This window comes from Anaerocolumna sedimenticola, from assembly GCF_009931695.1.
In the GTDB taxonomy this organism is placed as follows: domain Bacteria; phylum Bacillota; class Clostridia; order Lachnospirales; family Lachnospiraceae; genus Anaerocolumna; species Anaerocolumna sedimenticola.
On the sequence record NZ_CP048000.1, the window covers coordinates 576,523 to 620,000 of the forward strand.

Sequence of the window (43,478 nt, forward strand, 5' to 3'; positions counted from 1 at the left end):
TTTCCAATACTGACAGTGCAATATAAAATAAAACACTAATGATTGGACATAACCATATTTCATTTTTATCTCCCCATCGGTCCACCGTACCGAGAGCATTATAATGTCCTGGTATTTTATCCGGGATATTACTCCAATTTAAAATTAAATATAGGAATACTCCAATTAACAAGATAAAACAAATGCTATTCATGAAAATATCATACTTTGTTTTTTTTATAATAAATCTATCTTTCATAAAAAGCTCCTTTTTATTTGTATCTGCCTCTTATCTGTCACCTATAATACAAGAAAATAGATGATAGAAAATCGTTAATCATTTCTTAACAAAAAAGTATATTAACATAGTAATATTGTAGCATAAGAGAGAGGAAAAGTCATACATTATCATTTTGAAGCTGATTGTGGCAGAATCACTTATCTGCCACGACCTTATGTACCGTTATGTGCGGCAAACGAGTGAGAACGTGTCTTTTGTTGGATAATAATCACACCCTATTTTGATACCCTAAAATGTGATAAACATCTCTAACCGGAAGAAACACGCTTTGCGAGTTTCTTCGGTTCGCGTGCGCGTTCGAATTATTGCAAGCAAGCTTGCTAATTCTCACTTTGCTTTCGCGGAAATGAAAAAGGGCACCGCATTTGTGCGGCAGCCCCATTTTTACAGTATGTAGCTCAATCTTAAAGTATTTATTCCCTTACAAATCTCAGAAGATCTTCTAATATAGCATGATATCCATTCCCATACATGTGCATTCCTTCAATAGAGTACTCCGGTTTTAAATTTCCGCTTCTGTCATAAAGGTTTCTATTAATATTAATAAAATGTATTTGATTTTTTTCAGCCATCTGCTCCAGGGCAGAATTAGCTTCATTAATTCTTTTGTTTGTTCTGATTTTGAGCACCTGTTTCATATCTTCGTCTCCAAAATCATACTCCCCGTTAACCGGATAATACGCCATATAATAAATCTTACATTCCGGTAAATGCTCTATGATCTGTTTTATAATAGTTTCACAGCGGCCCATGAGAGCCTCCAGTGAATAATCCGGTTCATTTAAATCATTCGTACCGATATTAATAAATACTTTGGATGGCTCTAATTCAAAGATCATCACATCCAAATATTGCAGCATCTGAGTTGTTGTAAATCCTCCTATACCCCGGTTATAAATAGTTTCCCTGATATCATAATCCTGAATGAATTCATAAATCGGGAATTGTTCCATTAATGAAGATCCCGTAAACAGAATTTGACCTTTCTTAACATATTGGTTTAATATCTTATACCGATTAATTTTCTCCAGCTTTTCTTTGTCTAAAATCTCCTCCATCTCTAACTTTTCCCTCCTATGTTCATTAATGTTTATTATAAAACTTTTAAGCGATAAAAACCATCTCTTTCCTTATTTATTTTCCATTTCCCCCAATGTCAGAATATTAGCATTCTCTCCATAAATCATATCATGCTTAACAATTATCAGGATGCGGTCATAAGCATAATTGTAAATCTTTCTGGTATCGATCTGCTGATTCTCATGGTCAAGGCTGGCTGTCGGTTCATCCAGTATTATTACTTTTTAGGCTCTGTCACAACAAAGAGTTGATAATTTAGCAAATTAATAAGTGACTATTGTTTTAGCCACTTATTAATTCGAGTTTGTATAATTATTTTTCCATTCTGAAAGAAAGATATTAATTTGTTCACTTGGCATAGCATACCCAGATTTAAAATTTCGAAAAATATCTTTTCCACCACCAATAGTAATCCCTGCAATTTCACAATTTTCATTCAAAACCACACTACCACTACTTCCACTATCTGCATATGCAGAATGTTTAATAATGCAATTTGTTTTACTTCCATCATCAAATATTACTTCCACTGGTTTTTTTGATATTACTTTACCATAAGTAATTAAAGTGCTTCTTTCACTATAAGGCTTGCTAATACATACAATTCTTTCTTTATAATTAGGTGATGAATCAGCAATCTTCAAAACACTAATATTTTCTCCTGATTGGAAACTTAATATAGCTAAATCATATTTTTCATCATAGTATTCTACTGTTGCAACTGGCAAACGCTCATAATATTCCTTTAACGGAAAATGTATTTTTGCATTATAATCTAAAACACGTAAAATTGTATTTTCTAAAGAATTCACTGCATGATAAGCAGTAAGTACATAATATCTATTATCAACTTTTTGAAAAACCACTGCTCCAAAACCTGCTGAGTATCTAACTGAATCAACTTCCGTTTTACATTGAACAATCTGTAAATTAGCCGAAAGAACTTCATCTGATATTTTCTGTGATATATCACTATATACTCGGGTCTTGCAAAGATAATCATAAATAAATGAATAAGCGATTAATAAACCCATCACAAGAAACAATACAGTAATACTACCAATTATTTTTTTGTATTTCATATTCACCTCATCTGTAAATTTTATATTGTTAATCTAAGCCATCAATGGAATTGGTTAGTTATTGATGTGCTGAATGTTGTAAATACCTTTTTTTGTCTTACCAGCCTTTAACTGGATTAAATCAATATCACTTTTTGTGGCAAATCTTGCATATGAGTTCATTTTATCAGTTACAAGAGTAGATTTACTCTCGATTCTGCCATTATAAAGATTATGTAAATCTTAGTAGATATACGACCTGTATTTGTCATTTTTGCGATTGATAAACCATTTCTGTTAACCGCACAAGGAACGCAAACCTTTCGTGTGACAAACCACGCAAATGAGTAGAATAACCTCTCTTATGAGTCTTTCTTGGCATTGAGAATGTTTTGTTCTTGATATGATTGCCCTTGTACGAGACAGTGAAAAAAGTTTCATCAGCCTCTACGATACCATTTAGGGTAACACTTTCTGCCATGTTTTTAAGTGCATCTAATATCTTGTGTCTCCCAAAAAAAGCAGTGTTTCTGTGAATACCACAAATCATAGCAGTCTTACGAATAGAAAGACCATTCATCATACAGTCAATGTATTTCACCCATGCAGAGAGGTCTTTTCTTGTACCAGACACGATAGAATTAGTAGCAATCACAAAAGATTTACCACAATCCTTACATATATATCTTTGTGTATCATCTTTTCTATGACCATTACGAACTACATGACTCCTCTTGGTATTAATTCCTACTATTATCATATACTAAAAACTGTCAAATTCAACCGTATATTGTGACATAGCCCTTTTTTATTACTTAATAGAGCTCTCTCCACTGATAATCGTCAGAGAGAACTTGCTTCAATAGAATCAATTGAATGCTGACATTCTGTTGAACTTTGATTCGAAATGGCACACTCTTCCGTTGGCTCAGCTAAGATAGTAAATAAAGAATCTATCATGAAACCAACTCCTTTTATATTAATAAGAAAAGATCCAAATTTTGCAATCGGCTTTTAAATTGTTATTATAAGGCTTAAACTTATTACAATATTTCTTCCCATAACCGGAAGAAACACGCTTTGTGAGTTTCTTCGGTTTGCGTACGCGTTCCAAGCAAGCTTGCTAATTCTCACTTTGCTTTCGCGGAAATAAAAAAACAATGGCAGGTATTAAACCTGCCATTGCCCATAAAATCTCTTTTTCGCTTGAATTATTTGATTTTCATCTACAACCTGAATCATTTAATAGTAAATCCGTTGTCTCCTAAAGCCTCCATCAATACCATCTCCTATATTCTGGTTAACAAATTCGCGCTACTTACAAGATATTTATATATGGAATACATGAAACAAATTCTATTGAAATTTACATTTCGCTTTTAGAACAAGCTTCTGTATCCACTACATATTATATCTAATTTGTTTTGTATTATACTTTAAATTATTATTTTTTTATCTCTCCATTAATTTTTTTCTGCTTAAGCTTCTTAAGCTGTTCCTAGTGTTATGCGCTCCTGTAAAAGGTCTGAAAAGACAAAAAAAAATGAAGTATGATAACCTCATTTTTTGTACTGGGCTACAAGGATTCGAACCTTGAGATGCTGGAGTCAGAGTCCAGTGCCTTACCGTTTGGCGATAGCCCATCATATTATATTTTGTGGTTTCTAGGACGAGATGTTCGTCAGCCACGAATGATATTATAATATAAATTAAATCATATTTCAAGTAAAATTTTTAAAAAATTAAAAGATTTTTTTATATTTTATTTTATTCTAAAATTCATGGTAATTTACAGTGTAAACTTAATCGTAAAATCTCATAAGTCAAAAACTTACATTAGCCAAAAAATGATATAATAATATTAGTAATCATTAAAATAACCTATTCACACAGATTATATTCACTTAGTAAATAAGCATGGTAAAATAGATCTCATTTCATACCCAATCGCTTATTTACTAAGCAAATTAACCTATTATTTAATCCTATGTTAAATGATAATTATTACTTCAACCGGTAGCTTACAAATGCCAGCTTTTTGCTGTCCGGGGACCAGGAATTTACATTTAAAGTACCTTGTCCGCCATATAAATGGACTAAGGTTTTATATTCACCCCCCTCACTGGACATAAGCCGGATTTCAACGTTTTTATTGGCTGGATGATCCCCTGCTTCCACATCACCCTTTTTGTAAGTAATATAAGCTATTTTCTTTCCATCCGGAGATACATGAGGGAACCAGCTGTTACTCTCATCAAAAGTCATCTGGGTTTGATCACTGCCATCTGCATTCATTCTCCACACCTGCATAAGCCCTGTTCTTACAGAGTTAAACCAAATGTAACTTCCGCAGGGTGAGTACTCCGGACCATCATTTAAACCATGGGTATCCGTTAATTTTGTTTCTATACCTCCCACTACCGGAATTGTATAAATATCATATTCACCATTGCGCTCTGCACAATATGCCAGGGTTTTGCCATCCGGTGACCAGCCGTGAAGATAACTTGGAGCAATCGGCGTTATTAAGGTAGGTATTCCCCCTCAACAGGGAAAATATAAATACGTGACATACCATCTTCATATGTATGATGGCTTACCGCCAATTTTGTGTGATCCGGTGACAGTACATGATCATTATTACAATGATCACAAATACCTGATTCTATTAGAGTACTGATATCCGACGTGATATCATATGAAAAAATTCGCCCTTCCGAATTATATATCAATTCCGTACCATTCTTCTTCCAGTTTGGTGCTTCAATTAAGAAATCAAATTCATGCAAAACAACTCTTTTTCCCGTTTCCACATCTACTGTTTCCAAAACACTTATTACATCTCTTTTTCCAATTTCATGACGTTTTTTTGTTAATACGTTCATACTACCTCTCCTTTTTATTGGCAATGAGACTTAATATTCCACCAAAAGTGAATTGTTAAGACATTTTTAAAGCTTAACTATTATATGTACTGTTTCATCTTAACACATACGGCAACCCTTTTCAATTCCAACCCTCTCCGATGTTAGATTAAACAACTTTTGATTAACCCGAAAAAAATCCTTTTTTTATAAACTCAGTGTTATATATTTTCACAAGATGAATTGGGCTCTTGTCGGGTTAATCATCCTATCTGATAATAAAGGTAAAATTATATTGAATTAAAATAAGGTAAATGCTACTATATTCCTTAAGGAAAAAATTACACTGTTAAGGAGTGGGTTTATGAGTAATGAATTATCAGAAAAAGATTTTAAGGAAGCAATTTCACATAATATACTGACCGGTGAATCAATCAAACCTTATATAAGACAAGCCATGTATTACGAGACGGATCAGATGGCCATTATCCATCACTCCAATTATATCCGGTGGTTTGAAGAATCAAGGATAGATTTTCTGGAGCAGATTGGTTTGGGATATGATACATTGGAAGCAAAGGGTATATTAATTCCGGTGCTTGGAGTTACCTGTGAATATAAATCCTCAGTTAAATTTAATGAGAAAGTACTGATACTTCCCAAAATAATTATCTTTAATGGAATTAAACTAACGATACAATACAAAGTACTGGATGCAGATTCTCTTTCCTTAAAAGCATCCGGCGAATCCGGACATTGTTTTGTAAATAAAGATTTTAAACCAATTAATATGAAGAAAAATTACAGGGAAGTGTATGATACACTCTACTCTTGGGTTAATTAATACCTGGCAGGATAGAATGCTGTTTGTCCGCATTTCATCCTGCCTATTATACTATAACATTAATCCCCTCTTAAGCTGTTAAAAGTATTGTATACGTCTAAGATACCATAACCCCATGCCCTGTTAGGATATACATTGTTTGGGTCTCTTCTGGCACCCCTGATCAGTAAATTTTTAATTTCAACACTATCCAGCATGGAATAATAACCGGAAGTAATTCCCCATTCCAGAAGCATGGCAGCAACACCGGTTGTATGGGCCGCAGCTAAACTGGTACCGGATGCAGTCGTATAAGTTTTACCCGGTGCAGGTACTACCAGGTTGACTCCTGGAGCAGCCAGGTTAGGATTTATGGTATCTATCCTGGTATAACCCTGCTTGCATTGAGATACAGGCTATTATTCCTGTAGTCATATGCTGTAACAACAATTGGTATAATTGCATTACCGGGCGAAGTCACCGTGTAATCCGGATCCGGCTGAATAAATACGGCTTCACTAGTCATAAAATTTTGGATAGGAAGCCAAACGTTAAAAGTTGATGTTAAATCCCCCGATGAATATACCCGGAACCGCCATATTCCCTCCGTTGGGTTCACAAACCTCAATAAAATCAATTGATCTCCAGTCTGTTGTTCTAATAGGAGATAATCGATATTAATAACCGTTTCTTCAAATATAAACCTGACAACTCTTGTTTCTCCTATCCTTGCAGGTATTCTTGGAATATATTCTCCTGTAGGAGATAATATATCCAAGGAAAACGTTCCCGGCGAATCTCCCCAAAATTCCATTGTAAATCCTTCATTATCTGCGCCTACCCGTAACTCCAGAACCTCTGATTGCTGCCCTCCCCTTTCAATAACTCCGCGGAAATGATGACCCGTATTTCCCTCATTACCTACGGCTACAGCAATGGCTATACCAGCCTGATCCCCAAGCAGAGACAGATAACTGCTTAAGGCACCACGTCCGTCATGAGATCCCTGGTTTGTTTCAAGACCGATACATATGGCAATAGGTCTGTTTAGTTCTCTGGCAATATCAATTAAGTAGCGTACCCCGAACATAATATCATTTTCCTGAAAAGATATGGCATCTTCCTTAACCATAAAAAAATTTCTAAGAAAACGTTTCGCTTGTTTTAATTTTACAACAACAATATCTGCTGAAGGAACTATACCGGAGAAATTATTTTCAGGGCTTGGATTTCCTGCTGTTATACCTGCTAAAGAAGTTCCATGGCCAATCTCATCCACACTGGGTACGATTGATATAGGGTCTTCATTCGCTAATGCCAGATTAATCTGTTCCCTGGTATATTCAGTCCCGTAGTAATAGGTATTCGGTGACGGCCCCGTCTGAATTGACTGGTCCCAAATTGACAAAATTCTCGTAGTCCCGTCCGCATTAATAAATGCAGGATGTGTATAATCAATCCCAGTATCAATAAATCCTACTAAAACGCCCTGCCCGCTTAAGCCAAAGCTTGGTATATTTAACAACCGGGTTATACCGGATGCTTCAAGACTTCCGGTATCCGCTAATCCAAACAAAGTTGGTAAAACAAAATAACCAATCGCCTGGATTATATCATTGGGCAAGCGATCTATTGGTGCATATACGACAGCATGACTTTCATTAATGACATTTGAACAACTATCAGGAATATTGGACAGTTCCTGCGGGAATCTGCGGTATTCAATCAATAAGTCTGCATAGTCTTCGCTAATAATCCTATCACCGCAATTTTGATCCAAGTTATTTCATCCTTTTATTAATAAGTTAATTACAATATATGACGTGCATTTACTATTATTCTTTATAATAATAGTAAATTTAATTATTCAAATGAAATATTAAAATTGTAACGAATAAATTAATCAATCATATTACTATGTAATAACTTTAAGTGGCTAATTGACTCATGTTATATATATTTTAAATGAAGAGTTAATATTATGTAAAATATAACCTTTTACGTTGTAACCTTATCACTTGCATGCTATAATGGATAAAGTAAAATTTAATTAACGCACATCCTACCCGGAGGTTTTTCGTAATTTCCTATGAGATAAAAAGGCTGAATGAAATTTTGATAGAAGAAAGGAACTCCTCAACAAAGTATTCAGTGCAATACCGCAGGTATAATTACGGTATATTATGGGTAAAAATAAATGAAATTAAATTATACGCGTACCTTTTTTATCGGATTGGGATTTTGTCTATATGTGCTTTCTGGCAGTTATATGATAATCTGGTTCCGTTAATTTTATCCAAAACTTTCGGCCTTGGTGAAACAATGACCGGCGGGATTATTGCCATGAGTTCCTATCGTTCACCGGCTGTGGCTCTGATGCCGGACATTACGCCGAAGTAATGCTAATTCCATAATCAATTTAATGGGCACTTTAGGTGCAATTTTTACATTGATTATGTCAGGTATATTAATTCCCGAAGTAAATCATCCTAATTATATGCCAACTTTTATAACTGTTGCGGTTCTGATGGTTTTGGCAGTAATTTTATTGGTTATTACCATTCGGGAGAATGAATTGGCAAATTCAAATTTTAACGAATCGGCCATTCCTAAAAATATTATCATACCGTTCCCTGTTTCCTTATTCCTTTATATTTTCGATCCTGTCATTATGCACAATGTTATGTGCCCGCCACGGAGATTCGAAACCACTTAGGAAAAGATGTGCACTGGAACATTTTGATGTAGAAGATTAATTGAAATACCATAAGATTAAACTGCATATGGCAGTATTGACAACTTGGAGGATACTATGTGGTTATATATGATTTTAACTTTAGCCTTAATTATTCTGGTTCTATATTTACTGGCAATTATGCCGAAAATAACGAACCGTCACAATATTAAATCCTGGCAGGGCAAATATTATGCGCACAGGGGACTTCATCAGAATCAGGGAGAAGCACCGGAAAATTCCATGGCAGCATTTAGGCTTGCCGTCGAACATAATTATGGCATTGAAATGGATGTTCAGCTTTCTAAGGATAAAATTCCGGTTGTCTTTCATGACTACAATCTGAAAAGGGTATGCGGTGTAGATAAAAAAGTCCGTGACCTTACATTTGCGGAATTGCAGAAATTAACCTTGTATGATTCAAATGAACGGATTCCTTCCTTTCAGTCCGTACTGGATATGGTAAATGGTCAGGTTCCTCTGATAGTAGAGTTTAAAGTGGAAATACATGATACTTCCGTATGCAAAATAACTGCACCTATGTTAGAGAAATATAACGGGCATTATTGCATAGAATCTTTTAATCCTTTGGTTTTACTCTGGTATAAACGTAACCGTCCGAATATTATGAGAGGTCAGTTAGCCAGTAATTTAATAAAGGATAAAGAAGCGGGCAGTGCTACTTTGTATTTTATACTGCAGAATCTCCTGCTTAATTTTATAACAAAACCGGATTTTATTTCTTATAATTATATACACCGTAACACGTTATCCTTAATTCTCTGCCGCCGCTTATATAAGGTACCTACTTTCGCCTGGACAATAAAATCCCAGGAAGGGTTGGAGGAGAGCCGGAACAGTTTTGATTTCTTTATATTTGACCATTTTATTCCACAGGAATAAGTATACCTTTAACCGGAAGAAACACGCTTTGCGAGTTTCTTCGGTTCACGGGCGCGTTGGAATTATTGCAAGCTAGCTTGCTAATTCTCACTTTGCTTTCGCGGAAATAAAAGTACATCTGACTGATATTAACCCGCCAGATGTACTTTTTTATTGATAAAGTATTGGATGATAAATTAAATTAACTGTTAAATTATTATAGAAATACTTCATTTCAAAATTACTAACTACCTATACAGCCTCATGGAATTTACCTAAAAATGCTTTGGTTCGCTCATTATTTGAGTTAAATAATTCTGCGGGTGTTGTATCTTCTACTATCACACCCTGATCCATAAAAATCATACGGTTTGATATATCCCTGGCGAAATCCATTTCATGAGTGACAATAATCATAGTCATATTAAGACTTGTTAAAGACCGGATAACCTTTAAGACCTCACCGGTAAGTTCCGGATCCAGCGCTGAAGTTGGTTCATCAAAAAATAAAACCTTAGGTTTTAAAGCCAGGGCACGGGCAATGGATACTCGCTGTGACTGTCCGCCGGATAATTGATAAGGGTACGCTTCTGCCTTATCTTTCAGTCCTAATTTATCTAATAATTCGAAAGCTGTTTTCTCTGCTTCTTCCTTTGGAATTCCTGCTGCAAAGATTGGTGCTTCCGTAATATTTCTTAATACATTATAATGTGGGAATAGATTAAAGTTCTGAAATACCAGTCCTGTTTTCATGCGGATATTTTTTAAAACCGTCTCATTGGCATATACGCTTTTTCCGTTTAAGGTAGATACCATAATATCCCCATCCACGATAATTTCACCGGAATCTACGGTTTCCAATCGGTTTAAGCATCTTAAAAGAGTTGATTTACCGGAACCGGAAGAACCAATTAATGAGATAATCTCACCGTTATCTGCCTTTAAAGAGATATCCTTTAAAACCTGGAGGTTATCAAAACTCTTTTCTAAATTCTTTACTTCTAATATACTCATTTTTACACCCATTGCCTATCGCAAGCAAGCTTGCGATACTGCCACATGCAATAGAATGCTGAAAAGACGCATTCTATTATCAAAAATAAAAATGGTTGAAAGAATCCAATTGCGGCATCCTTTCATAAACTATATTTTCTTTCAACCTATTTCCTCCGATTATCGATAGTAACTCATCTTACCTTCCGTCATGGAGCAGCATTTGGAAACAACGCTGTTCATTACCAGGTAAAATGTACCTGCCATAATTAATGGTATCAGGGAACCTACCCTGGACATGGTATCCGTCGCCAGTTCATAAATCTCACTGACTCCGATAACACTGACTAATGCCGTATCCTTGACCAATGTCATAAACTCATTACCCATGGGAGGAAGGATTCGCTTTATTACCTGAGGTAATATTATTTTAAAAAAAGTCTGATTTTTACTAAATCCTAATACTGTAGCCGCTTCATATTGGCCTCTTGGCATGGATTCAATACCGGACCGGTATATCTCTGCAAAATACGCAGCATAATTAATTGACATAGCTAATATGGCTGCCCAAAACCTTGGCAGTGTATCTCCGAAAACATAATGAGGAAAATAAAAAAAGAAAAATAACTGAAGTATTAACGGTGTACCCCTCATGATTAGTAAGTAGAACCGTATCGGTCCGGTAATCAGGATGTGTTTTGACATTCTGCCAAACGAAACAATTAATCCTAAAGGTAATCCGAACACCAGTGTTAAAACAAATATCTTTATGGTTACAAGGGATGCAGCCCCCATTATTTTAAACAATTCAAGAAGTGTTTCTTGAGTCATTGTAATCCTCCTTATGTAAATTCAAATGCTTCACTATTATTAGTCTGATAAGTGATATTATAACACACTTTACTGTATTAGTGAAGTAATATATTATCACAATAAAATATATGATTATTTAAGTGATATGATTGGAATTCGTAAGCGAATCATACTTCAATAAGAGTAATAACCTCAGTAATTGAATTTACGTAAAAAAGTCTGACTAATAGAAATACTCTTCATAAGTATTTCTATTAGTCAGACTTTACTTTTATATTATAACTTATTTAATTACTTTTTAGAGATAACTATTAATCTCTATTTACTACTTATTTAGAAAATTTTTACATTTTTTAAATTATTCTACTGTAGTAAGATCTTTACCAAACCAGGTCTCACTGATTTTAGCTAAGGTACCGTCTGCTGCCATTTCTTTTAAGTATTTTTCTACTTCAGCACATAATGATTTATCACCTTTTCTAAAACCTACTATATAATCTTCATCCGCTAAAGTTTCATCCAGAATTTTATAAGTTCCAGCTTCTTTTTCCGTATAATAACGGGCAACAACTTCATCCATAACAACCGCATCGGAACCGGAAACCTTAAGATCTAAAAGTGCCTGTACATTATCGTCTACTTTAACCAGTTCCTTTAAGGAATTTTTAAAATCTGCATTGGCATCAATTGCGTCGGAAGCCGTTGAACCATTTTGTATTGCGACTACTTTACCTGCAAGGTCTGCTAAAGTATTAACATCACTGGATGTCAAAACAACAGTAACCTGGGTATTTTTCATATATGGAATACTTAGCGTCATTGATTTAGCTCTTTCTTCATTATAAGTCATACCATTCCAAATGCAGTCTATATTTTTTGTAGAGAGTTCCAGTTCCTTTGCATCCCAGCTGATTGGCTGAACCACAAGTTCAACACCCATACGTTTACAAACTTCCCTTGCTAAATCAATATCAAAACCTACGATATTCTGATTTTCATCCTTAAAACCCATAGGCGGAAATGCATCATCCAACCCTAAAACAAGTTTCCCTTTTGCCTTAATATCATCCAGTGAAGTGTCTTTTCCTGAACTTTTTGCACAGCCGGCAGTAAATACAACCATTAGCATTGTTATTACAAGTAACCTGATAATCTTTTTCATTTTAAATACCCATTACATAACACATCCGCTCACAGATGTGTTACTGCCACAAATTAAAAGAGTGAAAGAATCAATATGTGGCATTCCTTTCTTTTATAATATTTTCTTTCACACTAAGGTAATATGGCCGTTTAACAACCGCAAATGTTGCATGCAAATCTCCAAGAAACTGCAAAGCAGTTTCTTTTTCACACTACGAACCCTCCGTAATCATTTGAATAATTATACGGTTTTTATAATAAGCATACATTATAGTAGCATACACTTGAGTTTCTGTCAATAATGAAGGAAGAGCGAATTTATGTCAAACGTGAGAATATTATTTAAGGCAGCATCCTTTTCAATCTGGATGCTGCCTTAGGCTTTCAATCTGTAATAAGCGGATTAATTTTTATTAAATTGTGTGGCGGTATCCTGCTGCCTTTAAATAATCTCCAGATAGTCCTTATCCGGAAGATCAGGGAATTTCTTTGCCGGCAGGGTCTGATACCAGAAAGCAACTGAAGAAATGTCCTCCTGTAATGGAAGATATCTGCCGCCTTCTCTCCAGCCTAAAGCCTGAATTGTTACCTTTATATTACTATCAAAACGGATGGGATCCGTAATATGCAGACGGTACATGCCAAATCTCTTTTGGCTTCTGTATAATTTATCCGTATGGATCTCATAAAAGCCCGTATAAGGTGATGAAAAAGATACATATTGATCATGAGTATGGGGATTTTCAAAATTATAAGAACCGCAGAAATAATCCTCCGTACCGGTACCACAGATAGTAGGATAGTCCGTATCTCCATCCAGGAAGAATTTAATTTCTCCTTCTCCCCACCATCCACTGTTGTTATTTCCCCACGCCAGGTAAGTACCAACATAATGACCTTTCCCTTCTACCTGATCCAGGATTACATAATCCGACTTATAAGGAAGAGGGTTTACTCTTCGGAATTGGGCATGAAAATAGGCGCATTCCTCTATGGGTTCTGTCAAAATATAATCAATCTGATAATAATAAACAACTTCCTCTTCTGCCCTGTTTTCCAAGGTTATCCTGCAGTTCTTTAAGAAAGGCATGGTCCAGTAGCAGTTAAAGGCACTGCCCGGATTTACGCAGACTGCCAGGGAATTTATCTGATAATATTCGTTCCAGCCTGCGAAGAAAAAGTCCCCTACCGGACACTCTACCGATGGGTTTTCCTCCTTATCCCAGTAAATTCGAAGTATTGTATTTCTCCATTTACCTGTAGGCGTCATCCAGATATGCTCAATCGCACCCGGCCCTTCTATATTAGCAATCTCAACCGTTTCTCCCGCTTTCACAATAATCCTTGGATTTACCTTCCACCCTTTACCTAGATCTCTTGCTGCATCAGCTGAAAATCCGTCTTTTAATTCACACATTCCTCCCTTACCTACTTCCCCTGACATATTCTCCGGGGAAATAGAACGGCTTTTTGCCGATGACAATAGGTGCAGATTTCCAAGATTAGCCCCAATACCATTAAACATAGTTATCCTCCTTGTTGCCCTCTAGTAATATTAAATAATTCTGTTGTCATTTTTTTCATTTCCTTACCACAAACAAATGTAATTAAGCTTTAAAACTTTACACATATAGTAACATCATTTATTGAATAATTCAAGATTTTACCTGGTCCACACTCCTTTTTATATTGCTTTTTTAACCATTTAAAGATATTCTTATTTACATAAGTATATTAGGATACGAAAGTTAAAGGCCTCAATTTAGTGTTATATACGAATACAAGCGTATATAGATTCATAATTCTATAATGAAAGGCTTTTGACCCTTAAATCATCCATGCAATTATTTATTTTAATACATCTTTGAAAGGGGATCTCTCATGTTACTAAAAATACATGAATTTGCTGAATTCAGTGGTATCTCAACCAGGGCATTACATTTGTATGACAGAATCGGGCTGTTTTGTCCCGCTAAAACAGATGAAACAAACGGGTACCGTTATTATGATACGGAACAGATGCTTGAACTTAATACCATACTGAGCTTTAAGAAAGTAGGATTGCCTCTAAAAGATATTAAAGAGATAAAATTAAGCAACTATTCGAAAGAAATTATAGTTAATAAACTGCTGGACAGAAAAAATGAAAATCAGAAATTAGTTGATATTGCCTCATTAAATAATGAAATTATAGACGTTTTATTAGCCGATCTAAAAAATTATATACCAAGTAATACTAATTCGGAACAGGAAGCACTACGCCTGTCAAAATTAGTATGTTTGGAGAATGAAAAACTGGAACAATATTTATCACAAATTTTATGGTTATAACTGAATGTAAAATCTGTACAGGTAAGCATTTTTACATTTCAAAAAATTTGATACTCCGAACGAATTCCATATTGACTTTACACATGCGTCATAGTTTACACTTATTTCAAGGAGGTAAAACTATGGCGTATTTTAGTTTATTATATGAAACAAAATTGAGTGAAGATAAGATAAAGGAATCTGCAAAAAAACAGCGATTGTTAAAGGGAGTAACAGATCAGAAACGTAAATTTGAAATAATCGGCAGTAAAATGGTTGAAATAACGGACAATTCGGATCAGTACAGCAGCAAAGTACCTGCCTTTTTTAAAGATTTAAACCTGGATCAGGTTATTGAAAAAATAGTATTAGAAGATACAGACCGTATACTAACCGAGACGTTCTATGGATTATTGCAGAATAAAGATGAGATAACCTACAGACAGGACATATTTAAAGATCTTGATAAGCCTGTTGTATATCAATCTATTATGGATTTTTACAGTTCTATTAGCCAGGTAAATCAGTTTATTGATTATTCCGAAAAAGCCAATCATACCATTCAAACCTGTAAATACAGGTTAGATGCCATGTGCCTTTATTATGAAAGTATCCTGCAGCTGGTTGGGAAAACTTCAAAATATGTTGATTCAACCGGATTAAGGAAATTGCACTCTCTGCTAAAGGATTATTCGGAAAGTGATATATTTCTGGAATTAAAAAACGTAAGTTTTTCGTTAAAAGAAAAAATTGAAAGTATTCACTATAATTTAACCGTACTACCTGGTAAAATACTGCTGCATTATAAAAAAGAAGAGAATGATTTCAGCGAGAAATTAAAAAATGTATTTTTTCCTGATGTGGAATATCATAATGAAATTCTTTTTTTCCGGCAGGTTACATTAACAGATTTAGAATTAAAGATTGCTGATATCTTATATAAAAAAGAAAAGGGGTTATTTATGGAATGCTCTGCATTCACCGCAAATCACTCTGATTTTAGGGATTCTCTGATAATTCAAATACACCGGGAGCTGAAATTTTATATTTCCTGCCGGACATATATTAATACCCTAAAGTCAAAGCAATTTCCTTTCTGCTATCCGGATATTGTAAATAATCGCGGTATTGAACTAAAAGGAATTTATGACCTTGTAATGGCTTACAAATCCAAAATAAATACGGACATTATAGCAAATGATTTATTATTGGACAAATCCCATTCCGGTGTTTTCATTACAGGTGCCAATCAGGGCGGCAAAACAACATTTGCACGATGTATCGGACAGCTTACTTATTTTATGTTAATAGGGTTGCCGGTTCCCGGCCTCTCTGCCAGACTCCCAATATACAATGGAATGTTCACCCACTTTTCTACAGAAGAAAACGCGGAAACCGGTAATGGAAAATTAAAAGAAGAGTTATTGCGGATAAAAGATATGCTTTTCTATACATCCGGAAACAATAATCTCTTTATTCTAAATGAATTATTCTCATCAACTACCACACTGGATGCTTTTGATATGAGTAAGCTGTTAATTCAAAAATTAGCGGAAACTGATTCAGTAATTATCTGTGTTACCCATATTCCCAGTCTGGCTGCTTCCTGTAAAGAAATGCTTAGCTTAGGTACCGAAACGGGCAGCAGTGAAAAAAACCGGCGGACCTACCGGATTATCCCCAAAGAAGCCGAACCCACTGCTTATGCGTCAGATATCGCCAATCAATATCAGTTGACATATAAACAGATTAAGGAGGTATTAGAGTATGAAGGTTAACATTTTATACTTCAATGAAAATAACATTGTTAACAAATCCGGCTCCGCTAAAGATAAGTTTATCCGTGATTTAAAATTAGACCTGATACTGGATGCTATTGCTGAGGACGATACTTACCTTAGGACTCTTTTTAAGAAAATATTTCTGAATCCATCCGTTAATGAGGATGAAATTAATAACCGTCAGGAAATTCTGAGAGAAGCAATGCATTATCCACAATTTTTTAAAGAAGCCTATCAATTATCCACAGAAGCTATCAGTAATACAAACATCTGCAGTGAGACTTCCCATCCCAGATATAACAAAATGATTCCCGTATCCAAAAAAGTGCTTACACAAAGTGAGATTGCTTCCATAAACCTCCGCCATCTCGGACTTTTCAATCACTTAATGTCTGATTATATAAATTCATTTTCATCCCCTTATTTAAATGAATTTATTACGATGACATTAAAAAACTATACCCGGGATTTTCTCCAAAAAGCAGATGAATTATTAAATGAATTACTGGATTTAAAATTCCATTCGGAAATAGTAATCGGAGGCCATCCGGGATTTGGCCTCAAGTTAAGAGAGGTACGGCTGCACACTATTTCCAATTCAGAAAAAATTACAGAAAAAACCAAGTACCCAAAAAAAGGGAATGAAGATGCCATCATATTACTTGACAATCAGACATTAATCAATAACAGCGAGGAAATAACTAATTCCTGTTTGGTATGGATTCTTAAAACATTAAGTGATTTTAACAATGAAGCAAATAATTTTTTTGAAACCGTACGGGAAATGTTTGGTTTCTATTCAGGTGGGGTGAATCTCTTTAATAAAATTACAAAAGCAGGCGAAGCCGTATGTTTTCCGGAATTTATTTCGGTAAAAGGTTATGAATTTACCGGCTTAAAAGACATAGGATTAATATTGAAAAAGGAGGCAGCCGTCATAGGAAATTCCGTTTCATTTTCCGGGAAAAATTTATGTATCATAACCGGGGCTAATCAGGGAGGTAAGACAACATTCTTAAGAAGTATCGGATTAGGACAGCTTATGGCACAATGCGGTTTATTTGTAACTGCTTCTTCTTTTTCCTGTTATAGATACAGCGGAATATTCACCCACTTTCCCGATGAAGAAGACAGGGAACTTAAGACCGGCCTGTTAGAACAGGAATTACACAGGCTTCATGATCTGATTCCCCATATGAAAAAAGACAGCTTATTATTAATGAATGAAACTTTCTCTACTACAACCGAATACGACGCCAGTTATCTGGCTGAGCAGATAACAGCAGCATTTCGCAGCTGCGGCCTTTTGACCATCTTTGTTACTCATCTTTATCAATTTGCCCATAAACTATATACAGAAGCTCCGAAAGACTGTATCTTCTTTCGTGCCAATAGAAACAGTGATGGATCGAGAACATTTACATTGGAAACCGGAGAGCCGGTTAAATCCAGTTATGCTTTAGACTTATATCATGAGATTTTAGGTTAAAATTGTTTATAAAGATAAACTTCGGACCAATTTGGCCCGAAGTTGTCTAATTCCTTTCCTTACATGATGTCTTTATCTTCCAGATACTCAAGCAAGAACAGAATTGCCAATGCCTGACCATACGGCATTGGTTTTATTTCAATATTTTTGTAGAATTCTTTTGATTCTCTGCCCATTGGGGTACCATAGGAAACCTGGTTAACGATACCATCCTCTGTAATGTTATTCAGTACTGCATCCAATGCTTTGTATGCACATTGTTTATACGTATCATCAATATACCCCAAATGTGCAGCTCTTAGTATACCGTAGCAAAATCCACAAGTTGCACTGGTTTCCAAATAGGAATCCTGACTATCTATGATAGTATGCCACATTCCTGATGGTTCCTGAAATTTCTTCAAAGCCGAAACCTGCAACTGCAGTGCTTCCAATAAATATCTTCTGACACTTTCTTCACAGTTTCCCATATTAATAAACTCCGGTATTGCTATCGTTACCCAGCAATTACCTCGTCCCCATAATGCTTCTGAAAAATTATGATTTCCGCAAAATGTCCATCCATGAAACCAAAGCCCTGTTTTTTTGTCCGTAAGGTATTTAATATGCAGCAGAAATTGATATTTTGCTTCTTCTATGTATTCGTTATTCTTCGTGATACGCCCATAATTGGCAAGAAACAGAACTGTCATTACCAAAGTATCATCCCATAATTCCTGTTCATTTACCGTATCTGAGGTGATATGCTGAAACCCTCCCTCTTTTGTCTTGGGAAGTTTATTCATAATCCACTGTGCCCACTCATCACATAAAGAAAGATAACTATTGTTATTTGTATATTCAGCGATATAGGATAATGCAAGCATTGGTGCACAGGTATTGATATTCTTGGAAGGGAGCCCCGTCTCAATCTGCTCATTATAATACTTTATAAGCATATCCAAATACTTCCTGACATGGGTTCTATCGAATAGTATCCATAATCCAAACAAGCCTACCCCTTGAGTCCATTCCCAGTACTGATATTTGCGTATATCATCACCAGCTAAATTATTCGTTTTCATATTGGATAGAAAAGATGCATCCTCCTCATAGAGAACCTTTTGAAAACTCAATATTAGCTTATTAAGTTTATCATTTATAATATTTAACCTGTCGATTGTCATCTAATAACTTCCTTTCAAAATTTTCAAATTTACCTCTCTATCTGCATATCCATATAGAAATAATGTATATCCATCCTTTCCAGCCACATCTTAGGATATCTTTATCGTAATCTTATAACGCAACAATATCTACGCTTTTTTTGTCATTATTATGATTTATATTGCATTATTTGCTTTTTTCTCTTATAATTAATGTATACCTTAGAAAAGAAGGAATTATTATGCTGCTTGAAAATATCGTTTTATATGAAAAACATCATCTAATGGAAATTAATACTCCGGAAGATAACTTTTATTATTTTTTTGATTATGATGAACGTTCTTACACAATAAATATGGAATTCCAGCACTTTCATCAGTTTTATGAATTTTTTATTTTATTAGACGTGTCAGCGAATCACCTAATCGAAGGTGATATCTATGATCTTCAGTTTTTGGATATTGTTGCGATAAAACCTTCGGTATTACACAAAACCCAGTACCCCATGGCGGACCCAAAAAACGTTTGATCATTAATTTCTTATTTCCTATGGATACTGCAGGTTTAAGTGATGACATTAAAACTCTGTTTACTATATTTGATAAACCGGTGCCAATCTATCGTTTTATTGGGCCCTGTAAAGAGCAGATATTTGGTATTCTGAATGATATTTTTCGTCTGACCAAATCAGGTAATACCGGAATCAACTCTCTTCTTATTCATAACAAATTCATAGAATTTTAACAAAAGTTTATTTATTTCAAAATCAGAATACTTATGTTGTCCACTCCTCTGTTGATAACTTAACAAATAAGGTATATTCCATTACCGCTTATATTCATGAGCATTATAAGGAAGATTTATCTCTTGAATTTCTGGCAAAGAACTTCTATATCAGTAGTTACTACCTGTCACATCAGTTTAAGAATATTACGGGATTTACCTTGAATAATTATATCCAAATGACCAGAATTCGTAATGCTCAGCAGTTGCTTCTGACAACAGATATGAATGTAACGCACATCTCTGAATCCTGTGGCTTCTCCAGTTTTTCTCAATTCAACCGTACTTTTAATAAATATTGTGATGCTTCTCCTACAAAATACCGTGCATGCAAAGGCTTGAATTCAATGAAATCAATTAAACGTATTGATTAGCACCTTAATTACTTCCATAATGAATTCATTCTTTTTATTAAGTATGAATTCGAAATGTTTTTATTTCATAAGGTTTTATGATAAAAGCAAGGGAACCATCTTTCCATTCAAAGTTCTTTTCTGCATACTCTTGTTCCATAAGATTACACTCAGTAATATCATGATATTGGAAATGAATTAATTTTACGTTCACCTTGCAGCGTCTGCCATATGCCTCGTATATACGCAGTATGATATCCTCACTGTCTTCTGCTTTCTTAACAACATCAATCATAACATTTTTTTTATCCACTTCCAGCATGGACCATACCTGGTTGGAGGCAGAATGTTTTCCCTTAGCTAAAAGTTTGGTATACACAGGGCAATTAAGATCATATGCTTCCTGTATGACTCTACCCTCTCTGAAATCTCCCATATGAGGAAGCAAAGAGTATGTGAACTGGTGCAATTCCTGATCAGCATCCGGATTAGGAAATACTCCCGACTTTATCAAGGTTAATCTCATAACAGATTCATTTATGTCATAACCATATTTACAGTCGTTAAGCAAAGCCACTCCATAACCGTCCTCTGAGAGATCCGCCCATTTATGGGCACATACCTCAAATTTTGCCTTCTCCCAGCTTGTATTACGGTGAGTTGGCCGTTCAACATTGCCGTACTGGATTTCATAAACTGCCTTTTCTGTCATTATATCCAAAGGAAAAGCCACTTTAAGTAATAGCTGAGATTCCCTCCAGTCAACTTCCGTCTTAAAATCAATCCTTTTTGATTTTGTATATAAAATAATATCCTGTTCAATAGTAGATTCCATGAATTTACGTACAATATTGATACAGGTTCGAACCGGGCCATTTTCTGATATAGCAATACATTTCAAATTAGACACTATCCAGGATTTCTCTGTATAGGTAGAATCAATATTCCATGCATCATATTCAGCAGGTCGATCCTCATAAACAATTAATTGATTTGCATTTCTACCCTTTTGAATAAGCTCTCTTTCTGACTCTTTATCATAAAGTGAAACAAATTCTCCATCTTTATTTAATCTGATGGAATAAAAAGGCGTATCTATTGTTTGTAATTCCTTTATTATGATTTTCTTGCTATTCGCATCACAGTTTTTTTCACCAATGGATGCCTTACTTTTCTGCTTTTTCTGAAGCTTTAAAGTACGATATCCCTTGGAGGGTATTTGCTTGATAAACAAGAGAAAATTACCCTGTACGGTCTTTTGTAATGGGACCAATTTGTCATCCTGCAATACCTCATATTCAAACTCCTGAGGTTCTTTTCCGAGTTCTTCCATAGAGAATTCTGCTATACTGTCTCTTGTAAAACCTGTTTGATTCCATACAATTAGTACGGGATAACTGTCCTCAGACTGTGCTTTCATACTGTCGCATATATTTTTCAAAGACTGATCAATTAATTTTCTATCCAGTGTAAGTATCTCTTCATACTGCTGTTTTGAATCTTCATAGACTTCTTTTATTGAAGATCCGGGAAGAATATCATGAAATTGATTGAGTAAAGTAAGCTTCCATATCTTCTTTAGTTCATGTACTGGATAACTTCTTGTACCACCGTTTACTAAATCCATAATACTAAATAACTCCACATCTTGATTTAGGAACTCACACAGACGGTTATAACGTTTGTTCCTTGCCATGGAAGTATAAGTTCCACGATGAAATTCCAGATATAATTCACCGCACCACTTTGGTATTTTCTTGCCTTTCAATTCTTGATCTATTAATTGAAAGAATTCTTTAACAAATGTCTGCTTTACCATAGGGCAACCAGGTATTCCTTTTTCCAGTCTTCTGGATTCCTCAAGCATCTCAGCAGTTGTTCCACCTCCGCCATCTCCAAATCCGTAACAGGTTAATACCTCCTGTAAGATATCCTTATTCTGAAATCTCTGCCAAGTACCCATTATTTGATTTGCATTTTGGCGGCCGTTATAAGTAGTACTGATTTCAGCATTTTTATTTAGTTCAGGATAAGGTTCGTAGTTCCTGGTAGTGATAAAATAGGTTAAAACTTCCGTTCCATCAATACCTTTCCACATCATAATATCATTCGGAATCTGATTGTATTCATTCCATGCAATTTTGGTGGTCATAAAATATTTAATTCCTGATTTTATTAAAATCTGTGGTAAGGCAGCACTGTAGCCGAATACATCCGGCAACCATAACACTAAATTATCTCCTTTACCAAATTCCTGATGAAAAAAACGTTTACCATATAAAATCTGTCGCACCAATGATTCACCTGAAACCAAATTACAGTCTGCCGCCAACCACATTGCGCCTTCGGTTTCCCAGCGGCTCTCAGCTATTCGGCTGCAAATCTGTGCATATACTTCCGGGCAGTCTTCCTTTACAAATTCATAAAGTTGAGGCTGACTTGACATAAACTTATATTCCGGATATCGCTCCATTAAGTGCAGAACAGTTTTAAAACTTCGGATTGCCTTCTCTCTCGTCTGGCGAAGCGGCCATTTCCAAGCTACATCAATATGGGTATGGCCTATACTGTGTACTGTGACATCCTGCTTTCCACAAATATTTTCATAATAATAGTTGTGGAGGTATTGATCTGCTTCTAAAACGGATTGATAGAAGCTTTCACTTCCAACCCTGCGAAAATCAATCTTATTTACGGTTTCTGCCAGAATACAAATTGTATGTATTCTATCGAGGCAGTCTTCTCTCTGAAGAGATACTGCCTCAAAGGGTACCTTAATATCATAATATAATTTTTCTACATCCCTATGGATAACTGATGCTCTCAGATTCAATATAATTGATGGGGACAAACTATTAGAATATGCATATAACCCGACTTCATAAGTTGTGCCTGCTTCTGCACACTCTGATAAGACCATCTCATGGTGATTCATATCCATTGCACATATCATACTTCCGTCAATATAAGCAATAAACTGTGGATTATCCGTATCCCAAATGTCTGCTGCGCCTGTTTTCAGATTGATTACAACTTCCTTCTCATGGAATACTTGCGGTATTGTAATATAGGTTTTAAAGCAGCAATGATAGTCTTTTCCACCCCAGTGGCTCCCTCCATGAAAAGTTTCCCACTCGTCTGGAGCTTCCAGGATTGTATCCCTATCTCCATATCCCACCTGTTTCATTTTAAAATCATCAATCTGGAATGTATCAGTATAACGCGCTTTATCCAAGGCTTTAACCAGTGTATCTATTCGTTTTATTAAATCATCCATCCAATTATCACATCCAAACTATTGTATTTTCATACACACTCTGTCCTGATATGCCAGACATTATTTATTAATTACCTTATAAGATTCCAGTGTCAAAAGCCATACAAATGATCACATCCGCCAATTTACACACCTACATCTCTACATTAGCGTGATGCGATTGAACTATATTCTGTATCACGAGGTCAAGATATAATATTGTGCAAATTGACGAACCATAATTTAAACTTGGCTTTTGGCACTTGAATCCTTATAAAAATTTATAACACAAGTCAAAATTTTTAATCCAATACTTTAAAAACAATCGTCTTTTCACAAGGTGTATAATCATTAAAATATATTGTATATCCCATATCATTCTTATCTTCACCTGAATAATGACCAGGAAATTCATGTGTCCCAAAACCTGGTCCGACCTGAATGTGATTCTGATTATGAGTAATATTAAGATATCCTTCACGCAAAATCATACCAGAGCCTTTCTCTGCCTGAAAATAAAAATGTTCGTTTTCTAAGATACTTCCGGAAGGCACACAAATATTCAGCCTCAATGGAAGCCGGTCTAAGCCATCCGTTTTCATTTTTAATTGCAAACCATCTTCTAATTCCGTAATAGTGACGGTGATTCCCACTTCACTGTTATGCAGTAATTCTCTTTTTGAGTGGTCCATCTCCCACCAGTCACTAGTACCGTTATAATTTTCGAATGGAAGGTAATACCAGCTTTGAACTGTAGATGACATGGTATATTCCTTTTCATTAACCTCCAGTGTCTGTGGAACAAAATTACGTACTGCGCAGTAACTCTCACCAATTTTCACATAAATCGGTGTTTCCTTTACCTTTAGGAACAGAAAGGCACTGCTATTTTTCAGCAGGGTATATCCAAACTTTTCAGTTTTCACTCTCAAAACTCCCGGATTCGGGTAGAACCTACGATAGTTGTCCAAAAAACCATATCCTTTAAAACGATAGCGCAGCATCGCATCATTCAGCATTAAGATATGCAGGCAATCCGGTGCATCTAATCCCCGCTCTATACTATCTTTTATTATTTTATGTGCCGCTGCATCAAATTCAGGGTTATATTTTAAACTGGTCATATAAAGATACTGGTAAAAATAGATATCCATATATTCTGTTTTCCCCTGATCCTGCCTTGTAGAATTCTGCGTAAAAATTGTATCATCCTGATCTACATAAGTAAGCATCATATGAAGATTACGTTCCACATAACCCAGGTATTTTTCATCTTTACTTTCCTCATACATGGAAATCATCGCATTATTAACAACAGCGTTATAACCTCCGGTGGAACGCTCTGCGTATTGTCCATCCTCGTCACCATCAATTCCTTCAGCAAGATACTCATTTACTCTCGATCTATATTCCTTTGCTTTCGGATCTCCATCTAAAAGGTTCGCACCTTGCATTAAAGCTGCACAAATAGCCCAGCGATGGTTTGGGGTATGAAAGCCACCATTCTTAATAGCCTCCTGTGCCTTACATAAAATAATGAAATATTTTTCTTTTAATTCATTCATCTTATTCTCTGTATCATATTTATTGATAAGACGGTAAGCTGCAATTAATCGTTTATAGCAAAAGGAAGTATCCGGAGCCGATTTAAAATTGCAGGAAGGATAATCAAAACTTCCATCCTCACGTTGGAAATTACTTACAAAATCCAGTGCACGTTTCATTACTTCATAAAGCTCGGGATTATGATAATAGATGCTATCCTTATTCAGATAAACCGCTACGGAAGTAGTAAGAACGTATACTGTCGGTTTTACATCAATGATCGGATTTCTTAAACTTCCAAAATCTTTTCTGTTTACATCCTTTACTTGATTATGCATAAAATTAGTTACCCGTTTTTCAGCTGAAATAATTAACTTTCCAATATATCTATCCATACTGTAGCCTCTTTTCTCTCTTTTCTTATTATTCATATAAACTTTTCTGCCATTGTAATAGTAATCATCCCAATTAAATATACCCGATATAGCACATTTTGTGATATAAAAGTTAAACATAGTTTCTTTTACATACCAAATAAGTTTATTAATTATAATGTAGTGAATCTGCACAGATTTTCTGAACAAAATTCATGGATGGAATAAATCCATAATTATCTCTTATATATTTTTTACTTTTTCTTGTAGCTCTTTGTCATTATAATTAATATCTTCATATATTTCCGGTACAGAAATACCATCAAGTCCTGCCTCTTCCTTACAATAGCTTACTAGATCAGGAATCAAGTAAAATAATCTGGCTTCCGGAAGAAAAGCATGTTTACCTGGCTGGCTGAATGCCATTAGATGTCTATCATCCTCGTATCTGACCTGATTGGTATCAGGCTGAACCATTTTAAGATATTTTCCATGAAAACTTCCTTCGGCGTCTTTCACCGTACCTGCTTTATCTACATAAATCCACAGGTGCTCTAATTCATACAAATGTTGTATATCATAGTCAAACCACATGGCATATTCTATAACAAAATTGATACTGATCCAATCTGCAGTAATTCTCCGTTTTGGAAATGACACACTTGTGTATCTTCCCTAAAAACAGTATATCCTACTGCTGTAATATCAAAGGGGTCCTTTCTATCAAACCATATATATGGTTTGTATTTTACCGCCAGTTCTAATTCAGTCATAAGTGTCTCCATTCTAAGCCCATTCAAAAATATGGGGTTAGTAATCGCCATATTTGTGCAGTCATCCTCGGCTATAAAAAACATCCATTTTACATCCTTTATGTCAAAATCAGAAAATAATCTGCTGTAATCATATTTTTCTTGTAGTGTATTGTTAGGTTCTAACTTGAAACTCAATAACTTATTACCATTGCAATAAATTGAAATCTTCTTAATTGGACGATTTGCCAATAGTTTTAATTTAATATTCACCTTATCAGTTGTTACATGTATCCTATCTCCAGGAATTTTTCCATTAATCTCGGGAATTAATATTGGGCCATTTGTCAAAAAGCTATGTCCCTGCTTCAAACTGTCCAATATTTTTTCCTGTGAAACAATACCGTTCACATATGCATACGTTCTTACACATGCACTTGTAAGATACTCCGACCACTTTTTTAGAATCGGTAAAACATTTTCAAATAATTTATTTAAATAGGCAAGATCAACATCAAGCTCTTTCGGCAGTGATACTTTATCTCTTTTTATTAAGTCGAAAAGCCAGTATAATTTATTAAAATATTCATGATAATCATTACCCAATATATTATGTGTATCACTTCCTGTTGTAGCAGGAATATAACGCCCTTCTTCCAAAAGGTTCTTCCACAAAAGAAAGGCTTCGTAGTTCGTTGAACCCTTAATCATTGGATTAGAACCGTTCCAGATTTCCATTGTTTCAAAAATCTGAATGATATCATTGTAATCATTATTCCACGATATGGATTTACTTAAATCACGCGGATGATTAATCTGCGGTAATCCGCCTAAACTCTTGATTTCTTTCGTAATTCGTATAAATTCATTACGAAGGTAATCATCGGTACGGCCCTCTTTGTTAGGAATGTGATATATAATATCTTCATCAACACCTAATGACATCACATGCCCATTAGAAGTGGATATTTCCTTTGATAGAATCGGGGTAAAGTAATCACTTTTAAACATCCCCCATTCTTTATGATTTAATGTATTATGATGGTCGCTTAATGCTCCAAAGGAGGCCCCCATTGCTACCATAGACTGACACACCTGGGCTGGGCTTTCGTTGACCGGATCGGTTCCTCCATATACCGGACTGCTGTAAATACTATGATGATGCAGATCACCTGAATACCATCCTTCCTGCTTCAGGTTAATTATTGGTATCAATTCATTTTCAAGCTGTAAAGTTTGACTGGTAGATACAGACACAATTGCAGTACTTATCGCATATTCAGAACCTTTTGATATTTCAATGCAATAATCTCCAATTGGAAGAATCGTGTCAAGTCTTCCAGTCCAATCTGTTATCTCACGTATAAATCTTACATCGCCATATACCCTATTATTAGCAGTGTATTTATTTGCTTCTAAAGGAAAAAGTTTTACCTGAGCCGGAACCCCTTTTCCCGTTTTGTCTTTTACGAATATCTTTACTGTGCCTGACTCTGTTACACACTGTTTTGGTATATAATAAAATCCGTGATGATTACACAGTGCCTCCAGCCATTGAATTATATTATATAATCTCTCAAGATCATATTCTCCATCCTTGCCATACTCTTCTGAAGTTGACTCCATTCCTCTTAGGATATTATTTCCGATTGATAATAATTTCGTATATTTAGACATAATCCCTCCATAACACCTTATAAACACTCAGAATATACCGTGAAAGGTATCTTGTAAAATAATAGGGCAGCATTGATTGCTGCCCTTTACTTATATCCGGACTTATCTTCTTATGAGGACAAGCTCAATAATATTTATTTTGTAGCATTAGCATCATAGTATGCTGCTCTTTCTTCCAATATCTTACTTAATCCGGTATTTAAAATTTTATCATATTCTGATTTCTGTAATGAATCAAATTTGCTAGGATCGCAGCTGATTAGCTTATATACATATTCAATCGCCATTACTTTAACATTTGATAAATAGGTTGCTTCAGATTCCAAAACAGCAGGGAAAGTAGGGTATACATACTGGTTCGTATTCTCAACATCATATAAGTTGGTGAACCATTCTTTATCCTCCCAAGATAAGGTTGCTGTCCATGATGAGATAACTGCTTCTTTATTATCTACATAGGTAAAATGCTGATTTACAATATTTAAGTCTGCAGTGGTTCCAGGATATCCCTTAGCATATAACTCATCTTCTGTTAAGCTTTGCGGTACACCCTCATCACTAACTTTATGATCCGGTGTAAACTCTATATTTTCAGCAACAGCAGGATCAGCCTGCCAATTAAGGTATTTCATACATGCATCTACCTTATCAGAACCTGTAGCTGGTACCATAATAAACATACCAAATAACGGTTCTGTAGGATTAATATAAGATCCTTCCGGTGTATCAAAGCACATTAGAGGAACAAATTTAGCATCAACGACGTTTGTCTTTAATACAGGAATATAGTCAAAGATATTTGTAGCATCATCTAATGTAAAACCAACATTACCTGCACACATATCTTGTTTGAATATATCGTTTGTTGTATCAGTAGCAAAATTATTTGTGATTAAACCTTCATTGTATAATTGATTCATTTGCTTCAGACCATCAACTGCACCAGGTGCAAAGATCTTAAAGTTTTCGGAATAAATATACGCATCTTTCTCTGATAATTCTGGTACATAGGAACCAATAAAGTTAAGATAGAATTTCTCTGTATCTGTTGTACCACCCATTGCCCATGGAATAACATTATCAACATTACCAGGATTTTTCTCTTTAAATGCACGTAAGGCTGTAAATAATTCTTCTTTCGTTTTTGGAACTTCCATTCCAAGCTTATCCAACCAATCTTTTCTGATATATGAAACATGGCGAGGAACCTGTTGTCCTCTTCTCTTCATAATTGCATACTGTTTTCCATCCATTTGACCCATATACTGAATGTCCCCGATGTTATTTTTTATTGTTGAGCCATTATTCGCATATGCATCTGTTAAATCTGCTAAGCCGTTGCTTGTTACATATGAACCATATAGATTCTGACTATAAGTAAATACGATATCTGGAGCTGTTCCGCCAGCCATCATTATGTTAAGCTTATCATCAGATCCTGATCTGGGAACTGATACAAAATTAACTTTTACGTTACAAGCCTGCAAAACCTGTTCTTGAATCCATTTTGTCAAAGCATTATCTGTACTTGTTGTGTTAGGAGCAGCATTACCTCGATCCCAAACCATTACTGAAATTTCTTCTGGTGCTTCACCATTGTCAGTTGGAGCTGTTGTAGCTGTGTCAGCCTCTGTTGATGTAGCAGTAGAGATCGTCGTTTTCGTTGTGTTAGATGTTTTCGATCCGCATGCTGTGAATGTCATAGCAGCTACTAACAATAGTGCACATGTTGCAGTTAACTTTCTTTTCATAATTCCATCCTCCTGTTTTTATTATTATTTAAATTAAATTTTTATGGTTATATAACCCATAGTAAACATCTTCAGTGTGTAAATCCCCCGCTTTACTCCGAAGTAAAATTCTATTTGGAATTTAACTATGATTAAAATATAATTTCATTCATAACTTAACCTTTGACTGCTCCTAACATAATTCCTTTCGTGAAATATCTTTGAATAAATGGGTAAGCAATCATCATGGGCGTCATGGATATAACAATACTTGCAGCCTTAATATTATCTGCTACCAACTGGGTATTCGTTCCCTCCTGCAGAGAGATTTTCACCGTATCAATCATTTGTTTTAGCATCATCTGCACTGTATATAATCCCGATGAATTGATATAATACAATACATCGCTGATACCATTCCAACGGCTTACTGCATAGAAAAGGCTTAATGTGGCAATCGCTGGTACCGCTAATGGAATAGCAATCTTAACTAATGCCTTGAACTCAGTACAGCCATCAATATATGCAGATTCATAGAGCGATTTATCAATTCCTATAAAGAAAGAACGCATGATAATCAGGTTATAAGCACTTAAGGCACCCGGAATAATCAAAGCCCATACTGTATCTATAAATCCAAAGCTCTTAACATTTAAATAATTGGGAATAGTACCCGGATCAAAGTACATTGTAAGAACAAATAAAGTCATTATTATTTTTCTACCTTTTAAATCACCCTTTGAAAGCGGATATGCTGCCATAATTGTCATTAACATACAAATACCTGTATAGGCTGCTGTCAAAATTATGGAATATAAAAACGAATTAACAAAGTTGATATTTCCAAAAGACCTTTGGTATGCTTCTAGGGTAAGCTGAACTGGGACAACCCATACCTTACCAGAAAGTATAGCTGATTTTGAACTTAAAGACATTGATACTACACGCAAAATCGGAGTAAGTGTTATTAAAGTTATAATAACGAAGATTGTGCCTACTACAGCCTGAAATATTTTAGATGATCTGCTTTTTACTTCGCTCATTATATAACCCCTTCCTCTCCAAATTTCTTAGCCAAAGCATTTACTACTAAGATAAGTATTACGCCGACTACTGATTGGAACAAACCAACTGCAGTTGCAAAATCAAATCGGCCTGCTTGTAACCCGACATTATAAACATATGTACTGATAACCTCTGAAACATCTTTTACAAGAGTGTTACCCATCATATATGGACGATCAAATCCTATGGATACCACCTGTCCCAGTTTCATAATCAGCATAACTGTAATCGTTCCCTTTATCTGCGGTATTGTGACAAACCAAATTCTTTTAAGTCTTCCAGCTCCATCTATATAAGCAGCTTCACTTAAACTAGGATCCGTGCTGGTAAGTGCCGCAAGGTAAATAATTAATCCATAACCTGCTCCCTGCCAAATTCCGGCTATCCAATAGACAATTCTCCATATAACAGGATTCGTTAGAAAATCAATACTCTTCCCACCGAACAGCTTAATCAATCCGTTAAGCAAACCATTATCTGAGCATATTTGATTCACTACTCCTGCGATAATAACCCAGGAAAAGAAGTTTGGAAGGTAAAGGATTAACTGGGTAGATTTCTTAATAATCTTACTATTTAATTCGTATAAAAATAAAGCTAATATAATAGGTATTGGAAAACCGAGGATGATATCACCTAAATTTAAAACCAAAGTATTTTTCAGTGCCAGCCAAAAGTCTAGAGAAGAGAACGCCTCTTTAAAATGAGCCAGTCCTACCCATTCACTATCCCAAACACCTTTAAAAATATTAAATTGCTTAAATGCAACTAACGTTCCAATCATCGGCTTATATTTAAATAATAGCAGATATAATAACGGAAGTACTAACATCAAATATAATTGATAATGATTCTTAATATAGGTTCTTTTTGAAATTTTATGGGTATGATTATCTGGTTTCATATCCCTTTTAACTTTCATGAACTTTCCTCCTGTCTCCTTTTGCATTAATGCCATGTTAACTTTCTAAAATCATTTATAAGCTGAATTACCTTACAAAACAATTGTACCAAGCATGCCTTATAAAAACTATGCTTTAATTGCGTTTTTTTTTAATAAACATTGCATTATTTGCTATCCATTATTCTTTTTATAATAAATTTCACTTGATTTAGTAAATTTTTATTGCATATTACACAAATAGCAAGAAATAAATCAGTAGCAAATAACAACTTATTGCCATAATGCCTTACTTTGAAAGAAGCCATATCTATTGTGGTATTATGCTTCATTATAAATGATCTACTACTTACCTGCACTGAACAAAAGAAATCCTGAATGGAATCCCATACCAACACTTGACATAAGTAACTTAATTTTATATTAAAACTACCATGTCCACCTTCACCGGCAAGTTTATGACAGTTACAGAATACAAGACTCTCTTCTTTATAAATTAGCCCATATTTTACAAATCGAGTAGGAGGAAATTTTCATAATGAATGAAAATTTCCGATCTCTCACACCACCGTGCACGTACCGTTCGGTACACGGCGGTTCAATCTTATAACTAAATATGAACTATTGATATTGGTCTAGTAGCGATACTAGACCAAATTTCTTTAGTCTATCTTTCGTAATCGCTCTATGTAAAATAAATGACCCACTTTCCCGATGAAGAAGACAGGGAACTTAAGACCGGCCTGTTAGAACAGGAATTACACAGGCTTCATGATCTGATTCCCCATATGAAAAAAGACAGCTTATTATTAATGAATGAAACTTTCTCTACTACAACCGAATACGACGCCAGTTATCTGGCTGAGCAGATAACAGCAGCATTTCGCAGCTGCGGCCTTTTGACCATCTTTGTTACTCATCTTTATCAATTTGCCCATAAACTATATACAGAAGCTCCGAAAGACTGTATCTTCTTTCGTGCCAATAGAAACAGTGATGGATCGAGAACATTTACATTGGAAACCGGAGAGCCGGTTAAATCCAGTTATGCTTTAGACTTATATCATGAGATTTTAGGTTAATTTGAAAAGCGAATCATAAATTTCCACGACTGCCGGAAATTTTCGGTGAGCAACGGCAAGCGACAACGGGGTACGCTAGCCGGTAAAAATCATGCAAGGAGAGATCAACCATTATTTCCAATAAAAAAGAGAGCTTACTCAGGCTGTTCGATAAAAAACACCTGAATAAGCTCAGAAAGAATTTTTTTGATTACTATAAAAGATTTTATTCAAAATAAAACTGAATATTGAGTAAGATACAAAATAAAGAGTATCCGTATTACAACGCTTTCTTATATAACATTTCAATATCCTTTATCTCGGTTTTTCTCGGATTTACGGCAATATTTCCGCTTTTCATGGCGTCCGCCGACATAGCTTTAAATTTGTTCTCCGTTACTCCGACAGAACTAAGCTTTTCCGGTATCTGAAGCTCTTTTAACAGTTTTTTCACCTCTTCTACCAGTGTATAAGGATCCTGATAGATTTTATCCTTCCCTGTCTTTAATAAATTATAGATGATTTCATATTTACCGTTATCCACAAGAGCATTATACTCAAGAACAACCGGCAATAATATTGCATTGGCAATACCGTGGGGAATATTGAAATAACCTCCTAACGGATGAGCCATGGCATGAACATTGCCTAACCTTGCCCAGTTAAATGCAATTCCTGCAAATGTACTTGCAAGCAGCATAGAGCAGGCGGCCTCTTCGTCACTGCGGTCCGCGACAAACCGGCGTATATTTCTGCCAATCATTTTTATGGCGTATTCAGCCATTGCATCACTAAAAGGAGAAGCTACTTTTGACAGATAGCTTTCTATTCCATGAACCAGTGCATCCATTCCGGTTGCAGCCGCAATATCAGCCGGCAGGGACATAATCAAATCAGGGTCCAGCAGCGCATACACCGGAATCAGTTCATTACTGAATATGGTTAATTTGTAATTTCTGGTCCTATCGGTGATAACTGAAAAAGCAGTGACCTCACTTCCGGTACCGGCAGTTGTGGGAATTGCTATGATCGGTGCAATTTTACCGGGAACTTTGCCGCCCCCTTCATACTGTGTTATATCACCTCCATATACTGCAAGTATTCCAACCGATTTTGCCACATCCATGGGGCTTCCTCCGCCTAAAGCTATGATACCGGCAGCTTTGTTATCTAAATAAGCTTTCGCCGCGGCATTTACCGTTTCAACGGAAGGGTTCGCCTCAATATCAAGAAATTCAATATGCTTTATTCCCTCCTCATCCAATAAATCCGTAACCTTTTTGACTGTTCCGATTGCTTCCAGCCTTCTGCCGGATAAAATCATTATCTTACCGGACGGCAGATTTTTTAGTATAGAAGGTAATTTTTTTAAACTAGATTTACCAAATATAATATTCTGTGGTATTGAAAATATAAAGTCCAACATAATTCTACTCCATTCATCCCCTAATAGCTTATTTTAGGTCATCCGATAATACCTGTTACCAGGTAAAATCAGGGAACTTAATTTTTAAGTACTCTTTAATCAGTTTTACGCAATTATCAATTCCTACACGTTCACTATTTAAAGTCAGGTCATAATTTACCGGATTCGTCCAATAATTGCCTCCGGTGTAATGTTCATAATAAGCTGCTCTGTATTGATCTGTTTTCGTAATGGACGTATGCGCTGTTTCTTCATTTACATTCATTTTGCTCATAACTTTTTTCACACAGAATTCCCTGGATGCCTCAATATAAATACTGATTACATTGGTATATTCTTTGAGAATCCAGTCAGCGCATTTGCCTACGATAACACAGGATTCCGAACTGGCCAGATTTAAAATAATCTGTTTCTGAAATTCAAATAATCTTTCATCCGATATAAAATCCACATCTACCGGATTAGGCTTCAAGGATCTGGGCAGCCCCCGCAGCAGTCCCGAAAACTTTTTACCCCGGATTTTTTCATTTACTTCGTTAAATAAATCTTCATCCAACCCGCTAAGCTGTGATGCGAGTGTTAAAATTCTGTTTTCATAGCAGGCAATACCTAATTCCTCTGCCAATTTGGAAGCAATCTCTTTTCCGCCGCTTCCAAAACCTCTGGCTACTGTTATTACGTAATTATCCATATATAACCTCTCATTCTTTAAATAAGGCTTTCCAAGGTTTCCTTAATAATTTCATATGCTTTATCACAGTCATCCTCTGTCAGTATCAAAGGCGGAACCATACGGATCGTGTGTGCTCCGATTGAGGTTATAAGCAGCTTACGGTCAAAACATCCATGTTTCACATCAATTCCTTTAATTTGATCATCGAATTCCACGCCGACTAAAAGTCCCTGGCCCCTAACTTCTTTTACATGTGGTAAGTTTTTTAATTTATCCATAAAATAATTACCTAATTTTTTTGCATTACCTGCAAGGTCCCTATCTAAAAGCTCCGTAATCTGTGCTAAGGAAGCTGCACAGGATACCGGATGTCCGCCGTATGTAGTACCATGGGAGCCCGGTGTAAATACCTTAGCTACCTCTTTTCTTGCACAGATAGCTCCGATTGGCATTCCTCCGCCCATCGCCTTAGCCATGGATACAATATCCGGTTTTATTCCATAATTCATATAGGACATTACCGCACCGGTTCTGCCCCAGCCGGTCTGTACCTCATCTAATAATAACAATAATCCTTTATCATCACACAGTTTTCGCAGGCCTGTCATAAATTCAAAAGTTGCCGGAATAACACCGCCTTCTCCCTGTACCGGTTCCACCATAATTGCAATGGTATTTTCCGTAACCGCATCCTCAAAGGAACATAAATCATTAAAATCCGCATAGACAAACCCCGGTGTCATACCACCAAATCCAATCTGGCAGGCATTCATGGGCTGTCCCGTAGCACTCATGGAGCCAAAGGTTCTTCCGTGAAAGGACATTTTAGCAGTGATAATCTGGTATTTTTCAGGACTATAGTGATCAACTCCGTATTTTCTGGCCATTTTTATCATTGCTTCATTTGCCTCGGTACCGGAATTTTGAAAAAATATTTTATCCATCCGGGTGGCCGTACAGATTTTCTCTGCTAATAATACCTGAGGTATGGTATAGGGATAATTAAAGGTATGAATGATATCCATAACCTGATCTTTTACAGCTGCAACTACCTTTTCATTGCAGTTTCCGGCACTGTTTACAGCAATACCTGCATAGAAATCCAGATATCCCGTACCTGTTTCATCATATATGTACATGTCCTTTGCAGACTCCGCTACAAAGTCAAATCTTTCATAAGTCTCGATTATATATTTTTTAGCCTTTGCTTTTAGCTCCTCTTTCGTTAATCCTGTATCCTTTAATTTCATTTCATATGCCTTCTTTCAATTTTATTTAAATGAAAATATGGATGTCAACCTTACCATATCTGTTCCTTCATTGCAATACCAGTGTTCAATATCAGAATCAAACCGAAATGCGTCACCCGGGTGAATTACATATTTCTTATCCCGTACTTTTAAAGTTAAAGTTCCTGTTGCAACGGTAATATACTCCACTGTATTTTCTCCATGTGACCCACTGTAGTAGGTACCATTCCGGTAAATATCCATTCCGTAAATCTCAAAAGGTTTATCCTTTTCATATGGAAAGTAGGTAAAAATACTGTATTGTCCTTCCACCTCTTTGGTAGGTACTATTTCATCCTTTGATATGTAATAAGTCTCCTGCATGGGAGTTTCAATCAGTTCCGTCAGTTCAACCCTAAGTCCGCTTACAATCTTGCCCAGGCACCCGATGGAAGGGTTTGCCTCACCACGCTCTATCTGTGCCAGCATACTTTTACTTACTCCTGTTTGTTCTGCCGTTTCTTCCAAGCTCAGGTTTTTTGCAATTCGTATTTTTTTTAAATTAATTGCTATATTTTTATTGATGTAATCCAATCTATTCTCTCCTTATCTGAAACTGTGTTTTCTCAACCATTCATAAACCGGGTCAAGAATTCTTTTGTCCTTGGATTATTCGGTGCCGTAAACAATTTCTCAGGTACGTCACACTCTGCGATTACCCCCTGATCCATAAATATTGTTCTGGTAGATACATCCCTTGCGAAAGCCATTTCATGGGTTACGATAATCATGGTTAATCCATCACTAGCAAGTTCCTTAATTACATTTAAAACTTCTCCTACCATTTCCGGGTCCAGTGCACTGGTTGGTTCATCAAAAAGAAGTACTTCCGGTTCCATGGTCAAAGCTCTTGCAATAGCAACTCTTTGTTTCTGCCCACCGGACAACTGGGCCGGTTTTGCATTAATATATGCTGCCATACCTACCTTTTTTAAATATTTAATAGAAATGGCATGTGACTGTTCTTTATTTTTTTTCAAAACCTTTCTGCATCCTGCCATGCAGTTCTCAAGCACTGTCATATTATTAAATAAATTAAATGACTGAAATACCATTCCTACTTTTGAACGGTAATCATTAATTTTCTTTTGGGAGCCTCCGATTTCAGTATCCCCAAAGAGTATTTTCCCGCTGCTTTTGGTTTCCAGGAGATTTAAACATCGAAGCAGTGTTGATTTACCAGAACCTGAAGACCCTATAATACATACGACTTCCCCTTTTTCAATATTAAAATCGATATCCTTTAAAACTTCATGGGTACCAAAGGTTTTACTTAAATGTTCTACATCAATAATTGCCATCGCTTTTCCTCCTAGTCCGTTAAATATTCTGTTGCTAATTCATAATCTTTCTTGTCTTCCAACTTCCTTTCAAGCAGGGTTAATAATTTAGTAAATATTGCACACAGAACAAAGTAAATTGCACCTGTAATCAGGAACGCTTCAAAATAACGATAATAGGTGTTTGCTGCCGTTTTGGTAGCAAAATAGAGTTCTGCTATCCCGATAACGTTCAGTACGGAAGTCATTTTTAAATTAGTAATGAACAGATTGCCCATCTCAGGAATAATATTACGGAACGCCTGGGGTAATACAACCGAAAACATAATGGTAAAATGAGACATACCCAGAGCCTTTCCCCCTTCAAACTGTCCGTTGTCAATGGATATAATTCCGCCTCGCACCGTTTCAGCCATATACGCTCCCGTATTTAGTAAAATTACTAAAACAGCTGCACTAAAAGATGAAATATCTACACCATATTGTTTCAGTCCGTAGTAAATAACCATCGCCTGGACCATCATGGGAGTTCCTCTGAAGATATGTATAAAAATGCTGCTGATTGTTTTTATTACCTTATAATATATTCTTTTGAACCTTCCATCCTCTGGATGAACCGGTGTTGATTGAATGATACCAAGCAGGAAACCTAATAAAAACCCAAATAAAGTTCCAAGTATGGAGGTTTCTAAAGTTATTACGGTCCCTTTCCAGAAATATACGCCGTATTTCTGTAATAAAAATAAAATCCATTCAAAAATATTCTTTTCCATACTCATTCTCCTTAACAAAAACCACCGGTATTTTCAGCGGTTTATTTTTATAAATCAATACATTTTTTTAATTCCCTTATCCACATGCTTACTGGAATCAATTCATATACTTTCAGAATCTGTCACAATTCTCCAAATAGTACAAAGATTCTTGCCAGACTCTGGCGCTGACTGCTGTCACTTCAGTGATAATCTTCCTTTTACGCACCATGTGCATCCTGCCCGGAGGACTTTTATTTAATAGGGAAGTTCGGAACTTCCTATTAAATAAAAAGGAGGCGCATAGGAACTGTTACGCTCCTATGCGCCATAATATTTTTTATTATTTATTTTAAAATCATCAATTATTGCTTAATGGCTGTAAAGTTGCAGCAAGATCCATTAATGCGTTCATACTCTGCTCATTCCAACCGATAGCATCCAAAGCGTCATCCAGCTTTTTCTGTAATTCGGTATCTCCCTCTTTTACTGCGATACATACATTTAATGACTGACCTTCCGGTACGGTAAAACCATTCGCTTCATCAAATTTAATATAGATTAGATCCGGATTGGACATCGTTGCTGACATCGCTGTAGGTTCATCAAGAACTGCGCAGTCCGCAGTACCTGTAGAAACAGCCATTACTACCTCAGATGTTGTTTCATAATAAGTTAATTGTTTTACATCCGGTATTTGCGGAACATATTGTTCCCATATTGTTCCGATTTGGGTTGTTGAGGAAGCTCCCTTAAAGTCGGATAAAGTCTTGGCATTTGCATAAGGACCGTCTTTTTTTACGATAATAACATTATTTCTAATATAGTAAGGATCCGTAAAATCAACACTTTGCTCTCTCTCTTTTGTATAACCCATACCTGCTATAATTGCATCGTAATCACCGGAATTCATTCCTAATACAATACTTGACCAATCCACTTTATGTATTTCCAACTCCATTCCCATCTGATCTGCAAGTTTCTTAGCCAGCAGAACATCGTAACCATATGCATAATCACTGGTACCGAAGATTGGTACTGCTTTATCTCCATTAGATATATTCTGTTCTGACTGTGTCCAGTTAAAAGGTGCATACGCACATTCCATTCCAACTCTTAAAACCTGCTTTTCACCACTTTCTGTATCACCATTTTGTGCAGCTTTACTTTTCGTATCATTACTTGAAGTTACATCTGTTGTATCCGTACTTGCAGTATTTGTTTTAGTTCCGCATCCTGTTAATAGTGAAAACATTATTGTTAAACATAACATTAAGCTAATCATTTTACGTCTCATAATATGACCTCCTCAAAGTATTTTATTGTGATTTTTTGAGGACTTATTCTGCAGCATAAGCCTCCCTTACTGAGCTCCGGTAGCTGGAAGAAACCTGCGCCAGTTTCTTCGGTTCGCGTGCGCGTTCGAATTATTGCAAGCAACTTTCTAATTCTCACTTTGCTTTCGCGGAAATCAAAAAAGGTGTTGGTTTTACCCAACACCTTTGTTAATGTTATGAACATTATAATCATCTGCTATTTGTTTGTCAATATACATATAAACAATATTTTGCACAAATTATTTCATTGAATCAGGCTTTTTCTATGATAATTCGTATATTTGTATCAATATATTGTACAATATTGTTTATATATTGTTCATAATGTACTCACTAAATTACTGATGGTCAGCGCTTAGTCGTTCCGGTAGTTTATGTATTTCAGTAATGCTGATCATCCTCCTGTAGAAATTTATTAAATATTCCATGCTGACTTCCCATGTTTAAGCCACATGATAAAAGGATATATGCTGTTTTTTTGATAATAAAATATTTTAAATCAAATATAAATTATCCTTGGGAGATTTTTATATATTTATTACTTTATACACATAATTTATTAATTTGATAAACCATAATATTATATCATTACTGTTGTTCCTCATATTATACACTAAGTAAGTCATTATCAAGAGGAATACATGATAGTAAACATTTACTTTCCCGGAACCGGAAGAAACACGCTTTGCGAGTTCTCCGGTGCGCGTTCTTGCAAGCAAGCTTGCTAATTCTCACTTTGCTTTCGCGGAAATTAAAAAAGTTACCTGGTTTCAGGTAACTTTTCGTTTTCATTTTATATCTTCAAAACTACACATTATCCATCTATATTTAACCAATAACCTTTTAAGTGATTATAACCACTTAGGAAGTTTCCTTCTTTGGTCAAGCCCTCGACCTATTAGTATTAGTCAGCTCCATGTGTTACCACACTTCCACCTCTAACCTATCCACCTTGTCGTCTTCAAGGGGTCTTACTAGCTTATGCTATGGGATATCTTATCTTGAGGGGGGCTTCACGCTTAGATGCCTTCAGCGTTTATCCCTTCCAAACTTGGCTACTCGGCCATGCACTTGGTAGTACAACCGATCCACCAGCGGTTCGTCCAACCCGGTCCTCTCGTACTAAGGTCAGCTCCTCTCAAATATCCTACGCCCGCGCCGGATAGGGACCGAACTGTCTCACGACGTTCTGAACCCAGCTCGCGTACCGCTTTAATGGGCGAACAGCCCAACCCTTGGGACCTACTACAGCCCCAGGATGCGATGAGCCGACATCGAGGTGCCAAACCACTCCGTCGATGTGAACTCTTGGGAGTGATAAGCCTGTTATCCCCAGGGTAGCTTTTATCCGTTGAGCGATGGCAATCCCACTTTATACCACCGGATCACTAAGTCCTACTTTCGTACCTGCTCCACCCGTCGGTGTCGCAGTCAAGCCTTCTTATGCCTTTGCACTCTGCGAATGGTTTCCAACCATTCTGAGAAGACCTTTGAGCGCCTCCGATACCCTTTCGGAGGCGACCGCCCCAGTCAAACTCCCCACCTGACATTGTCCACTGCCCGGATCACGGGCACATGTTAGAAATCCAATACTGCAAGGGTGGTATCCCAACAGCGGCTCCACCACGACCGGAGTCGTAGCTTCTTTGCCTCCCACCTATCCTGTGCATGCAATACCGAATCCCAGTATCAAGCTAGAGTAAAGCTCCATGGGGTCTTTCCGTCCTGGCGCAGGTAACCAGCATCTTCACTGGTATTTCAATTTCACCGGGTGCATTGTCGAGACAGTGCCCAAATCATTACGCCTTTCGTGCGGGTCGGAACTTACCCGACAAGGAATTTCGCTACCTTAGGACCGTTATAGTTACGGCCGCCGTTTACTGGGGCTTAAGTTCAACGCTTCGGATTGCTCCTAACATCTCCCCTTAACCTTCCAGCACCGGGCAGGCGTCAGCCCATATACTTCACCTTTCGGTTTTGCATAGACCTGTGTTTTTGCTAAACAGTTGCTTGGGCCAATTCTCTGCGGCCTGTATTGCTACAGGCACCTCTTCTCCCGAAGTTACGAGGTTATTTTGCCGAGTTCCTTAACAATGCTTCTCCCGTCGGCCTTAGGATTCTCTCCTCATCCACCTGTGTCGGTTTACGGTACGGGCTTATGAAAAACAATAGCGGCTTTTCTTGGCAGTTAGCTCACCAGCTTCCCTACTTTAAGTTTCGGTCCACTTAACGTCTTCGTATTATCAGACGGATTTGCCTGTCTGACTACTACCCCGCTTGTACCGGTCTTTCCATTCCCGGCTCTGGCTTTCTCTCTGCGTCCCCACAGTTCTGTTTTCATAAGGTACAGGAATTTCAACCTGTTGTCCATCGACTACGTCTTTCGACCTCGCCTTAGGTCCCGACTTACCCAGAGCAGATCAGCTTTACTCTGGAAACCTTGGATATTCGGCCTAGAAGATTCTCACTTCTATCTCGCTACTCATTCCGGCATTCTCTCTTCTTAACACTCCACGTCTCCTTCCGGTAACGCTTCGTCGCAGTTAAGAATGCTCCTCTACCAATTGTACTTGCGTACAATTCCACAGCTTCGGTGTCGTGTTTAGCCCCGGACATTTTCGGCGCAGGACCTCTCGACTAGTGAGCTATTACGCACTCTTTTAATGTATGGCTGCTTCTAAGCCAACATCCTAGTTGTTTTCGAAATCCCACATCCTTTTCCACTTAACACGCACTTTGGGACCTTAGCTGGTGGTCTGGGCTTTTTCCCTTTTGACTACCCAACTTATCTCGTGTAGTCTGACTCCTGATCATCATCTGTATGGCATTCGGAGTTTGATAATCTTCGGTAAGCTTTGACGCCCCCTAGGATATTCAGTGCTCTACCTCCATCAGACTAAATCAAGGCTAGCCCTAAAGCTATTTCGAGGAGAACCAGCTATCTCCGGGTTCGATTGGAATTTCTCCCCTACCCACACCTCATCACCACCCTTTTCAACGGATGTGTGTTCGGTCCTCCACCACCTTTTACGGCAGCTTCAACCTGGACATGGGTAGATCACCCGGTTTCGGGTCTACATACACTGACTAAATTCGCCCTGTTCAGACTTGGTTTCCCTTCGGCTTCAGTCTTTTCGACCTTAACCTTGCCAGTAAATGTAACTCGCCGGACCGTTCTACAAAAAGTACGCGGTTCACCTTTAAATAGGTGTTCCACAGCTTGTAAACACAGGGTTTCAGGTTCTCTTTCACTCCCCTCCCGGGGTTCTTTTCACCTTTCCTTCACAGTACTATGCACTATCGGTCACTAAGTAGTATTTAGCCTTGGGGGGTGGTCCCCCGACTTCCCACAAGGTTTCTCGTGTCTCGTGGTACTTCGGATCCCGCTCGCTGTCTTCCGGTTTCGCTTACGAGGCTTTCACTCTCTCTGGCTGGCTTTCCCAAAACCATTCTGCTACCGTACGACTCACTTGTTGCGGTCCATAACCCCGAAGAATAAATTCTTCGGTTTAGGCTGTTTCCATTTCGCTCGCCGCTACTTTGGAAATCGAGTTTTCTTTCTTTTCCTCCGGGTACTTAGATGTTTCAGTTCCCCGGGTTCCCTCTATTAAGCTATGGATTCACTTAATAGTAACGGAGGAATACTCCGTCAGGTTTCCCCATTCAGAAATCTGCGGGTCAAAGGATATTTGCTCCTCACCGCAGCTTATCGCAGCTTATCACGTCTTTCATCGGCTCTTAGTGCCAAGGCATCCACCCTGCGCTCTTATTAGCTTGACCATTTACGTCTCTGCCTAGCGTGACAGATCGTTGGTCTTTGGTTTA

The 43,478-nt window shown here is 36.6% G+C and carries 35 protein-coding genes, 1 tRNA gene, 1 rRNA gene and 1 pseudogene (1 of these 38 running past the window's edge); 9 read left to right on the forward strand and 29 right to left on the reverse strand.

Annotated features, from left to right (window positions below):
- The 7 genes and pseudogenes from Ana3638_RS02475 to Ana3638_RS24570 all read right to left on the reverse strand — a co-directional run.
- Nucleotides 1-238: the beginning of a DUF1648 domain-containing protein gene (locus Ana3638_RS02475; RefSeq protein ID WP_161836647.1), read on the reverse strand. 242 nt of this gene lie to the left of the window's left edge; 238 of the gene's 480 nt are visible here — the first part of the coding sequence; the start codon lies at nucleotides 236-238; its stop codon lies off the left edge, out of view.
- Nucleotides 239-693: 455 nt separating this feature from the next.
- The gene (locus Ana3638_RS02480; RefSeq protein WP_161836648.1) at nucleotides 694-1,338 is read right to left on the reverse strand and encodes a GDSL-type esterase/lipase family protein; all 645 of its coding nucleotides are present in this window, start codon (nucleotides 1,336-1,338) and stop codon (nucleotides 694-696) included.
- 315 nt (nucleotides 1,339-1,653) lie between these two features.
- Nucleotides 1,654-2,442, reverse strand: a complete 789-nt coding sequence (locus tag Ana3638_RS02485; protein ID WP_161836649.1) for a S1 family peptidase — start codon at nucleotides 2,440-2,442, stop codon at nucleotides 1,654-1,656.
- Between the two features lie 57 nt (nucleotides 2,443-2,499).
- Nucleotides 2,500-3,148 (reverse strand): annotated as a pseudogene (locus Ana3638_RS02490) (IS1595 family transposase); the annotation flags it as partial.
- Nucleotides 3,149-3,992: 844 nt separating this feature from the next.
- Nucleotides 3,993-4,064, reverse strand: a tRNA-Gln gene (locus Ana3638_RS02495).
- A gap of 361 nt (nucleotides 4,065-4,425) precedes the next feature.
- Entirely contained in the window at nucleotides 4,426-4,839 is a 414-nt protein-coding gene (locus Ana3638_RS24560; RefSeq protein WP_202621553.1) for a TolB family protein, read from the reverse strand.
- 107 nt (nucleotides 4,840-4,946) lie between these two features.
- On the reverse strand, nucleotides 4,947-5,306 hold the full coding sequence (locus tag Ana3638_RS24570; protein WP_202621554.1) for a TolB-like translocation protein: 360 nt from the start codon (nucleotides 5,304-5,306) through the stop codon (nucleotides 4,947-4,949).
- A gap of 343 nt (nucleotides 5,307-5,649) precedes the next feature.
- Between Ana3638_RS24570 and Ana3638_RS02505 the strand changes: the two genes are divergently transcribed.
- The gene (locus tag Ana3638_RS02505) at nucleotides 5,650-6,129 is read left to right on the forward strand and encodes an acyl-CoA thioesterase (protein ID WP_161836650.1); all 480 of its coding nucleotides are present in this window, start codon (nucleotides 5,650-5,652) and stop codon (nucleotides 6,127-6,129) included.
- 59 nt (nucleotides 6,130-6,188) lie between these two features.
- Here the strand turns inward: Ana3638_RS02505 and Ana3638_RS02510 are convergent, their stop codons facing one another.
- Together Ana3638_RS02510 and Ana3638_RS02515 are read right to left on the reverse strand one after the other, a co-directional pair.
- Complete coding sequence (locus Ana3638_RS02510) at nucleotides 6,189-6,491, reverse strand: S8 family serine peptidase (RefSeq protein ID WP_161840408.1); 303 nt, start codon at nucleotides 6,489-6,491, stop codon at nucleotides 6,189-6,191.
- Nucleotides 6,488-7,888, reverse strand: a complete 1,401-nt coding sequence (locus tag Ana3638_RS02515) for a S8 family peptidase (RefSeq protein WP_161836651.1) — start codon at nucleotides 7,886-7,888, stop codon at nucleotides 6,488-6,490. Before Ana3638_RS02515 ends, Ana3638_RS02510 begins: the two co-directional genes overlap by 4 nt.
- A 461-nt stretch (nucleotides 7,889-8,349) precedes the next feature.
- Here Ana3638_RS02515 and Ana3638_RS02520 point away from each other — a divergent pair, with 461 nt between their 5' ends.
- Nucleotides 8,350-8,508, forward strand: coding sequence for a hypothetical protein (locus Ana3638_RS02520; protein WP_161836652.1), 159 nt, complete (start codon nucleotides 8,350-8,352; stop codon nucleotides 8,506-8,508).
- A 412-nt stretch (nucleotides 8,509-8,920) separates the two neighbouring features.
- On the forward strand, nucleotides 8,921-9,745 hold the full coding sequence (locus tag Ana3638_RS02525; RefSeq protein WP_161836653.1) for a glycerophosphodiester phosphodiesterase family protein: 825 nt from the start codon (nucleotides 8,921-8,923) through the stop codon (nucleotides 9,743-9,745).
- Between the two features lie 231 nt (nucleotides 9,746-9,976).
- Here the strand turns inward: Ana3638_RS02525 and Ana3638_RS02530 are convergent, their stop codons facing one another.
- From Ana3638_RS02530 to Ana3638_RS02545, 4 genes are all read right to left on the reverse strand, one after another.
- Nucleotides 9,977-10,738 (reverse strand): amino acid ABC transporter ATP-binding protein, encoded by a 762-nt coding sequence (locus Ana3638_RS02530; protein WP_161836654.1) that lies wholly within the window; start codon nucleotides 10,736-10,738, stop codon nucleotides 9,977-9,979.
- 159 nt (nucleotides 10,739-10,897) lie between these two features.
- Nucleotides 10,898-11,548 carry an amino acid ABC transporter permease gene (locus Ana3638_RS02535; protein WP_161836655.1) on the reverse strand — a complete coding sequence of 217 codons (651 nt, stop codon included), beginning with the start codon at nucleotides 11,546-11,548 and terminating at the stop codon, nucleotides 10,898-10,900.
- 340 nt (nucleotides 11,549-11,888) lie between these two features.
- On the reverse strand, nucleotides 11,889-12,692 hold the full coding sequence (locus tag Ana3638_RS02540) for an amino acid ABC transporter substrate-binding protein (RefSeq protein ID WP_161836656.1): 804 nt from the start codon (nucleotides 12,690-12,692) through the stop codon (nucleotides 11,889-11,891).
- Nucleotides 12,693-13,115: 423 nt separating this feature from the next.
- Nucleotides 13,116-14,198, reverse strand: coding sequence for a glycoside hydrolase family 172 protein (locus Ana3638_RS02545; RefSeq protein ID WP_161836657.1), 1,083 nt, complete (start codon nucleotides 14,196-14,198; stop codon nucleotides 13,116-13,118).
- Nucleotides 14,199-14,554: 356 nt separating this feature from the next.
- On the opposite strand from Ana3638_RS02545, the gene Ana3638_RS02550 reads away from it, so the two are divergent.
- The 3 genes from Ana3638_RS02550 to Ana3638_RS02560 all read left to right on the forward strand — a co-directional run bounded on the left by Ana3638_RS02550 (nucleotide 14,555) and on the right by Ana3638_RS02560 (nucleotide 18,253).
- Nucleotides 14,555-15,004 carry a MerR family transcriptional regulator gene (locus Ana3638_RS02550; protein WP_161836658.1) on the forward strand — a complete coding sequence of 150 codons (450 nt, stop codon included), beginning with the start codon at nucleotides 14,555-14,557 and terminating at the stop codon, nucleotides 15,002-15,004.
- Between the two features lie 122 nt (nucleotides 15,005-15,126).
- Nucleotides 15,127-16,761, forward strand: coding sequence for a MutS-related protein (locus Ana3638_RS02555; RefSeq protein WP_161836659.1), 1,635 nt, complete (start codon nucleotides 15,127-15,129; stop codon nucleotides 16,759-16,761).
- Nucleotides 16,751-18,253 (forward strand): MutS-related protein, encoded by a 1,503-nt coding sequence (locus Ana3638_RS02560; RefSeq protein ID WP_161836660.1) that lies wholly within the window; start codon nucleotides 16,751-16,753, stop codon nucleotides 18,251-18,253. The genes Ana3638_RS02555 and Ana3638_RS02560 overlap by 11 nt, the downstream gene beginning before the upstream one ends.
- A gap of 59 nt (nucleotides 18,254-18,312) precedes the next feature.
- Here the strand turns inward: Ana3638_RS02560 and bglB are convergent, their stop codons facing one another.
- A complete protein-coding gene (gene bglB, locus Ana3638_RS02565) occupies nucleotides 18,313-19,419 on the reverse strand; it encodes a beta-galactosidase BglB (protein ID WP_161836661.1) in 1,107 nt (368 codons plus the stop codon).
- Between the two features lie 221 nt (nucleotides 19,420-19,640).
- Between bglB and Ana3638_RS02570 the strand changes: the two genes are divergently transcribed.
- Nucleotides 19,641-19,928: a hypothetical protein gene (locus Ana3638_RS02570; RefSeq protein WP_161836662.1), complete on the forward strand. Its 288-nt coding sequence runs from the start codon at nucleotides 19,641-19,643 to the stop codon at nucleotides 19,926-19,928.
- Between the two features lie 307 nt (nucleotides 19,929-20,235).
- Complete coding sequence (locus tag Ana3638_RS26995) at nucleotides 20,236-20,556, forward strand: helix-turn-helix transcriptional regulator (protein ID WP_408609514.1); 321 nt, start codon at nucleotides 20,236-20,238, stop codon at nucleotides 20,554-20,556.
- Between the two features lie 37 nt (nucleotides 20,557-20,593).
- On the opposite strand, the gene Ana3638_RS02580 is transcribed toward Ana3638_RS26995, so the two are convergent.
- The 7 genes from Ana3638_RS02580 to Ana3638_RS02610 all read right to left on the reverse strand — a co-directional run bounded on the left by Ana3638_RS02580 (nucleotide 20,594) and on the right by Ana3638_RS02610 (nucleotide 31,856).
- Nucleotides 20,594-23,812 carry an alpha-mannosidase gene (locus Ana3638_RS02580; protein ID WP_161836663.1) on the reverse strand — a complete coding sequence of 1,073 codons (3,219 nt, stop codon included), beginning with the start codon at nucleotides 23,810-23,812 and terminating at the stop codon, nucleotides 20,594-20,596.
- A gap of 281 nt (nucleotides 23,813-24,093) precedes the next feature.
- Nucleotides 24,094-25,731 (reverse strand): prenyltransferase/squalene oxidase repeat-containing protein, encoded by a 1,638-nt coding sequence (locus tag Ana3638_RS02585; RefSeq protein ID WP_161836664.1) that lies wholly within the window; start codon nucleotides 25,729-25,731, stop codon nucleotides 24,094-24,096.
- A gap of 222 nt (nucleotides 25,732-25,953) precedes the next feature.
- Nucleotides 25,954-26,370 carry a hypothetical protein gene (locus Ana3638_RS02590; protein ID WP_161836665.1) on the reverse strand — a complete coding sequence of 139 codons (417 nt, stop codon included), beginning with the start codon at nucleotides 26,368-26,370 and terminating at the stop codon, nucleotides 25,954-25,956.
- Entirely contained in the window at nucleotides 26,313-28,139 is a 1,827-nt protein-coding gene (locus Ana3638_RS02595; protein ID WP_161836666.1) for a CehA/McbA family metallohydrolase, read from the reverse strand. Before Ana3638_RS02595 ends, Ana3638_RS02590 begins: the two co-directional genes overlap by 58 nt.
- Before the next feature lie 134 nt (nucleotides 28,140-28,273).
- Complete coding sequence (locus Ana3638_RS02600; RefSeq protein WP_161836667.1) at nucleotides 28,274-29,890, reverse strand: extracellular solute-binding protein; 1,617 nt, start codon at nucleotides 29,888-29,890, stop codon at nucleotides 28,274-28,276.
- 155 nt (nucleotides 29,891-30,045) lie between these two features.
- Nucleotides 30,046-30,912 (reverse strand): carbohydrate ABC transporter permease, encoded by an 867-nt coding sequence (locus Ana3638_RS02605; protein ID WP_161836668.1) that lies wholly within the window; start codon nucleotides 30,910-30,912, stop codon nucleotides 30,046-30,048.
- Entirely contained in the window at nucleotides 30,912-31,856 is a 945-nt protein-coding gene (locus tag Ana3638_RS02610) for an ABC transporter permease (RefSeq protein WP_246240726.1), read from the reverse strand. The genes Ana3638_RS02605 and Ana3638_RS02610 overlap by 1 nt, the downstream gene beginning before the upstream one ends.
- Nucleotides 31,857-32,533: 677 nt before the next feature.
- Here Ana3638_RS02610 and Ana3638_RS02615 point away from each other — a divergent pair.
- Entirely contained in the window at nucleotides 32,534-32,917 is a 384-nt protein-coding gene (locus Ana3638_RS02615) for a P-loop NTPase family protein (protein WP_161836669.1), read from the forward strand.
- Nucleotides 32,918-33,176: 259 nt separating this feature from the next.
- Here Ana3638_RS02615 and Ana3638_RS02620 read toward each other — a convergent pair whose 3' ends face one another.
- The 8 genes from Ana3638_RS02620 to Ana3638_RS02655 form a co-directional block, all read right to left on the reverse strand.
- Nucleotides 33,177-34,322 carry an iron-containing alcohol dehydrogenase gene (locus Ana3638_RS02620; RefSeq protein ID WP_161836670.1) on the reverse strand — a complete coding sequence of 382 codons (1,146 nt, stop codon included), beginning with the start codon at nucleotides 34,320-34,322 and terminating at the stop codon, nucleotides 33,177-33,179.
- A 55-nt stretch (nucleotides 34,323-34,377) separates the two neighbouring features.
- Complete coding sequence (locus tag Ana3638_RS02625) at nucleotides 34,378-35,013, reverse strand: cytidylate kinase-like family protein (RefSeq protein ID WP_161836671.1); 636 nt, start codon at nucleotides 35,011-35,013, stop codon at nucleotides 34,378-34,380.
- A 17-nt stretch (nucleotides 35,014-35,030) separates the two neighbouring features.
- The gene (locus Ana3638_RS02630; RefSeq protein WP_161836672.1) at nucleotides 35,031-36,245 is read right to left on the reverse strand and encodes an aspartate aminotransferase family protein; all 1,215 of its coding nucleotides are present in this window, start codon (nucleotides 36,243-36,245) and stop codon (nucleotides 35,031-35,033) included.
- Nucleotides 36,246-36,266: 21 nt separating this feature from the next.
- Nucleotides 36,267-36,818 carry a helix-turn-helix domain-containing protein gene (locus Ana3638_RS02635; protein ID WP_161836673.1) on the reverse strand — a complete coding sequence of 184 codons (552 nt, stop codon included), beginning with the start codon at nucleotides 36,816-36,818 and terminating at the stop codon, nucleotides 36,267-36,269.
- Between the two features lie 32 nt (nucleotides 36,819-36,850).
- Nucleotides 36,851-37,585, reverse strand: a complete 735-nt coding sequence (locus tag Ana3638_RS02640) for an amino acid ABC transporter ATP-binding protein (RefSeq protein ID WP_161836674.1) — start codon at nucleotides 37,583-37,585, stop codon at nucleotides 36,851-36,853.
- 11 nt (nucleotides 37,586-37,596) lie between these two features.
- The gene (locus Ana3638_RS02645; RefSeq protein ID WP_161836675.1) at nucleotides 37,597-38,337 is read right to left on the reverse strand and encodes an amino acid ABC transporter permease; all 741 of its coding nucleotides are present in this window, start codon (nucleotides 38,335-38,337) and stop codon (nucleotides 37,597-37,599) included.
- 340 nt (nucleotides 38,338-38,677) lie between these two features.
- Complete coding sequence (locus tag Ana3638_RS02650) at nucleotides 38,678-39,613, reverse strand: transporter substrate-binding domain-containing protein (protein ID WP_161836676.1); 936 nt, start codon at nucleotides 39,611-39,613, stop codon at nucleotides 38,678-38,680.
- Between the two features lie 918 nt (nucleotides 39,614-40,531).
- Nucleotides 40,532-43,433 (reverse strand): 23S ribosomal RNA (locus tag Ana3638_RS02655).
- Nucleotides 43,434-43,478: the final 45 nt, after the last annotated feature.

Excerpts from the sequence above, each read along its gene's own strand:
- Ana3638_RS02610 (WP_246240726.1), bottom strand. The coding sequence starts at position 31,856 with ATGAAAGTTAAAAGGGATATGAAACCAGATAATCATACCCATAAAATT.
- Ana3638_RS02550 (WP_161836658.1), top strand. The coding sequence starts at position 14,555 with ATGTTACTAAAAATACATGAATTTGCTGAATTCAGTGGTATCTCAACC.
- Ana3638_RS02525 (WP_161836653.1), top strand. The coding sequence starts at position 8,921 with ATGTGGTTATATATGATTTTAACTTTAGCCTTAATTATTCTGGTTCTA.
- Ana3638_RS02570 (WP_161836662.1), top strand. The coding sequence starts at position 19,641 with ATGCTGCTTGAAAATATCGTTTTATATGAAAAACATCATCTAATGGAA.
- Ana3638_RS02530 (WP_161836654.1), bottom strand. The coding sequence starts at position 10,738 with ATGAGTATATTAGAAGTAAAGAATTTAGAAAAGAGTTTTGATAACCTC.
- Ana3638_RS02580 (WP_161836663.1), bottom strand. The coding sequence starts at position 23,812 with ATGGATGATTTAATAAAACGAATAGATACACTGGTTAAAGCCTTGGAT.
- Ana3638_RS02505 (WP_161836650.1), top strand. The coding sequence starts at position 5,650 with ATGAGTAATGAATTATCAGAAAAAGATTTTAAGGAAGCAATTTCACAT.
- Ana3638_RS24570 (WP_202621554.1), bottom strand. The coding sequence starts at position 5,306 with ATGAACGTATTAACAAAAAAACGTCATGAAATTGGAAAAAGAGATGTA.
- Ana3638_RS02600 (WP_161836667.1), bottom strand. The coding sequence starts at position 29,890 with ATGAAAAGAAAGTTAACTGCAACATGTGCACTATTGTTAGTAGCTGCT.
- Ana3638_RS02620 (WP_161836670.1), bottom strand. The coding sequence starts at position 34,322 with ATGTTGGACTTTATATTTTCAATACCACAGAATATTATATTTGGTAAA.
- Ana3638_RS02625 (WP_161836671.1), bottom strand. The coding sequence starts at position 35,013 with ATGGATAATTACGTAATAACAGTAGCCAGAGGTTTTGGAAGCGGCGGA.
- bglB (WP_161836661.1), bottom strand. The coding sequence starts at position 19,419 with ATGACAATCGACAGGTTAAATATTATAAATGATAAACTTAATAAGCTA.
- Ana3638_RS02535 (WP_161836655.1), bottom strand. The coding sequence starts at position 11,548 with ATGACTCAAGAAACACTTCTTGAATTGTTTAAAATAATGGGGGCTGCA.
- Ana3638_RS02560 (WP_161836660.1), top strand. The coding sequence starts at position 16,751 with ATGAAGGTTAACATTTTATACTTCAATGAAAATAACATTGTTAACAAA.
- Ana3638_RS02555 (WP_161836659.1), top strand. The coding sequence starts at position 15,127 with ATGGCGTATTTTAGTTTATTATATGAAACAAAATTGAGTGAAGATAAG.
- Ana3638_RS02615 (WP_161836669.1), top strand. The coding sequence starts at position 32,534 with ATGACCCACTTTCCCGATGAAGAAGACAGGGAACTTAAGACCGGCCTG.
- Ana3638_RS02480 (WP_161836648.1), bottom strand. The coding sequence starts at position 1,338 with ATGGAGGAGATTTTAGACAAAGAAAAGCTGGAGAAAATTAATCGGTAT.
- Ana3638_RS02630 (WP_161836672.1), bottom strand. The coding sequence starts at position 36,245 with ATGAAATTAAAGGATACAGGATTAACGAAAGAGGAGCTAAAAGCAAAG.
- Ana3638_RS02540 (WP_161836656.1), bottom strand. The coding sequence starts at position 12,692 with ATGAAAAAGATTATCAGGTTACTTGTAATAACAATGCTAATGGTTGTA.
- Ana3638_RS02640 (WP_161836674.1), bottom strand. The coding sequence starts at position 37,585 with ATGGCAATTATTGATGTAGAACATTTAAGTAAAACCTTTGGTACCCAT.
- Ana3638_RS02650 (WP_161836676.1), bottom strand. The coding sequence starts at position 39,613 with ATGAGACGTAAAATGATTAGCTTAATGTTATGTTTAACAATAATGTTT.
- Ana3638_RS02545 (WP_161836657.1), bottom strand. The coding sequence starts at position 14,198 with ATGTTTAATGGTATTGGGGCTAATCTTGGAAATCTGCACCTATTGTCA.
- Ana3638_RS02645 (WP_161836675.1), bottom strand. The coding sequence starts at position 38,337 with ATGGAAAAGAATATTTTTGAATGGATTTTATTTTTATTACAGAAATAC.
- Ana3638_RS02485 (WP_161836649.1), bottom strand. The coding sequence starts at position 2,442 with ATGAAATACAAAAAAATAATTGGTAGTATTACTGTATTGTTTCTTGTG.
- Ana3638_RS02595 (WP_161836666.1), bottom strand. The coding sequence starts at position 28,139 with ATGTCTAAATATACGAAATTATTATCAATCGGAAATAATATCCTAAGA.
- Ana3638_RS02605 (WP_161836668.1), bottom strand. The coding sequence starts at position 30,912 with ATGAGCGAAGTAAAAAGCAGATCATCTAAAATATTTCAGGCTGTAGTA.
- Ana3638_RS02585 (WP_161836664.1), bottom strand. The coding sequence starts at position 25,731 with ATGGATAGATATATTGGAAAGTTAATTATTTCAGCTGAAAAACGGGTA.